This is a genomic window from Micromonospora sp. RHAY321 (assembly GCF_023896955.1).
GTDB lineage: Bacteria > Actinomycetota > Actinomycetes > Mycobacteriales > Micromonosporaceae > Micromonospora.
Window position 1 is genome coordinate 507,224 of the sequence record NZ_JAMHIW010000003.1, and the last position, 55,457, is coordinate 562,680.

The 55,457-nt window shown below is 72.1% G+C and carries 60 protein-coding genes and 1 riboswitch (2 of these 61 running past the window's edge); of the genes, 17 read left to right on the plus strand and 43 right to left on the minus strand.

Annotation, left to right across the window (positions count from 1 at the left end):
• The 15 genes from M8C17_RS10435 to paaA all read right to left on the minus strand — a co-directional run.
• Positions 1–430, minus strand: the 5' end (the start) of a protein-coding gene (locus M8C17_RS10435) for an NADH-quinone oxidoreductase subunit D (protein ID WP_252416197.1). Its footprint begins 896 nt before the window's first position; only the first 430 of its 1,326 coding nucleotides appear in the window; the start codon lies at positions 428–430; its stop codon lies beyond the left edge, outside the window.
• The gene (locus M8C17_RS10440) at positions 427–1,164 is read right to left on the minus strand and encodes an NADH-quinone oxidoreductase subunit C (protein ID WP_252416198.1); all 738 of its coding nucleotides are present in this window, start codon (positions 1,162–1,164) and stop codon (positions 427–429) included. The genes M8C17_RS10435 and M8C17_RS10440 overlap by 4 nt, the downstream gene beginning before the upstream one ends.
• Positions 1,165–1,219: 55 nt before the next feature.
• The gene (locus tag M8C17_RS10445) at positions 1,220–1,897 is read right to left on the minus strand and encodes an NADH-quinone oxidoreductase subunit B family protein (protein WP_252416199.1); all 678 of its coding nucleotides are present in this window, start codon (positions 1,895–1,897) and stop codon (positions 1,220–1,222) included.
• A gap of 14 nt (positions 1,898–1,911) precedes the next feature.
• Positions 1,912–2,277, minus strand: coding sequence for an NADH-quinone oxidoreductase subunit A (locus M8C17_RS10450; protein ID WP_121655464.1), 366 nt, complete (start codon positions 2,275–2,277; stop codon positions 1,912–1,914).
• Positions 2,278–2,412: 135 nt separating this feature from the next.
• Entirely contained in the window at positions 2,413–3,690 is a 1,278-nt protein-coding gene (locus M8C17_RS10455; protein WP_252416200.1) for a geranylgeranyl reductase family protein, read from the minus strand.
• 139 nt (positions 3,691–3,829) lie between these two features.
• Entirely contained in the window at positions 3,830–4,054 is a 225-nt protein-coding gene (locus M8C17_RS10460) for a hypothetical protein (protein WP_252416201.1), read from the minus strand.
• Positions 4,055–4,139: 85 nt separating this feature from the next.
• Positions 4,140–4,850 (minus strand): demethylmenaquinone methyltransferase, encoded by a 711-nt coding sequence (locus M8C17_RS10465; RefSeq protein WP_308209399.1) that lies wholly within the window; start codon positions 4,848–4,850, stop codon positions 4,140–4,142.
• 108 nt (positions 4,851–4,958) lie between these two features.
• Entirely contained in the window at positions 4,959–6,185 is a 1,227-nt protein-coding gene (locus M8C17_RS10470) for an LPXTG cell wall anchor domain-containing protein (protein WP_252416202.1), read from the minus strand.
• A gap of 457 nt (positions 6,186–6,642) precedes the next feature.
• Complete coding sequence (mqnC, locus tag M8C17_RS10475) at positions 6,643–7,833, minus strand: cyclic dehypoxanthinyl futalosine synthase (protein ID WP_252416203.1); 1,191 nt, start codon at positions 7,831–7,833, stop codon at positions 6,643–6,645.
• A 78-nt stretch (positions 7,834–7,911) separates the two neighbouring features.
• Positions 7,912–8,307 carry a hypothetical protein gene (locus M8C17_RS10480; protein ID WP_252416204.1) on the minus strand — a complete coding sequence of 132 codons (396 nt, stop codon included), beginning with the start codon at positions 8,305–8,307 and terminating at the stop codon, positions 7,912–7,914.
• Entirely contained in the window at positions 8,304–9,413 is a 1,110-nt protein-coding gene (gene paaE / locus M8C17_RS10485) for a 1,2-phenylacetyl-CoA epoxidase subunit PaaE (RefSeq protein WP_252416205.1), read from the minus strand. Before paaE ends, M8C17_RS10480 begins: the two co-directional genes overlap by 4 nt.
• The gene (paaD, locus tag M8C17_RS10490; RefSeq protein ID WP_252416206.1) at positions 9,410–9,883 is read right to left on the minus strand and encodes a 1,2-phenylacetyl-CoA epoxidase subunit PaaD; all 474 of its coding nucleotides are present in this window, start codon (positions 9,881–9,883) and stop codon (positions 9,410–9,412) included. The genes paaE and paaD overlap by 4 nt, the downstream gene beginning before the upstream one ends.
• 53 nt (positions 9,884–9,936) lie before the next feature.
• Positions 9,937–10,662: a 1,2-phenylacetyl-CoA epoxidase subunit PaaC gene (paaC, locus tag M8C17_RS10495; protein ID WP_252416207.1), complete on the minus strand. Its 726-nt coding sequence runs from the start codon at positions 10,660–10,662 to the stop codon at positions 9,937–9,939.
• Positions 10,659–10,958, minus strand: a complete 300-nt coding sequence (gene paaB, locus M8C17_RS10500; RefSeq protein ID WP_252416208.1) for a 1,2-phenylacetyl-CoA epoxidase subunit PaaB — start codon at positions 10,956–10,958, stop codon at positions 10,659–10,661. Before paaB ends, paaC begins: the two co-directional genes overlap by 4 nt.
• The gene (gene paaA, locus M8C17_RS10505) at positions 10,955–12,022 is read right to left on the minus strand and encodes a 1,2-phenylacetyl-CoA epoxidase subunit PaaA (protein ID WP_252416209.1); all 1,068 of its coding nucleotides are present in this window, start codon (positions 12,020–12,022) and stop codon (positions 10,955–10,957) included. Before paaA ends, paaB begins: the two co-directional genes overlap by 4 nt.
• Before the next feature lie 373 nt (positions 12,023–12,395).
• Between paaA and M8C17_RS10510 the strand changes: the two genes are divergently transcribed.
• Complete coding sequence (locus M8C17_RS10510; protein ID WP_252416210.1) at positions 12,396–13,385, plus strand: hypothetical protein; 990 nt, start codon at positions 12,396–12,398, stop codon at positions 13,383–13,385.
• The gene (locus M8C17_RS10515; RefSeq protein WP_252416211.1) at positions 13,385–14,341 is read left to right on the plus strand and encodes a class A beta-lactamase-related serine hydrolase; all 957 of its coding nucleotides are present in this window, start codon (positions 13,385–13,387) and stop codon (positions 14,339–14,341) included. Before M8C17_RS10510 ends, M8C17_RS10515 begins: the two co-directional genes overlap by 1 nt.
• Before the next feature lie 57 nt (positions 14,342–14,398).
• Here M8C17_RS10515 and M8C17_RS10520 read toward each other — a convergent pair whose 3' ends face one another.
• From M8C17_RS10520 to M8C17_RS10530, 3 genes are read right to left on the minus strand one after another with little or no spacing between them, the layout of a single operon-like run.
• The gene (locus tag M8C17_RS10520; RefSeq protein WP_252416212.1) at positions 14,399–15,250 is read right to left on the minus strand and encodes a menaquinone biosynthetic enzyme MqnA/MqnD family protein; all 852 of its coding nucleotides are present in this window, start codon (positions 15,248–15,250) and stop codon (positions 14,399–14,401) included.
• Positions 15,202–16,539, minus strand: coding sequence for an MFS transporter (locus tag M8C17_RS10525; protein WP_252416213.1), 1,338 nt, complete (start codon positions 16,537–16,539; stop codon positions 15,202–15,204). The genes M8C17_RS10520 and M8C17_RS10525 overlap by 49 nt, the downstream gene beginning before the upstream one ends.
• Before the next feature lie 40 nt (positions 16,540–16,579).
• On the minus strand, positions 16,580–17,164 hold the full coding sequence (locus M8C17_RS10530) for a winged helix-turn-helix domain-containing protein (RefSeq protein WP_252416214.1): 585 nt from the start codon (positions 17,162–17,164) through the stop codon (positions 16,580–16,582).
• A gap of 414 nt (positions 17,165–17,578) precedes the next feature.
• Here M8C17_RS10530 and M8C17_RS10535 point away from each other — a divergent pair, with 414 nt between their 5' ends.
• Entirely contained in the window at positions 17,579–19,753 is a 2,175-nt protein-coding gene (locus M8C17_RS10535) for an AAA family ATPase (protein ID WP_252416215.1), read from the plus strand.
• Here M8C17_RS10535 and M8C17_RS10540 read toward each other — a convergent pair.
• Genes M8C17_RS10540 through M8C17_RS10555 form a run of 4 tightly spaced genes read right to left on the minus strand, consistent with a single transcriptional unit; the run spans position 19,733 to position 22,026 of the window.
• Complete coding sequence (locus M8C17_RS10540; RefSeq protein ID WP_252416216.1) at positions 19,733–20,344, minus strand: hypothetical protein; 612 nt, start codon at positions 20,342–20,344, stop codon at positions 19,733–19,735. The genes M8C17_RS10535 and M8C17_RS10540 overlap by 21 nt on opposite strands.
• Before the next feature lie 4 nt (positions 20,345–20,348).
• Positions 20,349–20,696, minus strand: coding sequence for a YbaB/EbfC family nucleoid-associated protein (locus tag M8C17_RS10545; RefSeq protein ID WP_252416217.1), 348 nt, complete (start codon positions 20,694–20,696; stop codon positions 20,349–20,351).
• A gap of 11 nt (positions 20,697–20,707) precedes the next feature.
• The gene (locus M8C17_RS10550; protein WP_252416218.1) at positions 20,708–21,634 is read right to left on the minus strand and encodes a WXG100 family type VII secretion target; all 927 of its coding nucleotides are present in this window, start codon (positions 21,632–21,634) and stop codon (positions 20,708–20,710) included.
• Entirely contained in the window at positions 21,631–22,026 is a 396-nt protein-coding gene (locus tag M8C17_RS10555) for a type VII secretion target (protein WP_252416219.1), read from the minus strand. Before M8C17_RS10555 ends, M8C17_RS10550 begins: the two co-directional genes overlap by 4 nt.
• Positions 22,027–22,162: 136 nt before the next feature.
• Between M8C17_RS10555 and M8C17_RS10560 the strand changes: the two genes are divergently transcribed.
• The 5 genes from M8C17_RS10560 to M8C17_RS10580 all read left to right on the plus strand — a co-directional run bounded on the left by M8C17_RS10560 (position 22,163) and on the right by M8C17_RS10580 (position 25,678).
• A complete protein-coding gene (locus tag M8C17_RS10560) occupies positions 22,163–22,801 on the plus strand; it encodes a transporter (protein ID WP_252416220.1) in 639 nt (212 codons plus the stop codon).
• Positions 22,798–23,109: a transcriptional regulator gene (locus tag M8C17_RS10565; protein WP_252416221.1), complete on the plus strand. Its 312-nt coding sequence runs from the start codon at positions 22,798–22,800 to the stop codon at positions 23,107–23,109. The genes M8C17_RS10560 and M8C17_RS10565 overlap by 4 nt, the downstream gene beginning before the upstream one ends.
• Positions 23,106–24,059 (plus strand): ABC transporter ATP-binding protein, encoded by a 954-nt coding sequence (locus M8C17_RS10570; RefSeq protein ID WP_252416222.1) that lies wholly within the window; start codon positions 23,106–23,108, stop codon positions 24,057–24,059. Before M8C17_RS10565 ends, M8C17_RS10570 begins: the two co-directional genes overlap by 4 nt.
• Before the next feature lie 13 nt (positions 24,060–24,072).
• A complete protein-coding gene (locus M8C17_RS10575; RefSeq protein ID WP_252416223.1) occupies positions 24,073–24,810 on the plus strand; it encodes an ABC transporter permease in 738 nt (245 codons plus the stop codon).
• A 94-nt stretch (positions 24,811–24,904) separates the two neighbouring features.
• Positions 24,905–25,678, plus strand: coding sequence for a VOC family protein (locus tag M8C17_RS10580; protein WP_252416224.1), 774 nt, complete (start codon positions 24,905–24,907; stop codon positions 25,676–25,678).
• Between the two features lie 8 nt (positions 25,679–25,686).
• Here the strand turns inward: M8C17_RS10580 and M8C17_RS10585 are convergent, their stop codons facing one another.
• From M8C17_RS10585 to M8C17_RS10600, 4 genes are all read right to left on the minus strand, one after another.
• A complete protein-coding gene (locus tag M8C17_RS10585; protein ID WP_252416349.1) occupies positions 25,687–26,460 on the minus strand; it encodes an ABC transporter ATP-binding protein in 774 nt (257 codons plus the stop codon).
• A 38-nt stretch (positions 26,461–26,498) separates the two neighbouring features.
• Positions 26,499–27,533, minus strand: coding sequence for an iron ABC transporter permease (locus tag M8C17_RS10590; RefSeq protein WP_252416350.1), 1,035 nt, complete (start codon positions 27,531–27,533; stop codon positions 26,499–26,501).
• A gap of 121 nt (positions 27,534–27,654) precedes the next feature.
• On the minus strand, positions 27,655–28,590 hold the full coding sequence (locus tag M8C17_RS10595) for an ABC transporter substrate-binding protein (protein WP_252416225.1): 936 nt from the start codon (positions 28,588–28,590) through the stop codon (positions 27,655–27,657).
• An 84-nt stretch (positions 28,591–28,674) separates the two neighbouring features.
• A riboswitch (cobalamin riboswitch) is annotated at positions 28,675–28,812 on the minus strand.
• Positions 28,813–28,957: 145 nt separating this feature from the next.
• Positions 28,958–30,838 carry a M14 family metallopeptidase gene (locus M8C17_RS10600; RefSeq protein WP_252416226.1) on the minus strand — a complete coding sequence of 627 codons (1,881 nt, stop codon included), beginning with the start codon at positions 30,836–30,838 and terminating at the stop codon, positions 28,958–28,960.
• 210 nt (positions 30,839–31,048) lie between these two features.
• Between M8C17_RS10600 and M8C17_RS10605 the strand changes: the two genes are divergently transcribed.
• The gene (locus tag M8C17_RS10605; RefSeq protein ID WP_252416227.1) at positions 31,049–32,404 is read left to right on the plus strand and encodes a peptidase C39 family protein; all 1,356 of its coding nucleotides are present in this window, start codon (positions 31,049–31,051) and stop codon (positions 32,402–32,404) included.
• Between the two features lie 54 nt (positions 32,405–32,458).
• Here the strand turns inward: M8C17_RS10605 and M8C17_RS10610 are convergent, their stop codons facing one another.
• The 4 genes from M8C17_RS10610 to mqnE form a co-directional block, all read right to left on the minus strand.
• The gene (locus M8C17_RS10610; RefSeq protein ID WP_252416228.1) at positions 32,459–32,941 is read right to left on the minus strand and encodes a hypothetical protein; all 483 of its coding nucleotides are present in this window, start codon (positions 32,939–32,941) and stop codon (positions 32,459–32,461) included.
• A 69-nt stretch (positions 32,942–33,010) separates the two neighbouring features.
• The gene (locus M8C17_RS10615; protein ID WP_252416229.1) at positions 33,011–33,286 is read right to left on the minus strand and encodes a DUF4229 domain-containing protein; all 276 of its coding nucleotides are present in this window, start codon (positions 33,284–33,286) and stop codon (positions 33,011–33,013) included.
• Positions 33,287–33,358: 72 nt separating this feature from the next.
• On the minus strand, positions 33,359–33,796 hold the full coding sequence (locus M8C17_RS10620) for a hypothetical protein (protein ID WP_252416230.1): 438 nt from the start codon (positions 33,794–33,796) through the stop codon (positions 33,359–33,361).
• 23 nt (positions 33,797–33,819) lie between these two features.
• Entirely contained in the window at positions 33,820–34,989 is a 1,170-nt protein-coding gene (gene mqnE, locus M8C17_RS10625) for an aminofutalosine synthase MqnE (protein ID WP_252416231.1), read from the minus strand.
• Positions 34,990–35,226: 237 nt separating this feature from the next.
• On the opposite strand from mqnE, the gene M8C17_RS10630 reads away from it, so the two are divergent.
• The 4 genes from M8C17_RS10630 (at position 35,227) to M8C17_RS10645 (ending at position 41,291) form a co-directional block, all read left to right on the plus strand.
• Complete coding sequence (locus M8C17_RS10630; RefSeq protein WP_252416232.1) at positions 35,227–36,777, plus strand: C40 family peptidase; 1,551 nt, start codon at positions 35,227–35,229, stop codon at positions 36,775–36,777.
• 113 nt (positions 36,778–36,890) lie between these two features.
• Positions 36,891–38,384 (plus strand): hypothetical protein, encoded by a 1,494-nt coding sequence (locus tag M8C17_RS10635; RefSeq protein WP_252416233.1) that lies wholly within the window; start codon positions 36,891–36,893, stop codon positions 38,382–38,384.
• 196 nt (positions 38,385–38,580) lie between these two features.
• Positions 38,581–40,563: a DEAD/DEAH box helicase gene (locus M8C17_RS10640; RefSeq protein WP_252416234.1), complete on the plus strand. Its 1,983-nt coding sequence runs from the start codon at positions 38,581–38,583 to the stop codon at positions 40,561–40,563.
• A gap of 107 nt (positions 40,564–40,670) precedes the next feature.
• Entirely contained in the window at positions 40,671–41,291 is a 621-nt protein-coding gene (locus M8C17_RS10645) for a putative glycolipid-binding domain-containing protein (protein ID WP_252416351.1), read from the plus strand.
• Between the two features lie 7 nt (positions 41,292–41,298).
• Here M8C17_RS10645 and M8C17_RS10650 read toward each other — a convergent pair whose 3' ends face one another.
• From M8C17_RS10650 to M8C17_RS10660, 3 genes are all read right to left on the minus strand, one after another.
• On the minus strand, positions 41,299–42,390 hold the full coding sequence (locus tag M8C17_RS10650) for a PLP-dependent cysteine synthase family protein (protein ID WP_252416235.1): 1,092 nt from the start codon (positions 42,388–42,390) through the stop codon (positions 41,299–41,301).
• A gap of 23 nt (positions 42,391–42,413) precedes the next feature.
• Entirely contained in the window at positions 42,414–43,244 is an 831-nt protein-coding gene (locus M8C17_RS10655; RefSeq protein ID WP_252416236.1) for an SDR family oxidoreductase, read from the minus strand.
• Between the two features lie 86 nt (positions 43,245–43,330).
• Positions 43,331–43,789 (minus strand): Lrp/AsnC family transcriptional regulator, encoded by a 459-nt coding sequence (locus tag M8C17_RS10660; RefSeq protein ID WP_252416237.1) that lies wholly within the window; start codon positions 43,787–43,789, stop codon positions 43,331–43,333.
• Between the two features lie 269 nt (positions 43,790–44,058).
• Here M8C17_RS10660 and M8C17_RS10665 point away from each other — a divergent pair, with 269 nt between their 5' ends.
• The gene (locus M8C17_RS10665) at positions 44,059–44,325 is read left to right on the plus strand and encodes a BldC family transcriptional regulator (RefSeq protein ID WP_007454516.1); all 267 of its coding nucleotides are present in this window, start codon (positions 44,059–44,061) and stop codon (positions 44,323–44,325) included.
• 100 nt (positions 44,326–44,425) lie between these two features.
• Here the strand turns inward: M8C17_RS10665 and M8C17_RS10670 are convergent, their stop codons facing one another.
• Positions 44,426–45,055, minus strand: a complete 630-nt coding sequence (locus tag M8C17_RS10670) for a UbiX family flavin prenyltransferase (protein WP_252416238.1) — start codon at positions 45,053–45,055, stop codon at positions 44,426–44,428.
• Positions 45,056–45,209: 154 nt separating this feature from the next.
• Here M8C17_RS10670 and M8C17_RS10675 point away from each other — a divergent pair, with 154 nt between their 5' ends.
• Complete coding sequence (locus tag M8C17_RS10675) at positions 45,210–46,199, plus strand: terpene synthase (protein WP_252416239.1); 990 nt, start codon at positions 45,210–45,212, stop codon at positions 46,197–46,199.
• Between the two features lie 39 nt (positions 46,200–46,238).
• On the opposite strand, the gene mqnP is transcribed toward M8C17_RS10675, so the two are convergent.
• The 3 genes from mqnP to M8C17_RS10690 form a co-directional block, all read right to left on the minus strand.
• Positions 46,239–47,150 carry a menaquinone biosynthesis prenyltransferase MqnP gene (gene mqnP / locus M8C17_RS10680; RefSeq protein ID WP_252416240.1) on the minus strand — a complete coding sequence of 304 codons (912 nt, stop codon included), beginning with the start codon at positions 47,148–47,150 and terminating at the stop codon, positions 46,239–46,241.
• The gene (locus tag M8C17_RS10685) at positions 47,150–48,610 is read right to left on the minus strand and encodes a menaquinone biosynthesis decarboxylase (RefSeq protein ID WP_252416241.1); all 1,461 of its coding nucleotides are present in this window, start codon (positions 48,608–48,610) and stop codon (positions 47,150–47,152) included. Before M8C17_RS10685 ends, mqnP begins: the two co-directional genes overlap by 1 nt.
• Before the next feature lie 75 nt (positions 48,611–48,685).
• Positions 48,686–49,237, minus strand: a complete 552-nt coding sequence (locus tag M8C17_RS10690) for a carboxymuconolactone decarboxylase family protein (protein ID WP_252416242.1) — start codon at positions 49,235–49,237, stop codon at positions 48,686–48,688.
• Between the two features lie 105 nt (positions 49,238–49,342).
• On the opposite strand from M8C17_RS10690, the gene M8C17_RS10695 reads away from it, so the two are divergent.
• Entirely contained in the window at positions 49,343–49,819 is a 477-nt protein-coding gene (locus M8C17_RS10695; RefSeq protein ID WP_252416243.1) for a MarR family winged helix-turn-helix transcriptional regulator, read from the plus strand.
• A 74-nt stretch (positions 49,820–49,893) separates the two neighbouring features.
• Positions 49,894–50,109, plus strand: coding sequence for a hypothetical protein (locus M8C17_RS10700; RefSeq protein WP_252416244.1), 216 nt, complete (start codon positions 49,894–49,896; stop codon positions 50,107–50,109).
• A gap of 14 nt (positions 50,110–50,123) precedes the next feature.
• Here M8C17_RS10700 and ccsB read toward each other — a convergent pair whose 3' ends face one another.
• The 6 genes in view from ccsB to hemL are tightly spaced (at most 6 nt apart) and all read right to left on the minus strand, a layout consistent with a single transcriptional unit that may run on beyond the window.
• Positions 50,124–51,104: a c-type cytochrome biogenesis protein CcsB gene (gene ccsB, locus M8C17_RS10705; protein ID WP_252416245.1), complete on the minus strand. Its 981-nt coding sequence runs from the start codon at positions 51,102–51,104 to the stop codon at positions 50,124–50,126.
• On the minus strand, positions 51,104–52,759 hold the full coding sequence (locus M8C17_RS10710; RefSeq protein WP_252416246.1) for a cytochrome c biogenesis protein ResB: 1,656 nt from the start codon (positions 52,757–52,759) through the stop codon (positions 51,104–51,106). Before M8C17_RS10710 ends, ccsB begins: the two co-directional genes overlap by 1 nt.
• Positions 52,759–53,583, minus strand: coding sequence for a cytochrome c biogenesis CcdA family protein (locus tag M8C17_RS10715; RefSeq protein ID WP_252416247.1), 825 nt, complete (start codon positions 53,581–53,583; stop codon positions 52,759–52,761). The genes M8C17_RS10710 and M8C17_RS10715 overlap by 1 nt, the downstream gene beginning before the upstream one ends.
• A complete protein-coding gene (locus tag M8C17_RS10720) occupies positions 53,583–54,149 on the minus strand; it encodes a TlpA disulfide reductase family protein (RefSeq protein ID WP_252416248.1) in 567 nt (188 codons plus the stop codon). The genes M8C17_RS10715 and M8C17_RS10720 overlap by 1 nt, the downstream gene beginning before the upstream one ends.
• Entirely contained in the window at positions 54,149–54,796 is a 648-nt protein-coding gene (locus M8C17_RS10725; RefSeq protein ID WP_252416249.1) for a histidine phosphatase family protein, read from the minus strand. The genes M8C17_RS10720 and M8C17_RS10725 overlap by 1 nt, the downstream gene beginning before the upstream one ends.
• Before the next feature lie 6 nt (positions 54,797–54,802).
• Positions 54,803–55,457 carry the 3' portion of a glutamate-1-semialdehyde 2,1-aminomutase gene (hemL, locus tag M8C17_RS10730; RefSeq protein ID WP_252416250.1) on the minus strand. Its footprint extends 683 nt past the window's final position, so the window shows 655 of its 1,338 coding nt (coding positions 684–1,338); the start codon falls outside the window, past its right edge; its stop codon occupies positions 54,803–54,805.

The window sequence follows — 55,457 nt, forward strand, 5'->3', positions numbered from 1 at the left end:
AGGAGATCCGGTTGAGCTCCATCATCAGCACGCGGATGGTGGTGGCCCGCTCGGTGATGTCGTCGGTGATGCCGAGCAGCTTCTCGACCGCCAGCGCGTACGCCGTCTCGTTGAACAGCGGAGCGAGGTAGTCCATCCGGGTCACGAAGGTCGAGCCCTGCACCCAGTTGCGGTATTCGAGGTTCTTCTCGATGCCGGTGTGCAGGTAGCCGATGACCGAGCGGGCCTCGCGGACCGTCTCGCCCTCCAGCTCCAGGACCAGCCGCAGCACGCCGTGCGTGGACGGGTGCTGCGGACCCATGTTGACCACGATCCGCTCGTCGTGGATCGGGTCGGTGCCCGAGACGATCGTGTCCCAGTCCCCACCGGTGACGGTGAAGACCCTGCCCTCGGTGGTCTCGCGCTCGGTCGCGTAGTTAGACGTGGTCACTGGTAGGACCTCCTCCGGTCCGGCGGCGGGATCTCGGCGCCCTTGTACTCGACGGGCACACCACCGAGCGGGTAGTCCTTGCGCTGCGGGTGGCCCTCCCAGTCGTCCGGCATGAGGATCCGGGTCAGGTTGGGGTGGCCGTCGAAGACGATGCCGAACATGTCGTACGCCTCGCGCTCCTGCCAGTCCGCGGTCGGGTAGACCGCGGTCACGCTGGGCAGGTGCGGGTTCTCGACGGAGACCGCGGCCTCCAGCCGGACCCGGCGCCGGTAGGTCATCGAGGTGAGCAGGTAGACCACGTGCAGGCGCCGCTCGTCGGCACCGAGGTAGTCCACGCCGGACACCGACGAGCACAGCTCGAAGCGCAGCGCGAGGTCGTCCCGCATCACCTGGCAGACCTCGGCGATCCGCTCGGGTCGTACGTGCAGGGTCAGCTCGCCCCGGTCGACCACGACCTTCTCGATCGCGTCACCGAAGGCCGGGTAGGCCTCCTCCAACGCGTCGCGGACCTCGTCGAAGTAGCCGCCGTACGGCCGGGCGGCCTCCTCGATCGGCTGGCGCTGGCGGACCAGCCCGCCGTAGCCGGACACGTCGCCGGAGCCCTGGTTGCCGAACATCCCCCGGCCGGCCGGACTGGCCGGCGGGTACTCGGCGGGGGCGGTGCTGCTGGCGCCGGCCGGGGTGACCGGTACCGGCACACCGCCGTCGTTGTTCCTGTCGTTCGGTGCGGTCACCGTGCCCACCTTCCGTTCCCGACTGCGGGGCCCCGCTCCGCTGCACTCCGCACGCTCACTTGGGGCCCCTCTGCGCGTGGAGGTGGTTCTGCGCGTTCATCCAGTTCTCGATCCGCAGCTGCTCCTCGCGCCCCTCGCGGACCGCCTGGGTCCACTCGGCACGCCGGGCCTTGTCGTTGCGGTACGAGGACGGCATCGAGCCGTAGGGCACGACGGGGATGTCGCCGCGCTCCTGACGGGCGGCCAGCATCTTGCGGCCGTTCGGGCCCAGCGGCTCGTACATGATCTTCTCGCGGAGCTTGAGGATCGCGTCGATGAGCATCTCGGGCCGGGGCGGGCAGCCGGGCAGGTACATGTCGACCGGCACCACGTGGTCGACGCCCTGCACGATCGCGTAGTTGTTGAACATGCCGCCGCTGCTGGCGCAGACGCCCATGGAGAGCACCCAGCGGGGCTCGGCCATCTGGTCGTAGATCTGCCGCAGCACCGGTGCCATCTTCTGACTCACCCGGCCGGCCACGATCATCAGGTCGGCCTGCCGGGGCGAGGCCCGGAAGACCTCCATGCCCCAGCGACCCATGTCGTAGTGCGGGCCACCGGCGGCCATCATCTCGATGGCGCAGCAGGCCAGGCCGAAGGTGGCGCCCCACACGGACGACTTCCGGGACCAGTTGACCAGCTTCTCCACCGAGGTGAGCAGGACGCCGGCGGGAAGCTTCTCCTCGATGCCCATCTGACGTTCCTTCCTCAGTCCCAGTCCAGGCCGCCGCGCCGCCACACGTAGGCGTACGCGACGAAGACCGCGACGATGAACAGGACCATCTCCACGAAGCCGAAGATCGGCAGGGCGTCGAACGAGACCGCCCAGGGGTAGAGGAAGATGATCTCGATGTCGAAGACGATGAAGAGCATCGCCGTCAGGTAGAACTTGATCGGGAACCGCCCACCGCCGACCGGCTGGGGGCTCGGCTCGATGCCGCACTCGTAAGCCTCGAGTTTGGCCTTGTTGTAGCGATGGGGACCGGCGAAGCGGGCGGCGCCAACGGAGAACAGCGAGAACGCCGCGGCGAGGGCGAACAGCCCGATGATCGGTGCGTAAGGCGAGAGCGACATCGTATTCTCCTGCTCGTCCTTCCCTGCCCTCGGTGCTTGACGAAAATCACACTATTCACGTCCCTCGCGGTGGCTGCCGGCGGGGGTCGATCTTTGTCAGCATCGGGGCTGTGACCAGCCCCGATGCCGTCCTACTTATACGGCTGGCGCTGCTTTCGTCATCGCGTTGATGACCCGGTCCATCGCGTCCCCACCACGGGGGTCGGTCAGGTTGGCCAACAGTTTGAGCACGAAACGCATCAGCGTCGGGTGCGGCATGCCGTGTTTGGTGGCGATCCGCATGATCTCGGGACGGCCGATCAGCTTCACGAAGATGCCGCCCAGCCGGTAGTAGCCGCCGAGCCGTGCCTTCAGCTCGTTCGGGTACGCCATCAGCGCCCGCTCCCGCTCCGGGCCGGCCGGCCGCGCGAGGGCCTGCACCGCGACCTCCGCGGCCAGTTCGCCGGACTCCATGGCGTACGCGATGCCCTCGCCGTTGAAGGGGTTGACCATGCCGCCGGAGTCACCGACCAGCAGGACGCCGCGGGTGTAGTGCGGCACGCGGTTGAAGCCCATCGGCAGCGCGGCGCCGAGGATCGGGCCGTCGGCGTTGGTCTCGTCGGTCATGCCCCAGTCGGCGGGCGTGTTCGCCAGCCAGTCGGTCAGCAGCCGGCGGTAGTTGGTCTTGCCGAACGCGGAGGACGAGTTGAGCACGCCGAGACCGACGTTGACCCGCCCGTCACCGAGCCCGAAGATCCAGCCGTACCCGGGCAGCAGGTTGTCGCCGCTGTCCTTGCTGCGCAGCTCCAGCCACGACTCCAGGTAGTTGTCGTCGTGCTTGGCGGGCGAGCGGTAGTAGCGGCGGACGGCGACGCCGATCGGCCGGTCCTCCCGCTTGGCCAGGCCGAGAGCGAGCGGGAACCGGCCGGAGACCCCGTCGGCCGCCACGACCAGCGGGGCGTGGAAGGTGGCCGGGGTCTTGTCCGGGCCCACCTCGGCCTCGACGCCGGTCACCCGGCCGTCGCCGTCGAGCACCGGGCCCAGCACGTTGACGCTGGTCTGCAACTTGGCGCCGGCGGCCACCGCCCGCTGGGCGAGCAGGTCGTCGAAGTCCAGTCGGGTGCGCACCAGACCGTAGTTGGGGAAGCTGGCCAGGTCCGGCCAGTCCAGCTCCAGGCGCACGCCGCCGCCGATCACCCGCAGGCCGCGGTTGTGCAGCCAGCCGGCCTCGGGCGAGGTGTCCACGCCCATCCGGATGAGCTGGCGCACCGCGCGCGGGGTCAACCCGTCGCCGCAGACCTTCTCCCGGGGGAACTCGGTCTTCTCCAACAGCAGCACCCGAACGCCGTGCCGGGCCAGGTGGTACGCCGTTGCCGATCCACCGGGACCGGCGCCTACGACGATGACGTCGGCATCGTGCTCCACCGCGGTCATTCGCGCCTCCTCCCGCACGCTCGTGAAATGCTTCACAAGCCAGACGGGACGAGTGTATGACCGGCGTCATACCTGCGCAGGATCAGGGGTACCTAACTCGCCGATGTGACAGCCAATGACCGTCCACAGCGGCCAGGTGTCAGGCCGGGCTGGGCGCGTCGAGGCCTGCGTCGACCCGGATCGTCTCCGGCAGGTGCTCGCGCAGCGCGCCCCCTGCCGCCCGATCCAGCGCGCCCAGCACCTCGGCGACGACCTGCCGGACGTCCGCCGGATCGGCACCGGCCAGCGCGCGCAACTGCGCGATGAGTTCGGCCGCGTCGTCGTCGGTGGCGGCCACCGGGTCCGCCGGGTCTGCTCCGGTCATGCGGACGAGCGTACGGGGCAAAGTGGACTAAAGTCGGATATTCACGAAATCTGAATATCGTCCGCGCCCGCGCCGTGGTCCGGCGTTACTCGCGGATCCCCCGGTGCAGCGCGACCACGCCGCCGGTCAGGTTGCGCCAGGCCACCCGGCCCCAGCCCGCCGCCGCGACCCGCCCGGCCAGCGCCGCCTGGTCCGGCCAGGCGCGGATCGACTCGGCCAGGTAGACGTACGCCTCGGGGTTGCTGGACACCGAACGGGCCACCGCCGGCAGCGACCGCATCAGGTACGACAGGTAGACCGTCCGGAACGCCGGGTTGACCGGGGTGCTGAACTCGCAGACCACCAGCCGTCCACCGGGCCGGGTGACCCGGGCCAGCTCGCGCAGCGCGGCGTCGGTGTCGTTGACGTTGCGCAGCGCGAAGGAGATGGTCACCGCGTCGAAGCTGGCGTCGGCGAACGGCAGCCGCAGGGCGTCGCCCGCCAGCAGCGGCACCTCGGGCCTGACCCGCTTGCCGGCGTACAGCATGCCCAGCGACAGGTCGGCACCGACCGCGTACGCCCCCGACTGGGCCAGCTCCCGCGTCGAGACGCCGGTGCCCGCGCCGACGTCCAGCACCCGCTCGCCGGGCCGCAGCCCGAGCGCCGCGCGGGTGGACCGACGCCAGGAGCGGTCCTGGCCGAAGGAGAGCACCGTGTTGGTCAGGTCGTAGCGCTCGGCCACGCCGTCGAACATCGCGGCGACCTCGTGCGGCTGCTTGTCCAGACTGGCGCGCTGGCCCTGCGGGGTACGGCTCACCCCTCCACTCTGCCAGCCGCCGTCGAGCCGACGACCGTCGGGTGGCGCGGGGCCCCGTACGCGAAAGGGCGGGGTGGTCGCCCACCCCGCCCTCGCGTCGCGTCGTCGTCAGTCGGTCGACTTCTCGTCGCCCGGTGCGACCAGGACGACCTTGCGCCGGCGGGAGAGCACCAGCAACGCGCCGCCCGCGAGCAGGATGATGCCGCCGATGCCGCCGATCAGACCTGCCTGCACACCGGTCACCGGCAGTCCGCCGCCGGAGCCACCACCGGCGGTCGGCGACGTGGTCGCGCCCGGCGTCGCCGAGCCGCTCGGGCTCGGCGTGGCCGTCGGGGTGGGCGAGGGCTGCACGGTCAGGTCGACGAAGACGTCGAAGATCGCCTGGTTGTCGACCTCGTCGGTCTCGGTGAAGGACTTCCGCTGGGCGCTGGTGGCCAGTTCCGGCTGCTCCTCGGGCTGACCCGCCGAGCCGTCCAGACCCTGCGCGAACAGCTCACCGACGCGCAGCACGGGCTCGGTGACGTCCGCGCCGACCGTCACCTTGATGTCCGCCGTGTAGTACTCACCTGGCTTGATCACCGCGCCGTCGTCCTGGCAGAGCGCCTGGGCGATACCGCCGAAGGTCTGCTGCTCGCAGGTGTCCGGCAGGGTGGCGAAGGTGACGCCCGCCGGGAGCGTGAGCACGTACGAGAGGCCGGTGGCCTTGCGGCTGCCGTCGTTGTAGACCGCCCAGTCCAGCGGCACGGTCTCACCAGGCCGCACGGGCCGCAGGTCGGGGTCGTCGCCCTTGACGCCGTTCACCACGACGTTGGCGTTGACGTCCTGCACCCAGCTGGTCAGGTCGTAGCCGGGCTTGGTGACGGTGATCTCGTGCTCGACCTCGTTGTCGAGAGGTTGAGGATCGGAGGTGGCCGAGTTGATGGTGACCACCAGCGTGCCGGCGTCGCCGCGACCGCCGGTGGAGAAGAGCGGGACGCCGAAGTCCTCGCTGGTGCCGGCCGGCACGTCGCCGAGCGGGCAGGTGAACTTCCTGCCCTGCACCTGGCAGCCGTCGGGCACCAGGACCCCGACCTTGTTCTTCTTCAACCGGCTGGTGTCCACGGTGTAGCTGACGCCCTTGGCGTCGACCGTGCTGCGGGTGTTGTCGACCGTGAACTTGAAGGGCTTAGCCTTGGCCGCCTTGACGCCCTTGGCCAACTCGGAGCTGATCGGCGTCAGGGCCAGGTCGGCCCCGTCGGCGGCGTACGCGGGGGCGGCCACGGTGGCGAGGCCACCGGCCGCGAGCAGGGCCACGACGCCGACGCGCGCCAGGGCCGAGCGGTGGAACGCTGTCATCAGTCCCCCGGGGGATAGGGAAGAAAGAGTGGTTGCGGAACGAGCGGACGTTATCCGAGGTCGATCTCCCGCGCCAGCGCGCGGGGCCGCTTTTCATCCGTCCGGTCGGGGGTGGGAAGACGGTACGGGCGGAATGGTCGCCCATCCCGCCCGTACCGCCGTGCGTTATATGAACGACCCTCACGGGTCGATGGAGGACCGCCCTCGTGGCGCGGTGGCCAGGACAATGAGACCACCCGCCACCAGCACCGTCGCGCCGATTCCGCCGATCCGCGCCGGCGGGTCCCGCGCACGGTGGCGACGGATACGAGGCGGGACGCTAGCGGCCGGCGATCATCTCCACCAGCCCTGACCGGGCAGCTCGGACGTCGTAGCGGCCGGGACCACCCGTACCGCCGAGGGCACCCGGGCGGGAGCACGAGCCCCGGTCAGCCGAACGGCCGGGGTACGACCAGCCTCAGTTGACCTCGACCAGCGGCAGGGACCGACCGGCACCGCCGCCGGGCAGAGCGATCGAGGAGAAGTGCGAGACCACCCGCTCGTCGGTCGGGTCGTCGGCCGGCGTGTGGTGCACGGCCAGACGGTTGTAGAGGGTGTCCCGCTGCGCCGGGATGCGGTCCGCCGAGCGGATCATGCCGATCAGCTCGTGCAGGTTGGAGCGGTGCCGGGCACCGGCGGAGGAGATGACGTTCTCCTCCAGCATGATCGAGCCGAGGTCGTCCACGCCCATGTGCAGCGCGAGCTGCCCGACGTCCTTGCCGGTCGTCAGCCAGGACGCCTGGAGGTGCGGCACGGTCTCGAAGAAGAGTCGGGCCACCGCGACGAGCCGCAGGTATTCCAGCGTGGTCGCCTGGGTGCGGCCCTTGAGGTGGTTGTTCTCCGGCTGGTACGTCCACGGGATGAAGGACCGGAAACCACGGGTGCGGTCCTGCACGTCGCGGATCATGCGCAGGTGCTCGATCCGCTCGGCGTGCGTCTCGCCGGTGCCCATCATCATGGTGGCGGTCGACTCGATGCCCTGCCGGTGGGCCAGCTCCATGACCTCCAGCCACCGCTCACCCGACTCCTTGAGGGGCGCGATGGCCTTGCGGGGCCGCTCGGGCAGCATCTCCGCACCGGCGCCGGCGATCGAGTCCAGGCCGGCGGTCTTGATCCGGGCGATGGCCTCGTCCAGGCTCACCCCGGAGACCTTGGCCATGTGCAGGATCTCGCTGGGGCCGATCGAGTGGATGACCAGCTGCGGGTACGCCTGCTTGACCGAGGAGAACAACTCCTCGTAGTACTCGACGCCGTAGTCCGGGTGGTGCCCGCCCTGGAGCATCACCTGGGTCGCGCCAAGCTCGACCGCCTCGCCGCACCGGCGAAGGATCTCCTCGGTCGGGTGGGTCCACCCTTCCTTGTGCTTGGGCGCCCGGTAGAAGGCGCAGAACTTGCACGCCGTCACGCAGACGTTGGTGTAGTTGATATTGCGGTCGATCAGGTAGGTGACGACGTTGTCCGGGTAGCGTCGCCGACGCACCGCGTCGGCCGCCTCGCCCAGCGCGTGGAAGGGCGCCTCGGTGTAGAGCAGCAGCGCCTCCTCGGGCGTGATCCGCCCGCCGTCCGCGCCGCGCTGCAGGATGTCGTCGATCTCCCGGCTCACCGTCACACCCCGAGCCTACGTCGGCCCACCCGGCTCGACCGCCTGGCCCCGGCGTCGTGCGGCATGTCCCACAGCCGGCAGCCGTCAGCTCCCGCGTACCTCGACGCGCACGCCGTAGGTGCTCCACAGCTCCTCGGCGAGCACCGGCCCCGCCCAGGCCGGCAGGTACGCCTCCCACCACGGCAGCTCGGTCCGCGCCGGGAACCGCTCCTCGGAGAGCACCGCCCGGAACCGCTCGTCCACCGCCCCGACCTGCTCCCGGAACCATCCCATCTGCGGGAAATCCCGCAACCGGTCGTCGGTCAGCGCGGTCTCGATCCTCTGCCGGACGCTCAGGTCGAACCAGTACTCGTCGAGCACGTCGTCGTAGCCCTCCTCACAGAACCCGACGAACTGCTCCCACCCCTCCACGAAACCGGTCGGACGCCGTCCCCCGGTGACCTCGGCGAACCTCTCGACGAACTGCCGGTCGTCGGTCATGCGTCGTAGTCCACCGTGAGCTTGTCGGTCGTCGGGCTGGACTGGCAGGTCAGGACGTAGCCGGCGGCCAGTTCGTCGGGCTCCAGCGCGTAGTTGCGGGCCATCGTGACCGCGCCGTCGACGACCTTCGCCTTGCAGGTCGAGCAGACGCCACCCTTGCAGGCGTACGGCAGCTCGCCGCGCACCTTCAGCGCGGCGTCCAGCACCCGCTCCTCGCGGCCCATCGTGAAGCTCGACGACCGGCCGTCCAGCACGATGGTGACCTCGGCCCCGGCACCCGGCTGGTCCACCGGACGGCGCACCGGCTCCGGCGGCGCGTCGACGTGGAACAACTCGGTGTGCACCGCGGCCTCGGGCAGCCCGCGCGCGGTCAGCACGTCGCGGACGTCGACCACCATGGCGTACGGGCCGCAGAGGAACCACTCCTCGATGGCGTCCCGCGGCACGATGGTGCCCAGCAACCGGGTCAACCGCTCGGCGTCGATCCGCCCGGAGAGCAGTGGTGACTCGCCCTGCTCGCGGGAGAGCACGTGCACCAGGTGCAGCCGGGTGGGATACCGGTCCTTCAGGTCGGCCAACTCCTCGGCGAACATCACCGTGTTCGCCGTGCGGTTGCCGTACACCAGGGTGAAGGTGCTGGCCGGCTCGACGGCCAGGGCGGTCGCGACCAGCGCGAGCACCGGCGTGATCCCCGAGCCGGCGACGACCGCGCCGTAGTGCCGCGCGCGGTCCGGCGTGAAGGCCGTGGTGAAGGTGCCCAGCGGCGGCAGCACCTCGACGGTGTCACCGCCGCGCAGGGCACCGCAGGCGAAGGCCGAGAACGCGCCTCCCGGGATCTCCCGCACCCCGATCCGGAGCCGGCCGTCCCGCGCAAGGTCGTCGGGGGTGGAGCAGATGGAGTACGACCGGCGCACGTCGGTGCCGTCGTCGGCCACCCGTCGCACGGTGAGGTGCTGACCCGCGCGGAACGCGAAGGTCTCCCGCAACTCCTCGGGCACGGCGAAGGTGACCGCCACGGAGTCGTCGGTGAGCCGGTCGACGGCGGCGACCGGTAGCGGGTGGAAGACCGGCCGGCGGCGGACCGGACGGGTGATCGTGACTGTCACAGCGCCTTCAGGTGGTCGAAGGGTTCGGCGCAGGAGCGGCAACGCCACAGCGCCTTGCACGCCGTGGAGCCGAAGCGGCTGACCTGCTCGGTTTCCGGGGAGCCGCAGAGCGGGCAGCGCACCGCGAGGGTCAGCGGCACCACGCCGGCGGTGGGCACCGGGGCCGGCGGGGCGATCCCGGCGGCGGCGAGCTTGGCCCGCCCGCCGTCGCTGATCCAGTCGGTGCTCCACGCCGGGCTGAAGACCGTGCGGACCTCGGCGTCCGGGTGACCGGCGACGGCCAGCGCGCGGCGGATGTCGGCCCGGATCACGTCCATCGCCGGGCAGCCGGTGTACGTCGGCGTGATGGTGACGGTGACCCGACCGCTGACCAGGTCCTCCTCGACCGCGCGGAGGATGCCCAGCTCGTCGATGGTGATCACCCGGATCTCCGGGTCCACGACGGCCGCGACAGCGTCCCGCGCGCTCACGGTTCCTCGTTCGTTCGCGACTGCGGGGCTCCGCTGCGCTGCACTCCTCGCGCTCACCACCTGGCTCCCGGGTGGGCGCGATGCAGGACCTGCATCTCGGCCAGCAGGTAGGACAGGTGCTCGGTGTGCACCCCGGCCCGCCCGCCGCCGGGCGCCCAGGCGCTCTCCGGTCGGGTGAGCGTCGCCTCGGTCAGCACCGGGCCGACGGTCTCGTCGAAGGCCGACCGGAGGGTGGCCGGGTCGACCGGCGCCGCCGGATCCGCCGCGAACAGCTCCTGCGTGTACGGCCAGACCTGGTCGACGGCCGCCTGCATCCGGCGGTGCGACTCCTCGGTGCCGTCGCCGAGCCGCTTCACCCACAGTGCACCGTGGTCCAGGTGGTACGCCGACTCCTTGCGCGCCTTGGCGCCGATCGCGGCCAGCCGCTCGTCGGCGCATCCGGCCAGCGCGGTGTACAGCGGCAGTTGGTACGCCGCCAGGAAGAACAGCTTCGCCATGGTCACCGCGAAGTCGCCGTTGGGCAGCTCGACCAGCAGGACGTTGCGGAACTCGCGGTCGTCACGCAGGTACGCCAACGCGTCCTCGTCCCGGCCGGCGCCCTCCAGCTCGCCCGCGTACGACAGCAGCAGGCGGGCCGCGCCGAGCTGGTCGAGGGCGATGTTGGTCAGCGCGATGTCCTCTTCCATCTCCGGCGCGCGACTGGTCCACTCGGCCAGCCGTTGCGCGGCGATCAGCGCGTCGTCGCCGAGGGCGAGGGTGAAGTCGAGGGGACCGTTCACAGGTGGGCCACCCCGTCCGGCACCTCGTAGAAGGTGGGATGGCGGTAGACCTTGTCGGCGGCCGGATCGAAGAAGGCGTCCTTCTCGTCCGGGCTGGAGGCGGTGATCGCACCGGCCGGCACCACCCAGATCGACACGCCCTCCTGCCGCCGCGTGTAGAGGTCGCGGGCGTTGCGCAGGGCCAGCTCGGCGTCGGGGGCGTGCAGGCTGCCGACGTGGGTGTGCGACAGCCCGCGCCGGGCACGCACGAAGACCTCCCACAGTGGCGTCTGCTCCCTGCTGGTTGACTCGCTCACGCCGCTACCTTCTCCTTCTGTTCCGCCCGCTTGGCGGCGTACGCCGCAGCGGCCTCGCGCACCCACGCGCCGTCGTTGTACGCGGCCCGCCGGTGTGCCATCCGCTCCCGGTTGCACGGCCCGTCGCCGGAGATCACCCGCATCAGCTCGTCGTAGTCCGGCTGGGTGTAGTCGTACGCCTGCCGCTCCTCGTTCCAGCGCAGGTCGTCATCCGGGATGCGCAAGCCGAGGATGTCCGCCTGCTGGACGCACATGTCCACGAAGCGCTGCCGCAGATCGTCGTTGGAGAAGCGCTTGATCTTCCAGGCCATCGACTGGGCGGAGTGCGTGGAGTTGCCGTCCGGCGGGCCGAACATGGCCAGCGACGGGTACCACCAGCGGTCCACCGCGTCCTGGGCCATGGCCTGCTGCGCGGGGGTGCCGTGCGCGAGGGTGTGCAGGATCTCGTAGCCCTGGCGCTGGTGGAACGACTCCTCCTTGCAGACCCGGATCATGGCCCGGGCGTACGGGCCGTAGGAGCAGCGGCACAGGGGCACCTGGTTGACGATCGCCGCGCCGTCGACCAGCCAGCCGATGGCACCCATGTCAGCCCAGGTCAACGTGGGGTAGTTGAAGATCGAGCTGTACTTCTGCCGCCCTTCGAGCAACAGCCGGACCAACTCGTCGCGGCTGACGCCGAGGGTCTCGGCGGCGGCGTAGAGATAGAGGCCGTGGCCCGCCTCGTCCTGCACCTTGGCCAGCAGGATCGCCTTGCGCTTGAGCGACGGCGCCCGGCTGATCCAGTTTCCCTCCGGCTGCATGCCGATGATCTCGGAGTGGGCGTGCTGGGCGATCTGCCGGATCAGCGTCTTGCGGTACGCCTCCGGCATCCAGTCGCGCGGCTCGATCTTCTGCTCCGCGCCGACCACCTCGTCGAAGTACGTCGCCAGGTCCTCGTCGGGTGCGGGGGCGCCGCGGCGCTGACGCGCGGCGGCGGCACGCAGCTCGGCCTCGGCCGCCTCGACCTCGCCGAGAAGGCCGCCGCCGGTTGCGTCGTCCGGGGCGGAGAAGTCGTTGCCATACATGAGGACAAGTGTTACAGCTTGCGCCCCGATGCACTAGGGGGTGTAACAGGAAACCCGAGTCACCTTCCGTCACGGTTTGGGCGGTTGCCACTCACGCAGAGCGACCGAGCTGACTATGACTTGGCTCACTGCACAAAGATGAATCCCCCTAGAAGCCGCATACCGTCTCGATATCCCGCCTTTATTGCACCTCGGCAGGTGTCGGGCTCTGGTGGTCGGCCCGTCCAGACGTAGACTTCTGCCGGTCACACGATCGGCTGCCCAGAATCGCCGTCTCCACAGAGGCCACCTCCCCCGGCCTCGGCGATCGCACCGGTCGCCCCGGACAACAAGCCGGTCCCCCCGGCCCTGACATCTGGAGCTCACCCAACTCATGCGATCCCGCGTGATCATGGTGTTCGCCGTCGTGGCGGTTCTGCTCGGTGGCGTCCTGCTGGTTCCCGCCGCGTACGCCCGGCTCGCCGGCGACGACAGCAGCGGAGGCGGCGGTGGCGGCGCCGGAAGTGTCGCCGCGCCCTCGCCCACCCCTCCGCCACCGCCCACGCTGGCGGCTGGCCCGGTGTCGGTGAATTTCAAGGGCGAGTTCTTCTCCTGGGCCCTGCTGGACCGGGAGACGGGCACGATCTCCGGGTCGCCGAACATGACCGCGACCAGCTCCACCGAGTCGATGATCAAGGCCTGGATCGTCTCCGACTACCTCCGGCAGCTCAAGGACAAGGAGCCGTCGGCCGCGCTGAAGGAGGCGGCCCGGCTCGCCATCATCGACAGCAACGACGGCGCAGCCAACAAGGTGCACGCCGCCGCGGGCGGCTCGTACAAGCCCTCGAAGAGCAGCACGCCCGACGCGGTGATCCAGCGGGCGATCAAGATCTGCGGGCTGACCGACACCAAGCGCGGCAACGTCGAGCCGTACACCGGCTATTGGAGCTTCACCCGGATGTCCCCGCGCGACGCGGCCCGGCTCGGCGACTGCATCGCCGACGGCAAGGCCGCCGGCCCGAAGTGGACCAAATGGGTGCTGGATCAGATGAGCAAGGTCAGGGGCACCACGGCGGCCAAGGACCAGAAGGCCACCTACGGCGGCGGCCGCTGGGGGATCATCAACGGCCTGCCGAAGTCGATCACCGCCCAGGGCCCGGTCAGCATGAAGAACGGCTGGACGCCGCTCAACTACGACGGCAACTGGCACGTCAACTGCCTCGCCGTCAACGGCAAGTGGAGCCTCGCGGTGATGCTGCGGTACTCGATCAAGTCCAGCCTGGACTACGGCGCCCAGGTCTGCGCCAGCGTGGCCACCCAACTCGTCACCCCGCAGCCCGGCGCCGCGCTCAAGGTGCCGCAGCAGCCGGCCGGGAAGCTCTGATGGCCGGCAACCGTCGGGCGGACCGGCGAGGCGGCGGTGAAGCATCCCCGCTGCGGCTGATCGCGATCGCGGTCATCCTGATCGGGCTGGTGCTGGTGTCCCTGCGCCTGATCCCGGGGTCGCCGTTCGAGTCGTCCGCCGCCGCCCGCTGGGGCGACTCGGGCACGACCAGTGACCGGTCCACCGGCACCCCCACCGACCGCAGCGCCCGCCAGCCGGCACCGAGCCCGAGCCCCAGCCCGTCGCTGGAGCCGCTGCCGTTCCAGGCCAAGGACCTCAACCTGGACATCGAGGGCTGGTACTCCTGGAGCGTGCTCGACCGCCGCACCGGGAAGATCATCGGCTCCAAGAACATGAACGAGACCAGCACCACCGCTTCGATGATCAAATCGTGGATCGTCGCCGACTATCTGCGTCGCGCCGCCGACGCCGGCGAGACGCCGAGCGACGCGAAGCTCGCCGACGCCACGCGCATCATCCGCGACAGCGACAACACCCGGGCCGAGCAGTTCTACAACTCGGTCGGCCGGGACGCCTCGATCCGGCGTCTGCTCTCCATGTGCAAGCTGACCGACAGCAGCGTCGCCCCGGACAAGGGCTGGAGCCGGACGGCGCTCTCCCCCCGGGACACCGCCCGGCTGGGCAACTGCATCGCCACCGGCACCGCCGCCGGGCCGAAGTGGACCACGTGGCTGCTCAACGAGATGAAGCTGGTCCGCGGCGCCGGTGACTTCGGCATCCGCAAGGCCTTCCCGGCCGCGGAGCAGAAGCAGATCGCCATCAAGAACGGGTGGATCGACCGGACCAGGGAGCAGGAGATGCACATCAACTGCCTGGCCATCGGCGACACCTGGACGATGGGCGTGATGGTCAAGTACCCGATCAACATGGGCTACGACTACGGCATGAAGAACTGCGAGAAGATCACCGAGGCACTGCTCCGCCCCGGAGCCTGACCTCGCCCTCCCGCCTCGGCTACCGGCTCACGGAGTAGACCGCGCCGGGCCGGCGGCTCAGCCGGCGAAGAACTCCGGGCCGCCGTCCGGCAGCTCCGGGACCTCGCCGAGCGCGGCGGCCCTCCGGGCGAACTCGCGCAGCCCGGCGACCTGCCGGTCGCCGAGGGAGAAGTCCAGGGTCCGGAAGTACGTGGCCAGCGTCTCGGCGTCGAACGTCTCCCACCGGGCCGCCGCCTCGGCGACCTGGTCCAGCTCCGCCAGGCAGAGGTCACGCGAGCGCAGGAACGCCTCGTGCACCTCCTTGACCAGCCCCGGATGCGCGGCGGCGAAGTCACGGCGGACCGCCCACACCGCGAAGACCATCGGCAGCCCGGTCCACTCGCGCCACGCCTGCCCGAGGTCGGTGACCGTGAGGCCCCGCTGGGGTGCCTCGTACAACGCCCGCAGAGCCACGTCCCCGATCAGCACCCCGGCCTCGGCCTCCAGCAGCATCTGGGTCAGGTCCGGCGGGCAGCGGAAGTAGTCGGGGTGGACGTCGTACTGCTCGGCGAGCAGCAACTGGGCCAGCATCACGCCGGTCCGCGAGGTCGAGCCGAGCGCCACCCGGGCGCCGTCCAGCTCGGCGAGGGGCTTCGTGGAGACGATGTTGACCGACAGCACCGGCCCGTCGCTGCCCACCGCCAGGTCCGGCAGGAGCAGCAGCTCGTCGGCGTGCTTCAGGTACTCCACGAGGGTGATCGGGCCGATGTCCAGGTCACCGGCGACCAGCGAGGCGCTCAACCGGTCCGGCGAATCCTTGTGCAGGTCGACGTCGAGCAGCGCTCCGGAGCGCATCAGACCCCAGTAGATCGGCAGGCAGTTCAGGAACTGGATGTGCCCGACCCGGGGACGTGCGACGCGCTCAGCCATGACCCGACCGTATCCCTGGCCTCCGGCTTCGGCTCGGCGGGCCGGCCCGGAGTGGCCAAGCCCGCATCCGCCTCGGCCGGCCGCCGTACGGCCCGGGCGACGACCGGCACGAAGACCAGCACCACCAGGAGCCCTGCCACGCCGGCGCCGGCGATCAGGGGCCGGGGCGGAGCGGCGGCGAGCAGCGCGCCGCCGAGCAGGAAGCCGGTCATCGAGCCGCCCTGCACCGCAGCGCCGTAGCTGGCGTACGCCCGGGCGCGCATCGCCTCCGGCACCCGACGAGCGGTGAGCAGGTTGGCGAAGACGTTCTCGCCGCCGTTGGCCGCGCCGCCCACCAGCCAGAGCGGCACCAGCAGGGCCGCCGTCGGCACCGTCGCGGCGAGCAGCACCATCAGGCTGCAACCGGCCAACGTGACCAGCACGCCACGGACCAGCGCGGCATCGTCGGTGAGCCGCCTGGCGAGCCGGGCGGCCAGCCAGCCACCGGGCAGCATCCCGGCCATCCAGGCGGCACTGACCAGCCCGTAGGTGGTCGGCGAGCCGTTCAGGGTCTCCCGGATGAAGAAGACCTCGATCACGTTGATTCCGCCGATCGCCGCGATCACCACCGCGGTACTGACCACCATGACGAGCATCAGCGGGTCCCGCCGCAGCCGCCAGCCCTTCGCCGTACCGCCTGGGTTGGCCGGGGTGGCCGTCGTGGCGGCACTCCGCCGACCACCGCGACGGGTCCGCAGCAGCAGGCCCGCGACCACCAGCGCCAGGTAGGTCGCGGCGTCGAGCAGCAGCGGTACGCGCGTGCCGAACTGCCCCACCAGCAGCCCGGCCAGCACCGGCCCGCCGAGCGCACCAAGGGAGACAGCCGTCTGGCTGATCGCGCTCGCCCGGGGCAGGTCCTCGCGGCGGACCATCGCCGGCAGCAGCGCCGCCAGGCAGGGCTGGGTCACCGCGAGCCCGCACGCGAGCAGCGTGACGAGCCCGACCACCAGGACCGGATGGTCGGCGAGGGCGAGCAGCGCGCAGATCGCCGCCTGCGCCAGCCCGACGGTGACCAGCAGGGTACGGCTGTCCACCCGGTCGGCGAGCCGGCCAGCCAGTGGGGCAAGCAGCACGAGAGGGAGGGTGGCGGCCAACAGCAGCCCCGACACGGCGAGCCCACCGGCGCCGGCACCCTGCAGGGCCAGCGCGAGCGCGGTGGCCGCGAGGAAGTCGCCGCAGATCGTGGTGCCCCGCGCGGTGGCGGCGAGCCAGACATCCGGCCAGCGCGACTCGACAGTTGTGAAGGACATACTTCGAAAATAATGCTTCACAACTGGTCGGCACAAGCCCCTACGGCAGCGGCACCACGTGGTACTGCACCGAGACGGCCCGCGACCCCGGCGGCGGATCGGCCCGACGGTGGCGCTGGCGGTAGGGCTCCAACACCGCCGACACCGCCTCGTTCACCCCGGCCATTTCCTCTGCGGTGAGCAGCAGCAGGGTGTCGCTGAACAGCGCCACGTCATACCACTCGGCCGGCTCCTCGCCGGCGCGCCGCAACCAGTCCCTGGTCCGTTCCATGTCCCGAACCGCGTGCGCCTCCACCAGCGCCTGCTCGGCCGCACGCGCGTCGGGACCGGCCTCGCGGCCCGCGTCGACCATCCAGTTGGAGCTGAACGTGCGCCACACCCGCTCGCGCGCGTCCCCCCGACTCGGCGCCTGCTCGATCAGGCCGAACTTCGCCAGCGCCCGCAGGTGGTAGCTGGTCGCGCTCGGCGACAGCCCGGCGATCTCCGCGCACTCGGTGGCGGTCCCGCCACCCTCGCGACTGCTCAGGTATTCCATGATCGCGATCCGGGCCGGATGGGCCAGCGCCCGCATCACCTGCGGGTCACTGATCGTCATCCGACGGGACTCGGGACGGGCCTCGGTCATGACCCCATGATCCCGGCCATCCGCGCGACCCGCCATCGCCCCCGCGTTCCACCGCGCTCGCCCCCTGGGCAGGCGCCCGGTCAGCTATCAACGCCCCGCCGCGACCTCTACCACCGGCGCTGCTGACACCGACGAACAGCAGTCCGACCGCGCCCGGGCCCAGGGTGGAGCGCGCCACCGCAGCGCCAAACGCACACCTCTCGGCGTTCCGCCCCTCCGTCGCTGCGCCACGCCGTCTCGATCGGGTGGTCGGGTCGGTAATTCGCTGGAAGGGCCGGGCTTGGAAGCGTAGGGTTGCAGGCCGCTTGACGGCCGAGGTGAGCTGCACCGGAACGGACGTCCCCGCGCCGGGCGGCCGGCCATCCGCCCCCGGACACGCGAGCGCGCAGCAGATGTGAACGATGGGACGTCAGCATGCACGCACTCGACCTCGAAACCGACCTCGACACCGATCTGACCGCCGAGCGCGCACACCTGGCCACCTCGCGGGAGGCACTACGACGGATGCGGGAGCGGGCCGAAGCCCTCTTCGCGACCGGCGATCAGGTGGCCGGTGACGCATACGCCGCGGAGACGCTCGGCCGCACCCTGGCCCGTCGGGTAGCTGAACTGGCCGACGACCCCACCACACCGCTCTTCTTCGGCCGCCTGGACTTCGGCGGGGACAACACGACCACCGAGGGCACCCCAGCATCGAACGCCGACACAACTTTCGGGTCAGACACGACCGACAGCATGGGCACGACCGACGCCGGCACCACCGCGGTCGGCGCGAGCAGCGGCAGCGATCACGCCGGGCGGCGCTATCACGTGGGTCGGCGGCATGTCACCGATGAGCGGGGCGAGCCGTTGGTGCTGGACTGGCGGGCGCCGGTCTCGCGGTCGTTCTACCGGGCCAGTGCGCGGGATCCGCAGGGGGTGGCGGTCCGGCGCCGGTTCGGGTTCAGCAACGGGGTGCTGACCAGCTTCGAGGACGAGCGGCTGGACCGGGGCGAGGAGCTGGGTACGACGAGCCGGATCCTCACCGCCGAGATCGAGCGGCCGCGCGTGGGGCCGATGCGGGACATCGTCGCCACCATCCAGCCGGAGCAGGACGAGCTGGTCCGGGCGGACCTGGCCGACTCGATCTGCGTGCAGGGCGCGCCGGGCACCGGGAAGACGGCCGTCGGTCTGCACCGGGCCGCGTACCTGCTGTACCTGCACCGGGAGCGGTTGCGGCGGGCCGGTGTGCTGATCGTCGGGCCGAACCGGGCGTTCCTGTCGTACATCGCGGCGGTGCTGCCGGCGCTGGGTGAGGTCGAGGTCGAGCAGGCGACGGTGGAGGAGCTGATCTCCCGGGTGCCGGTGCGGGCGGTCGAGCCGTCCGCGGTGGCCGCGCTCAAGCACGACGTACGGATGGCCAGCGTGCTGCAGCGCGCGGTGCGGGCACAGATCGGTACGCCGACGGAGCCGATCACCGTGTCGGACGGGTCGTTCCGGTGGCGGATCGGGGTGGACCCGCTGTACCGGATCGTCGAGGAGACCCGCCGGGAAGGGCTGCCCTACGGCACCGGCAGGGAGCGGGTCCGGGCTCGGGTGGTGAGCCTGTTGCAGCGGCAGGCCGAGGCGCGTCGGGCGGAATCGCCCGGCGACGCGTGGTTGCGCCGGATGGGCCGGTGCCGACCGGTGGTCGACTTCCTGGACGCGGTCTGGCCGGCGCTCACCCCCGAAGGGCTGGTGTACGGCCTGCTCGCCGACCCGGCCCGGCTCGCCGCCGCGGCCGACGGGCTGCTCAGCGACGCCGAGCAGGCGCTGCTGGTGTGGGCGAAGCCGGCCCGTACCGCGAAGGCGACCCGCTGGACCGCCGCCGACGCGGTGCTGGTCGACGAGGCGGCCGGGCTGCTGGAACGGCCTTCGGGTTTCGGGCACGTGGTGGTCGACGAGGCGCAGGACCTCTCCCCGATGCAGTGCCGGGCCATCGCCCGGCGCAGCGAGCACGGCTCCGTCACCCTCCTCGGGGACCTCGCCCAGGGCACCGCGCCGTGGGCGGCGACCGACTGGCGGGAGTCCCTGCTCCACCTGGGCAAACCGGACGCCGTGGTGGTCCCGCTGACGATCGGCTTCCGGGTGCCCGCCGCGGTGGTCGCGTTCGCCAACCAGCTGCTGCCGGCGCTCGCGGTGGACGTACCGCCGGCCGAGTCGCTGCGCCACGACGGCGGCCTGGACGTGCGTACCGTGACCGACCTGACGGCGGCGACGGTGGCCGAGGTGCGGGCGGCGCTCGCGCACGACGGCTCGGTCGGCGTGATCGCGGCGGACGACGCGGTCGACGGGCTGCGCGCGGCGCTGGCGGCCGTCGGCGTCCCGACCGCGACCGCCGACGACGTCGCCACCCTGGCGCGGGTCACGGTGGTGCCCGCGACGCTGGTCAAGGGCCTGGAGTACGACCACGTGGTGGTGGTCGAGCCGGCCGCGATCGTCGCGGCCGAGCCGCGCGGGCTGCACCGGTTGTACGTGGTGCTCACCCGTGCGGTGTCGCGGCTCGCGGTGCTGCACCACGAGCCGCTGCCCGCGCCGCTCCTGACCGCGTCAGCGGCCGGTCAGAGCTGAGGCGATCTCGCGCAGTGGCTGGCCGGACTCGGCGAGCGGCACCGTGAAGGCCAGCCAGGAGCCGTCGGTGAACTCGATCCGGAGGCGCTTCGGGTTGAGCCGGTGCCAGCCCACGCGGGCGTCGGACACCGTCGCCCGGGGCGCCGACCAGACGATCCGGGTCTCGGCCACCGCCCGCTGGTCATCGGCCGCGCTCGACCAGAGCTTCACCGGCCCGGACGCGCAGACCAGCAGCCGCCGGTCGGTGACGGCGAGGACCGTGTCGGTGAGCGTGGTCGCCGGGGGTACGGGCCGCCGGGCGTGCTGGAGGGTGGAGGCGGACGAGCCCGGGGTGCCCCGGCCGGCCACCCCGTGGGTGATCCGGTCGACGAGCCGGTCCCCCGCCGGGAAGGAGATCAGCGGCGAGATCAGGTTGAGCAGTGCCCCGGAGACACGGCCGCCACCACCGGTGCCGGAGGCTCCCGGCTGCTCCGCTGCCGGCGGATCAGGTGGCAGGACGCCGTGGGCGACCTCCGTCTTCGCGACGGCGAGCACCTGCTCCCCCGGGTCGACGAGCTGGGTCAGTCGTTCCTGGTAGCTGATGTCCGCCATCGGCTCAGTACCGGTCCTGGCGGTCGCCGGCGGGTCGGGCGGCGCCCGGAGCGTCGCCGATCACCTCGCCCACCAGTTCACGTACCCGGGTGGCGGCCGCCTCCTGGGCGCGGCTGGCGGCGGCGGTGAACTCCTCGGCCAGGGTGAACGAGTCGAGGCGCATCGCCCGAGCGTTGATCTCGGACGAGACGATCGTGCCGTCCGCCGCGGCGGTGACCCGGACCAGGCCGGAGTCGCTGACACCCTCGGCGCTGCTCTGTTCGAGCTCGGTCATCTTGCTGGCCAGTTCGCGTTGCCAGCCGTCCAGGTTGCGGGCCAGCGCCTCGATGCGGTCCAGACCGGGAAAGGTCATGGCGGTCCCTCTCAGGTCAGGATGGAGTCGAAGACATTCTGCACGCCCTTGGTGTACGGGCCCAGATCCTCGCGGTACGTGCCGTCCACCAGGTAGTTGCGGTCCTTCGTGCCGTCGGAGATGTCGTGCATCCCGACGCCGGTGTCCAGGAGTGCCCCACCGAGGCCGGGGACGTTGACCGGGGACACGTGGTTGATCACGAACTTGCCCGGGAAGAGCGTCTTGAACTTCTCGATCTGGAACGCCCTGGCCTCGGCCGTCCACCCCGACTTGTTCCACGCCCGGTACGCCTTCTTCGCCTTGCGGATCTCCAGCACCGCGCGGCGGTACTTCATCAGCAGTTCGGCGACCTTCTGCATCTTGGTGGCCAGCTTCGTCAGGATCTCGGCGAACCGAGCGACGATCTTGACCATGCGGCCGACGGTGGTGGCCAGCTTGGCCAGCACCCGGACGACCGTCGCCGCGAGGGAGATGCCGGCGCTGAGCGCCGCCGCGACCGCCGCGATGATCACCTCGGTGAGGAACCAGAGCAGGAACTCGAGGATCAGCTCGACCAGCAGGTTGAACGCGTCGACGGCCGCGTTGGCCGCGTCGACCAGCACCTCCTTCGTGCCGTCCAACCCGCGGGCCAGCTCCTCGATCGCCTCCTCCACCGACTCCATCGAGGCGTGGAAGCTCTCGGCGGCGTCGCCCGACCAGGCACCTCGAAGGCGGGCCCGGTGCGAGATCTGCTCACCGGCGATCTCGCGGACCGCCTCGCCGGTGGTCAGGCAGAGCTGGGCGGCCTTCATCAGGTCGTCCGGCTCGCCCGCGACCAGTTCGAGCAACTGCTCGAAGGGCCAGAGCACCGCGTTGGACAGTGGCTTGAACGGGTCGGGGGTGCCCGACACGATCTGCTCGAAGTAGGTCTTGTTGCGCTGCAACGCCTCGGTGCTCACGCCGGCACCTGCCCGTTCGGGCCGCCGCCGCTGCTCGACCAGGGACCGGGCGCGATGACGTCGGGAGCGGGCGGGCGGCCTGGCACGAACATGTCGGTGTTGGCCACGTCGGTGCCGGTGTAGGCGCCGGCGGTGTCCTCGAGCCCTTCGGCGATGTCCGCCATCACCTCGGCACCGTCGGCCAGCCCCTGCAGGCACGCCTCGAACTGCTCGGCGTACGTCGCCGCGAGGCTGAAGGACGCCGGCATCACACCGAACGCGTGCCGGGGCACGTGCCCGTCGCCAAATGAACGGTGCAGCTCGCGAAAGCGGGCCGCCCGGTCGGTGGAGGCCTTGGCGAATGCCGTCAGGGCCTCCGGCTGGACCTCCAGCTCGTTGCTCGGGCTCGACACGGACCCTCCCCTGTGTCCTGTGCGGCAGGTCAGCCGCCGCAGCTCCCCACCATAGGCACTTCGCGATGCCGCCGGTATCCCCGGGCGACGGCGTCGGGGCCACGCGGGCTTGACTTTGTGTTTTAAAGTTCTTTGCGTGAACCTTGACGACGATCCGCCTCCCGCCGACGCCGCAGCGGCGCTCCAGCTGATCCGGGAGCAGCAGGTGGCGGCGACACGCGAGCTCCAGCCGGACGCCCGACTGCTCTACTGGCCCTGGGGCGTCGCCTGGCTGGTCGGTTTCGGGCTGTTCTTCCTGCGCTTCGCACCCGACGGCCGGGTGCTGGTCCGGCTGCCGGAATGGCTGCCGTTGACCGTCCTCTTCGTCCTGCTCGTCATCGCCGCAGCCATCCAGGCGGTCGCCGGCAGGCGTGCGTACGGACAGGTCAGCGGAGACTCCGCCCAACGCGGGCGCTGGTACGGCTGCTCCTGGGCCCTGGGTTCGGTGAGCGTCTACGCGGGGCTCGGCCGGGTCGTCGAGCACCTGCCACACGACCAGGCGGCGCTGCTCTGGTCGGCGACCGCCGTGGGTCTGACCGCCGCGCTGCACATGGCCGGCGGCGCCATCTGGCTGAACCGGGACCTGTTCCGGCTGGGCGTCTGGATCAGTGTGATCAACGTGGCCGGCACGTTCGCCGGGCCGGGTTGGCACGCGCTGGTGATCGCGGTGGCCGGCGGCGGCGGGATTCTGGTCGCCGGCGCGATCAGTTGGCTACGACAGCGGCACCCGTCGTGACGGAGCTGGATCCGGTGATCCACGCGCAGGCCCGGCTGCGGGTGGTCGCCACCCTCTCCACCCTCGGCGACGGCGACCGGATCGCCTTTCCACGGTTGCAGGAGCTGCTCGCGATGACCGCCGGCAACCTCTCCGTGCACCTGCGCAAGCTCGAGGACGCCGGCTACGTCGAGGTCAGCAAGACCCACCGTGGACGCACCCCGGCCACCCTCATCCGGCTCAGCAGGCGGGGCCGGCTCGCGTTCGAGGAGTACACGGAGGCGATACGCACCCTGCTCGACCCCACCCCGTCGAAGGAGCAGTCATGACCCTCGCCCGCGCCGACCAGGCCAGCCGCCGGTACGGCGACGTCCTCGCCCTCGACCGCGTCGACCTCGAAGTCCGGGCCGGTGAGCTGGTCGGCCTGCTCGGCCCGAACGGCGCCGGCAAGAGCACCCTCATGAACCTGCTGGTCGGTCTGCGTCGACCCAGTTCCGGGCGGGTCGAGCTGTTCGGCGGCGACCCCCGCGACCCGGCGTCCCGGCGACAGATCGGGGTCACCCCGCAGGAGACCGGCCTGCCGGGCACGCTGCGCGTCGGCGAGGTCGTCGAATTCGTCTCCGCGCACTACCCGGACCCGGTGCCCCGGGGCGAGTTGCTCGACCGCTTCGGTCTGGGCGACCTGGCCCGGCGGCAGACCGGCGGTCTCTCCGGCGGGCAGCGCCGGCGGCTGGCGGTGGCGCTGGCGTTCGTGGGCCGACCCCGGCTGGTGCTGCTCGACGAACCGACCACCGGCCTGGACGTGGCCGCCCGGCGCACCCTCTGGGACGCGATCCGGGCCTTCCACGAGGACGGCGGAACGGTCCTGTTGAGCAGCCACTACCTGGAGGAGGTGGAGGCCCTGGCCCGCCGGGTGGTGGTCATCGGGCACGGTCGGGTGCTCGCCGACGACACGGTGGGCGCGGTGCGGGACATCGTCGGCGTACGGCGGGTCAGCCTCGTCGCCGACGTGCTGCCCGAGCTGCCGGGGGTGGTCCGCACCGAACGGATCGACGGTCGGCTGCACCTGCTCACCACGGACGCCGACCAGCTGGTCCGGGCGCTGGTCACCGCCGGGACCACCTTCGCCGACCTGGAGGTCCGGCCCACCTCGCTGGAGGAGGCGTTCCTCGCGATCACCGCCGGGGAGCAGCCCGCCACCGGGGAGCAGCCCGCCACCGCCGCTGCCGGCGGCCCACCCACCACCGCCGCTGCCGGCGGCCGAACCAGCCCCGCCTGAGGAGGCGACCACCGTGCAGCTCACCCTGGTCCACGCCCGCTACCAGCTCCTGGAGATCATCCGGATTCCGGTGGCCGTCTTCGGCAGCGCCTTCTTCCCAGCCGCCGCCATGATCTTCTTCGTGGTGCCGTTCGCCGGCCAGGACCCGGCCGGCGCCACCTTCGCCACCGCGTCGATGGTCACCTTCTCGGTGATGAGCGCCAACATCTTCCAGTACGGCGTCGGCGTCGCCGAGGACCGCGACCAGCCGTGGAATCCGTACACCCGGACCCTGCCGGCCGGGCCGGCGCCCCGGTTCGCCGGCCGGGTGCTGGCCGGCCTGGCGCTGACGTACCTCTCGCTGATCCCGGTCGTCGTGATCGGCGCGACGCTGACCGCGGCCCGGATCACCCCGGCGGCGATCCTGCTGACCATCGGCACCGTGGCCGTCATCTCGGTGCCGTTCACGCTCATGGGGCTCGCCATCGGCTACTCGCTGCCGAGCAAGGCGGCGATCGTCGTGGCGCAGGTCGTCTTCCTGCCGCTCGCGTTCGGCGGGGGCCTGCTCTCCGCGCCGGGTGACGCACCAGGGTTCATCGAGACGATCGCGCCGTTCCTGCCCACCCGGGGCGCCGCCGAGCTCATGTGGGCGGCGGTCGGCGACTACCGCGTCCAGCCGCTGGCGCTGATCATGCTCGGTGTCTGGGTGGTGCTGCTCGCCGCGCTCGCCGGCTGGGCGTACCGCCGGGACGAGGGTCGCCGGTTCAGCTGACGATTCGTCCGTTTCCGCCCCGGGCCGCGGCGGGACGGTGCCAGGATCGGCAGGGGGCCGTGGTGGCCGCCCCGGGCCGAGAGGGGTCTTCACCGTGAGCACCGTCCCGCCGGGTACGCCCTGCTGGGCCGACCTGGCCACCCCGGACCTGGCCGACGCCCGGCGCTTCTACCCGGAGCTGTTCGGCTGGACCGGCCGGGTGACACCGGAGCAGGAGGCGGGCGGCTACACCGTCTTCCTGCTCGACGGGCGGCCGGTGGCCGGCGCCGGGCCGCCGGCGATCCCGGACCAGGTGCCGATCTGGTCCACGTACCTCGCCACGGACGACGCGGAGCTGGTCGCCGGGCGGGTCGAACGGGCCGGCGGGCAGGTCGTCGTGCCGCCGTTCGAGGTCTTCGACCGGGGCCGGATGGCGGTCTTCGCCGACCCGGCGGGCGCCACGTTCAGCGTCTGGCAACCGCAGGCGATGCCCGGCGCCGAGGTGTTCAACGTGCCGGGCGCCATGAGCTGGAACGAGCTGGTCACCCCGGACCCGGAGGGCGCGAAGGTCTTCTACGAGCTGGTGTTCGGTTGGCAGCCGGACGACCAGGCGGTCGGCGGGATGACGTACACCGGGTGGCGGCTCGGAGCGCGGATCGTCGCCGGGATGATGCCGCCGTTCGCCGACGACTTCCCGGCCGACCTGCCGGCGTACTGGACGGTGTACTTCGCGGTGGCCGACGCGGACGCCGCCGCGGCGCGCGCCGCCGAGCTGGGCGGGACGATCCTGGTCCCGCCCCGCGACAACCCCGCCGGGCGGTTCGCCGCCCTGCGCGACCCCCAGGGCGCCCTCTTCTCCGTCATCGACCTCGGCCCGGACGGCGACTGACCGCCCGCTCAGCGTGGGCGGACAGGGACCACGAGGGGACCGTGGGCGCCGTCGACCACGCGGACGCTGGCCCGGTAGTGGGTGGCGAGAAGATGCTCGGTCAGCACCTCGCGCGGCGTCCCGGAGGCCACCACCCGGCCAGCGGCGAGCATCACCATCCGGTCGGCGTACTCGCCGGCCACGGAGAGGTCGTGCATCGTGGCGAGCACGGTCAGGCCGTGCTCGCGGCGCAACTGGTCGACCAGCTCCAGCACCTCCTGCTGGTGACCGATGTCCAGCGCACTGGTCGGCTCGTCGAGCAGCAGCAGCGTCGCGCCCTGGGCCAGCGCCCGGGCGAGGAAGACCCGCTGCCGCTCGCCTCCGGAGAGGGTCGCCAGCTCCCGGCGGTGGAAGCCGGTGAGATCCAACCGGTCGAGCACCTCGTCGACGGCGTCCACGTCGGCCGCCGACTCCCGGCCCAGCGGCGGGATGTACGGGGTGCGGCCCAGCAGCACGTAGTCGAGCACCGACATGCCGGGCGGCACCACCGGGGACTGCGCCACCGTGGCCACCACCCGGGCGCGGTCCCGGCGGCGCAGCGCGGCGCTCGGCGTACCGAACAGGGTGATCGCCCCCGGCGCGGGCAGCAGCCCGCCGACGGCGCGCAGCAGGGTCGACTTCCCGGCGCCGTTCGGGCCGATCACGGTGACCCACTCGCCAGCGGCGACGGTGAGGTCGACGCCGGCGAGGATCGGCGTGCGGTCCAGGCTGACGTGCAGGTCCCGGACCTCGACCGCCGGCACGCCCGGGGCGGCATCGGGGCCGATGGCGGGCTGCCGGCTCACGTGAGCACCCGCCGGGCGGTACGCAGCACGAGCACGAAGAACGGGCCGCCGAGCAGAGCGGTGACCACCCCGATCGGGATCTCGGCCGGGGCGGCGGCCGTGCGGGCCACCACGTCGGTCAGCGCCAGGAACGCGCCGCCGAACAGCAGCGACAGCGGCAGGATCACCCGGTAGCTCGCCCCGGCGAGCAGCCGGACGGTGTGCGGCACGATGATGCCGACGAAGCCGATCAGACCGGTCGCGGAGACCGCCGCGGCGGTGCCCAGCGAGGCGGCGGCGATCAGCAGGTAGCGGGAGCGCTGCGGGTGCAGGCCGAGGCTCCTCGCCTCGTCGTCACCGACCGCGAGGACGTCCAGCTCGCGGCGGTGCAGCAGCACCACCACGGTGGTCAGCACGGCGTACGGCAGCACCAGCAGAACGTCGTGCCAACCGGCGGTGGCCAGCCGACCGAGCAGCCAGGAGTAGACCGGCTGGATGCTGTCGGAGTGCCGTTGCAGCAGGTAGGTCTGCCCGGCGGAGAGGAACGCGGAGACCGCCACGCCGGCCAGGATCAGCATGGCCGGTGACCGGCTCCGCCCGCCGGCACCACCGAGCAGGTAGGTCATCGTCACGGCGAGCAGCGAGCCGGCGAACGCGGCCAGCGGGATGGTCATCGGCAGGCCGGTGATCGAACCCTCCCGCCCGACGCCGCCGAGGGAGATCACCGCGGTGACCGCGAGGCCCGCGCCGGCGGCGACGCCCAGCAGGTACGGGTCGGCCAGCGGGTTGCGGAACACGCCCTGGTAGCAGCCGCCGGCCAAGGCGAGGAGACCGCCGACGAGCAGGCCCAGCACCACCCGGGGCAGCCGCAGCTCGGTGACGATGGCGATCTCCCGCTCGGTCAGCCCGCTGTCCAGGCGCACCCCGGGGATCAGGTTGAGCAGCTCGGCGGCGACGCTGCCCGGCGGCAGGCTGACCGGGCCGAACGACACCCCGGCGACCAGCGCGACGAGCACCGCGAAGATGCCGGCGACCAGCCAGCGTTTGCGCAGGCCGGCCGGCCGGGCTCCGGACGGCGACCCGGCGGGCCGGGACGGTGGTGGCGTCCCGGCCGGCCGGGTGGGTGGTGCCGTGGCGTCCACCGGTGGTGCCTCGCTCACGGACGGACGAGGGTCACGCGGGCACCTTGGCCACCGCGTCGATGATGACCCGGAGCAGGTCCACGACCCGGGGGCCCCAGCGGGAGGCGACATCGTCGTCCAGCGCGACGATCTGGCTGTTCTTCACCGCGGTCAGCCCGGCCCAGCCGCTGCGGGCCTTGACCGAGTCGGCGTTCTGCTGGCAGCACTTGGAGTCGGCCAGGAAGACGAAGTCCGGGTCGGCCTTGACGATGAACTCCTGGGACAGCTGCGGGTAGCCGCCGTTCTTGCTGTCGGCGTCGGCCGGGTCGGCGATGTTGGTGAGACCGACGAGGCTGTAGAGCGAGCCGATGAACGTCTTGCTGGTCGCGCTGTACAGCTCGGGGCCCAGCTCGTGGTAGTAGGTGAGCTTCTCGGTGCGCTGCGGCAGGTCCTTGACCAGCTTGGCGATGTCGTCCTTCATCCGCCCGGTGACGTCGGCGGCCTGGTCGGCGTGGCCGGTCAGGGAGCCCAGGTCGGTGATCTGCCGGTACGTGTCGTCCAACGTGGTCGCCGCCGGGGTCAGGTAGACCGGGATCTTCAGCTTGCCGAGCTGGTCGACGATCTTGTTTCGGTCGTCGGAGAGCACCACCAGGTCGGGGCTCTTGCCGGCGATCGCCTCCGCGTTCGGCTGGAAGCCGGAGAGGTCGCTCTTGGGCGCCTCGGCCGGGTAGTTGGAGTTGTCGTCGACCGCGGTCACCTGCGGGCCGGCACCGATGGCGAAGAGCATCTCGGTGGCGCTGGCCGACAGCGAGACGATCTTCTCGGGGCGCTTGTCGAGCGTGAGCGAGCCGACCGTGACGGGGTAGCTGGCGGTCGCGGAGCTGGCGCCGGCGGCCGGCTGGTCTGCGGTCTTCTCGGCGCACGCGCCGAGGGCGAGCGCGGCGACCGCGAGGGTCGCGGCGAAGAGCCGGGGGGTACGTCCGGACATGTGTCCTCCTGTCGGTCGAGGAGTGTGGTGCTTCGCCGACAGGGACTTTCGTACGCCCGCCCACGAGGCGCCCTTCCTCGAGAGCGCGTATCGCGACCGTTCCGCAGGCGACCTGGCTAATCCCCGTCGCGCAGGACGGGGCATCACAGTTGCGGGACAGCGCCGGTTTCACACCGGCTTCGCTGCGGATTGGTCGTTAAGACGGTAGCGCACCGCTGGGACCAGCCTCGTTGATCTAGAACATATCGCCGTGAGCCGATATCGCGTCACGACGATATGCCCCGGATCGGCCCGAGAAGGGGGTTGGGGAGAGAGCGGGAAGGAGGGTGGTGGGGCCCCGCCGGGGGCGGGACGGGGCCCCACCCGATCAGGAGGCGGTGATGGTGACGTTGTCCACAGCCGCCTCGACCAGGCTGGCGCCCGAGGCGTCCGCCGCCTCGACCAGGATGCGCACCGACTGGCCGGCGTACGGGGTGAGGTTGAGGTTCGCCACCGCCCAGGTGCCGTTGCGGTTGGCCGCCGCACCGGCCTGGGTGAGCAGTGCCGTGGTGCCTCCGTTGTGCACCACGCTCACCCGCAGGTAGTCCGCCGAGGAGGCGTTCGAGCCGTGCGCCAGGTACCAGGCCAGCGACAGGGTCAGGGTGCCGGACGACGGCAGGGTCACCGCCGGGGACCGGGCGCTGGTCACACCGCCGTCGAGGTCGTAGTCGCCGGCCGCCGATCCCGCGAGCCGCCCGGTGACCAGGTCGTTGGCGCCGGCGTACGGGGTGAGCTGCTTGGCCCCGCTGGAGGTGGTCGCCTGGGCGGCGCCCCGCTCGAAAGCACCCGCCGTGGCGGTGTCGGTGCCGGCCGGGTTGGTGGTCCACCCGGTGGCCGTCTCGAAGGTGTCCGACCAGACCGTGGTGCCGCCACCACCGCCACCGCAGTACTGCGCCTGCTTGCCGATGGCCCGGTACGGGCAGTCGGCGTACTCGCTGAGCATCAGCACGGCCTCCCGGTTGCGCGAGGTCTGCGCCGGGATCACCTCGTCGGGTGGGTAGAACCCGCCGCCGCTGGACGAGCCCGGGTACATCTCGAAGGTGTACGCCCAGATGTTGTGGGTGGCCCACATCCAGTCGATGCTGTCCCCGTCGGTGATGTAGAGGTCGCTGGACTGCTCCGGGGTGTAGTTGTTGGTGGCCGCCATCTGCTGACCGATGGTGGCGAAGGTGTTGTACTGGTCCGCGCTCATGCCGGGCGCGGTGTTCGCGGTGGTGTAGCCGTACGGCCAGAGCACCAGCTGCGAGTAGGTGTGGAAGTCGATGTTCGCCTTGATCTGCTGCGTCCCGCCGACCACCCGGCTGTTGACGAAGTTGCGCAGCGCCTGGGTCTCCGGTGCGGAGAACGCCGACGGGCCGCGGTAGGTCTCCGACGACGTCGAGCCGGACGAGCCACCGCAGCAGCCCCAGTTGTAGCTCCAGTTGCGGTTCAGGTCGGTGCCGACGTTGGACGAGCCGCTGTTGGGCTGCCGGTTCTTGCGCCAGGACCGGTACGAACCCGTCGCGATGTCGTACTCGCTGCCGTCCGGGTTGACCGTCGGCACGATCCAGATCTCCCGACTGTTGACGATGTTCGTGATCCGGGAGTCGGCGCCGTAGCTGTCGGTGAAGAGGTTGAGCAGGTAGATCGCCATCTCGACGGTCAGGTGCTCGCGGGCGTGCTGCTGGGCGTTGAACAGGATCTCCGGCTCGGCCTCGTCGGTGCCCACGTTGTCGGAGATCTTCACCGCCATCAGGTCCCGACCCTCGTACGACGTACCGATGCTGATCTTGCGGGCGATGGCCGGGTGGTCGGCGACGGCCCGGTTCACCACGGCGGTCAGCTCCGCGTAGTCGTGGTAGTTGGAGTCGGCGGGCGGGAAGGCCAGGGTGCCCATCTCTCCGGCTCCGCGCTCGGCGTTCGGCGGCGGGGCGAGCGGTTCCAGCCGGAAGCCGAGCCGGCCGATCGCCGCGGCCTCGGTGGCGGTGGCCGAGATGTGCAGCACGCCGTGTTCGGAGTAGTCGATGGCGGCGCCGGTGCGGGCCACGGCATTGCGGTCGGCGACCGTTCGGGGGCCGAGCACCCGGTAGCCGGCTGCGGGCTGCTCGGCGGCGCGGTCCGGTGCCGGGCGGGCGGCGACGGGGTTGGCGGCGACGGTGACGATTGCCAGCCCGGTGACGACGGCGAGCACCAGGACACGGCGGAGAGGGGTGGGCGTGCGGAGGGCCATGGACTACCTCCTCGAAGGGCGGGAGATCCCGCTCGGTGGAGGACACTTCACCACCAGTCACATGGTCATATCAATGTCCATCGTTGCCTTGTCCATCCCAGGTGGACCATCGCGGCGGCAAAGATTTTCCATCACTGAACATCTGGCGAAACTTCCTTCCAAGCGGGACACTGACCAGCGACGATGCCCCCTCGACACCGCGGAGCACCCATGGCCAGATCCCGCCTGCACGCGGCCGCCCTCGCCGGCGTCACCGCGCTCACCCTGCTCGCCACCGCCGCGCCCGCGGCAGCCGCCCAGCCGCTCGCCACCGGCCGGCCGTCCACCACCGTCCACGACGAGCAGATCACCTTCCAGGACTGGTCCGGGCCCGCCGACTGGCACCGGGGCAGCCGCACCGGCACCCGCGTGGTCCCCGGCGCCCGGTCGGGCATCACCCTTGCCCGCCCCGCCGGCACCACCGAGTACGCCGACCCGCACACCGGCACCACCCGCAGCTGGGAGTACGGCACCTGGACCTCACCGGTGACACGGGTCGGGTTCGACGCCACCGAGCTGATCGCCTCCTGGAACGCGGAGACCCCCGCCGGCACCTGGATCCAGGTGGAGATGCAGGGCAGCTACACCAGCGGAGACCAGACCCCGTGGTACGTGATGGGCCGCTGGGCGTCCGGCGACAGCGACATCAAGCGGACCACCGTCAACCGGCAGGGCGACCCCTGGTCGACGATCTGGACCGACACCTTCAGCATCGACGACGCCGCCGCCGGAGTGCTGCTGCGGTCGTACCAGCTGCGGCTGACCCTCTACCGGGCGCCCGGGCAGACCGCCGCGCCGGTGGTCCGGATGCTCGGCGCGATGAGCTCGACCGTGCCGGACCGGTTCACCGTCACGCCGAGCGCCGGGCACATCGCCTGGGGCGTCGAGCTGCCGGTGCCGCGCTACTCCCAGAACGTGCACTCCGGGCACTACCCCGAGTACGACGGCGGCGGCGAGGCGTGGTGCTCACCGACCTCCACGGAGATGGTGGTCGAGTACTGGGGTCGCCAACCGTCCGCGGCCGACACCTCCTGGGTGGACCCGACCTACCCCGACCCGACGGTCAACCACGCCGCCCGGATGACCTACGACTACGCGTACGACGGCGCCGGCAACTGGCCCTTCAACACCGCGTACGCGGCCAGCTTCCCCGGCCTGGAGGGTCGGGTGACCCGGCTGCACTCGCTGGACGAGCTGGAGCGATTCATCGCCGCCGGCATCCCGGTGGTGACCAGCCAGTCCTTCCTCGCCAGCGAGCTGGACGGGGCGAACTACGGCACCTCCGGGCACCTGTTCGTGGTGGTCGGCTTCACCGCCGACGGCGACGTGATCGTCAACGACCCCGCCTCGTCCAGCAACGACGTGGTGCGCAACGTCTACCAGCGGGAGCAGTTCGAGCAGATCTGGCTGCGGACCAAGCGGATCAACGCCAGCGGCGGTGTCTCCGGCGGCTCGGGCGGCGTCGCCTACCTCATCAAGCCGACGTCGAAGCCCTGGCCCAAGGTCCCCGGCTCCACCAACTGGTGACAGCGAACGAGCCCGGCGCGATCGCAGCCGACCGCGCCGGGCCCGTCGGGCACCTCAGTGCCTCTCGACCGACGCGAAGGACGCTCCGTCCGCTTCCCGCTGCACACGGCGCCGACGAAGCGCCCCGAGGAGGAAGCCCACCCAGGCGACACCGGCCACCGCGCCGGCGAGGGTGAGCGCCGTGACGAGCAGCCAGGTGGAACCACCGGCGGTGGAGAAGACTCCCTTGCGAGCGCCGGTGTCTCGAGCCGGAGCCGTCGCGCCCGTCGTCAAGGTCTCCGGGGCGTCGTAGAGAATCACATCCGCCCGCCGCTCGCCGTCCTCGGCCACGAAGTTCCCGTGCCAGGTGCAGTCACGCCGGGAGCACTCCTCGGACACGGCCGTGAACGTGCCCTGCGCGCCGCCGCCGCCCTTGGCCTGCCAGGCCGGCACGAGATCGCCGACTCCCAGCATCAACCCGATGCCGGCGATGACGGGAAGGCCGATCCAGACGAACACCCTGGTCCGCCACCCGTTGATCTTGCTGAAGATTTCCACGGCGGCAGACGCTAACGGACCGGCCCCGATTCCGCTGCCCTAATTCACGCCGTGCAGCGACCCGCGACCCTAGTCCTCGCGCCGCTCGCCCTCAGTCGGCTGGTCGTCGCCGGCCAGGGCGGAGCGGAGACGCTCCTTCTCGGTGCGGCGGCGTTCGGCCGCGCCGGCCATCTCCTCGGCCATCTCGTCCCGCCAGCCCCGCAGCAGAAAGAAGGAGAGCGCGGCGGAGAAGGCCAGCGCCAGCATCAGCTTCAGGAACACGTTCATGTCGATCAGCCAGAGGCCCGCCAGCACGGCGACGAACAGCCCGATCCGGCCCAGCGTGTACTTGACCGCCGCGCTCACCTGCACCACTCCGTTCTCTCCGTCACCCGCCGGTGCCGGCGGAAGGTCGACCCGCCCGGCGGGCGGTCGGGGTCAGCCGGTCCGGCGGGCCAGCCAGCGGACGCCCGGGAACCAGACCGTCGCGTACGCCACGGTGAACGCCGCCGCCGCCAACGCCCCGGAGAGCAGCGGCGGCAACCCGGCGCCCAGGCCGGCGATCAGCAGCCCGGCGACCACTCCGACGGCGGCGGCGACCAGCGCCGCCACTACCCGGGCCGCGCCGAACTCCCAGGCCCGGAAATCGTCCCAGAGCAGCCAGGCCGGCAGGATCACGGCCAACCAACCGTTCGTGTGCCCGAAGTCGCCGGCACCGATCGACGCGAACGCCCAGTCGAAGAGCACGAGCGCCAGCGCGCCGATGACCAGCCCGGCCAGACACACCCCGAGCAGGTCGCCCAGGGTACGGACGCGCCCCTCGGCGTCCCGCCGGGGAAAGCCGCCCTGCTGCTCCGGTCCACGCTGCTCGGTCATCGACTGCGAGGGTACGTGGCTGCTCAGGCCCACACCTGCTGCGGCTCGGCGCGGCGCTCGGCCAGCGACGGTGCCTTGTCGTACTCCCGGACCACGTTGTAGCGGGTGTCGCGCTCGACCGGCTGGAAACCGGCGTCCCAGATCAGGTGCAGCAGGTCGTCACGGTGCATGGTGTTCGGGGTGCCGTACGAGTCGGCGTCATGAGTGATCTTGTATTCGACGACCGAGCCGTCCAGGTCGTCGACGCCGAAGTTCAGCGAGAGCTGGGCCACCGAGAGCCCGTGCATGACCCAGAAGTTCTTCACGTGCGGCACGTTGTCGAAGAGCAGCCGGGAGACGGCGAAGGTCTTCAGCGACTCGGCCGGGGAGGCCATCGTCGTGCGCGCCTGGATCCGGTTACGGATCTTGCCGTCCGCCGAGTCCACGAAGTCGTGCTGGTAGCGCAGCGGAATGAAGACCGCGAAACCGCCGGTCTCGTCCTGCAGCTCGCGCAGCCGCAGCACGTGGTCGACCCGGTGCCGGGGCTCCTCGATGTGGCCGTACAGCATCGTCGCCGGCGTCTTCATGCCCTTGCTGTGTGCCAGGGCGTGGATGCGCGACCAGTCTTCCCAGTGGCAGGCGTGGTCGACGATGTGCTGCCGGACCTCCCAGTCGAAGATCTCCGCGCCACCGCCGGTCAGCGACTCCAGACCCGCGTCCATCAACTCGTCGAGGATCTCGTCGGCGCTCAGGCCGCTGATCTTCTCGAACCACTGCACCTCGGTCGCGGTGAAGCACTTGAGCTTGACGTCCGGCAGCGCCGCCTTCAGCTCGCGCAGCACCTTCGGGTAGTAACGCCAGGGCAGCGTCGGGTGCAGGCCGTTGACGATGTGCAGCTCGGTGAGCTGCTCACCCTCCATCTCCTTGGCCTTGCGGACCGCCTCGTCGATGCGCATCGTGTACGCGTCCTTCTCGCCCGGCTTGCGCTGGAACGAGCAGTACGCACAGGACGCCGAGCAGACGTTGGTCAGGTTGAGGTGCCGGTTGACATTGAACATCACCCGGTCGCCGTTGAGCTCCGTGCGCTTGTGATGGGCCAACCGCCCCAGCCAGGCGAGGTCGTCGCTGTCGTAGAGGGCTACCCCGTCCTCGCGGGTCAGCCGCTCACCGGCGTACACCTTCGCTTCGAGCTCACGCTTGAGTCCGGCGTCCATGGCACGTCCCTTCCACCTGCGGTCCCGGTCGAGCGTACGTCGGCGCGCCGACAGCCACGGCGGCACGGTCGCCGGCAGCGACCCACTTCACCAGACTCTCAGCCTCCCGTAACCCGGCGATGCATCGACATCACTGCCCCCGTGCGGTAAGACAGAACGGGGCGGAACGACACACTGGTACCGTCCCGACGGCCGCGCCCACCAAGCGCGGTGACGGACTGCGGGACGGGGAGCGGAATGGTCGACAGCGGGCGCGGGCGACGGCAGCGACGACGGAGCCCGGTGATCTCGCCGGTGCTGCGGCCGAAGCTCTGGGCCGCCCTGCTCGGCGCGATCGCCGCCGCCGTCCTGGCCACGCCCGCGTACGCCGAGCCCGGAGTGCCGACCACGGTGCCGGACACCGGCGCGCGCCCGGCGGTGACCGGCGCGCTCCAACTGCCCGGCGGCGCGCCCGTCGCCGGGGTCCCGGCGCCTCCGGTCGTCAACGTCGGCACGGGCCCGCTGGCCGCCCAGATCTCCGCCGCCGAGACCCAGGTCGGCACGCTCGGCGAGGCGCTGCTCCTGAGCCGGCAGAAACGCACCGACGCGCAGGCGCAGCTCGAATCGGCCGGCAAGGTGCTGGAGACCGCGCAGGACACCCTGCTCCGGGCTCAGCAGGCCGCCGACGCGGCCGCCTCGGACGCGATCAAGGCCGCCGCCGCGCTGCCGCCCGGCGACCTCGCCGACGACATCCAGGGGCTGAGCCGGCTCCAACAGATCACCCGCGGCGAGAAGGTCGAGGGCGGCACCACCGGGGTGGCCGGCGAGCTGGCCCGGGCCCGCAACGGCGAGCAGCTCGCCTACCAGGCGCACTCCGCCGCCAAGGCCCAGCTCGACGCCGCCGAGGCGGAGTTCACCGCCGGCGAGCAGGCACTACGCACGGCCGAGGCCAGCCTGCTCAAGCTGCGCCGGGACAACGCCGCCCAGCTGATCCAGATCGAGCGCCAGCAGGAGGCCCTCGAGCAGCAGCTCGGCGCCGGCTACGTCGTCGGCCAGAGCATCAGCGGGATGGCCGCGCACCCGCGCGCGCTGGCCGCCGTCGCGTACGCCCTCGCCCAGCTCGGCGACCCGTACAAGTGGTCGGAGGAAGGGCCGGACCAGTTCGACTGCTCCGGTCTGATGTGGGCGGCGTACCGCTCGCCGGGCGCCGACTACTTCGACCTGCCCCGCGTCTCCCGCGACCAGTACGCGGCCACCCGGACGCGGACGGTCCCGCAGTCCGCGCTGCTCCCCGGCGACCTGCTCTTCTTCGCCTCCGGCAGCAGCTATACGACGATCCACCACGTCGGCATGTACATCGGCAACGGCAAGATGGTGCAGGCGCCCACCACCGGCGACGTCGTCAAGATCTCGGTCGTCTCCTGGTCCCGGCTGTACGCCGCCACCCGGGTGATCGGCGCCGTGCCAGCCCCGGCCGTCCCGGTCGTGCCGGTCGTGCCGACTCCGAAGCCGACGTCCACCCCCAAGCCGACGCCCACCTCGAAGCCGACCACCAGGCCGACGCCGCGGCCGACCGGCAGCGCGACGCCGACCCCGACGCCCACCGGCAGCGCCACCCCGACCCCGACCCCGACGCCGACCGGCAGCACCACGCCGAGCCCGACGCCCAGCCCGAGCGAGACACCGACGACTCCGCCCCCACCGCCGACCACCGCACCGGCCAGCTCATCCGCGAGCAGCACCCCCGAGGCCAGCCGGAGTGGAACGGCCAGCGACAGCCCGACGGGCAGCCCGAGCACCGGAAGCTGAGCCGCCACGATCGGCTCCGGCTGTCCGGCCGGGGCGATCTGTGGCACCGTGACATCCAGGCACACCCACCCGATGTCACGGGTCCGGGTGCGAGGGTGGCACGGAGGGCGGAGATGGCCGAGCAGAGTGATCCGGCGAAGACTGTCGACCCTGTCGCCGTCGACCAGGCCGACCCGCCGGAGTCCGCAGACCCGGCGTCCACCAGCGACGCCGGTCCGGCCGCCAGCGACGCCTCCGCCAGCCCCGGCGACGTCAGTGACACCTCCGCTCCCGCCGACGGCAGCGCCGCCGCGAAGGCTCCCGAGGCGGACGCCGGGCGGGCCGACGTAGGCGCCGCCGCACCCGCCGACGCCAGCGCCGCCACGGAGGCGCCCGAGGTGGACGCCGGGCCGCCCGAATCGGTGGACTCTCGCCGTGACGCGGCGGCTGCCCCGGTACGAGCGCGGGCCAGTGTCGCGACCGCCGCCGCGCGGCCTGGTGACCGGCCGGCCGGTGCGCCGGCCACCGCGACCACCTACCGGGCGACCGGTTCCGCCAGCCCCGCGGTCCCGCTGCCCGGGCAGCGGGAGGGCTCGACCGCCCCGGCGCGGGCGAGCGCCACGGTGCCGGGCAGCAGCCGGGTCACGGCCGGAACGGCGGGCACCCCGGACCCTCGGGCGAGCGCGCCCGCCGTCTACCGGTCCGCACCGGTGAGCCCCGAGCCGCCGGAGCCCGCGCAGCCGCCGGAGCCCGCCAAGCCGCCCGTGCCTCCGACCCCGGAGCCGGAGCCGACCCCCGCGCCGTCCCGGCCAGGGCCGACTCCGCCGTCGCGACCCGAGCCCGAGCCCGAGCCGTCACGCCCCGAGCCATCACGGCCCGAGCCGGAGCCCGCGCCGGCCCCGGGGCCGTACCCGCCCGGCCCGGTGCCGACGCCGGCACCCCGGCCCACGCCGTCACCCGGGCCGGTGCCGCCCGTTCCGGGTCCGCCCACGCCGCCGCCCTCGCCGGTGCCGCCCATCCCGGGGCCGCCGATTCCGCCCGTACCCGGCCCGCCGGTGCCGCCGCCCGGTCCGCCGGTGCCCACGCCACCGCCGCCGCCCGGCCCGATGCCGGCACCGCCGTTCCCGCCGCCACCGGCGATGCCCGGCACCTCACCGGGCGTACGGGCCACCGCGCCCGTCTCCGCCCCGCCGGTGGTGCCCGCGCCCGCGCTGCCCGCCTGGCCGCCATCCACCACCGGCGGTGCCCGGTCGGGCGGAAGTGACGCCAGCGTGTCCCGATCGTCCGTTTCGTCGTCCAGGCCGGCGGGCGGGCGGGGCGCGACCGGCGCCCGCAGCGGGCGGTACGACGGCGGCCCCGACCTCGCCGGCACCGTCTACGCCGGTGGGGACGGGCCGGGCTTCTCCACCATCGCGCTGCCGGCCAGCGCGGTGGAGAATTCCGGCTCGCTGACCGGGCACATCCTGGCCCAGGGCTGGGCCGACACGCCGGCCGAGCGCTCCAGGACGACTCGTGTGGTGGTCGTGCTGGCCGCCGCGCTGGGGCTGCTGGTGGCGATCAGTGTTCTGGTCGTCCTGCTCGCCAACGACGCCCTGGACGGCATCGTGGGCAACGTGCTCAACAGCTGAGGGGCGACCGGCAGCGATGGTGAGTCCGCCCACTACCGTCGGGCAACCGGCTGGCGACTCCGTCAGACCGCCGTACACTGGTCGAGATCACTGACCCGGCGCGCGTGGTGCGCGCCCATGGGCGATCTTGCGGGCGATCCGGCGGTAGAGCCGCGGCAGGCCATCGCGAAGATGCGCCCCGCTCGAAAGGCATTTGTTGACCACCTCTGCTGACCCCAGCATCGTTCCGTCCGTTTTCAACCCCACCCCGGAGACGCCCGAGCCCACGGCCGTTCCGGCGGAGACCACCGAGGCGACCGACTTCGCCGCGCTCGGCCTCCCCGAGCCCCTGGTCCGCGCGCTGGCGCGGCAGGGCATCACCACCCCGTTCGAGATCCAGCAGGCCACCGTTCCGGACGCGCTCGCCGGTCGGGACGTCCTGGGCCGCGGGCAGACCGGGTCGGGCAAGACGCTCGCCTTCGGCCTGCCGCTGCTGGCCCGGGTCGCCGCCGCGAAGCCGGCCCGGCCGATGCGTCCGCGGGCCCTGATCCTGGTCCCGACCCGCGAGTTGGCCATGCAGGTCAACGACGCCCTGCTGCCGCTGGGCAAGGCGCTCAACGTGTTCCTGAAGACCGCCGTCGGCGGCGTCCCGTACGACCGCCAGATCGACGCGCTGCGTCGCGGCGTGGAGATCATCGTGGCGACCCCGGGCCGGCTCGGCGACCTGATCGAGCGGGGCATCTGCCAGCTCGACGACGTCGAGGTGACGGTGCTCGACGAGGCCGACCAGATGGCCGACATGGGCTTCCTGCCCGAGGTGACCGAACTGCTGGCGAAGACGCCCGCGAACGGTCAGCGGCTGCTCTTCTCGGCCACCCTGGACGGTGACGTCGACGCGCTGGTCAGGCGGTTCATGACCGACCCGGTGACCCACTCCACGGCGCCGTCGACCGCCTCGGTGTCCACGATGGACCACCACATGCTGTTGATCCCGCCGCACGACAAGTTCCCGGTGGCCGCCTCGATCGCCGCCCGGGACGGCCGGACCATGGTCTTCGCCCGCACCCAGCTGGGCGTGGACCGCCTGGTCGAGCAGCTCGCCGCCGTCGGCGTACGGGCCGGTGGGCTGCACGGCGGCAAGACCCAGCGGATGCGTACCAAGACCCTCGCCGAGTTCCGTGAGGGCCGGATGAACGTCCTGGTCGCCACGGACGTGGCGGCCCGGGGCATCCACGTGGACGGGGTCACGCTCGTGCTGCACGTGGACCCGCCGAAGGACCCCAAGGACTACCTGCACCGCGCCGGGCGTACCGCCCGGGCCGGCGAGTCGGGAGCGGTCGCCACGCTGGTGCTGCCCAAGCAGCGCCGCACCACCCTGGCCATGCTGGAGAAGGCCGGCGTCGCGCCGGCCGAGACCCGCGTCAAGGCCGGCGACCCGGTGCTGGCCGAGCTGATCGGCGCCCGCGCGCCGAGCGGTATCCCGGTTCGTGTGGAGGCGGAGCCCCGTGGCTTCGGCGACCGCTCCGGCGGCTCGCGCCGCTTCGACGACCGGTCCGGCGGCCCGCGCCGGTTCGGCGACCGCCCGAGCGGCGACCGCCGCTTCGGTGACCGCCCGCAGGGTGAGCGTCGCTTCGGTGACCGGCCGACCGGGGACCGCCGTTACGGCGACCGCCCGCAGGGCGACCGCCAGTACGGCGACCGGCAGCACAGCGACCGCCCGACCGGCGAGCGCCGCTACGGCGACCGCCCGCAGGGCGACCGGCAGTACGGCGACCGGCCGACCGGCGATCGCGGCTACGGGGACCGGCCGACCGGCGAGCGCCGGTACGCCGACCGGGACAGCCGTGGTCAGGGCGATCGGCCGCAGGGCGAGCGCCGCTACTCCGACCGTCCGCAGTTCGGTGACCGGGACGGCCGCCCGACCGGCGAGCGCCGCTACGGCGACCGGCCGCAGGGTGAGCGGCGGTACGGCGACCGGCCCACCGGCGAGCGGCGCTTCGGCGACCGCCCGCAGGGCGACCGGCACCAGGGCGACCGGCCCGCCGACGAGCGCCGGTTCGGCGACCGACCGACCGGGGAGCGGCGTTTCGCCGATCGGGACGCCCGGGGTGGCTTCCGGTCCGACGGCCGCGGTCGGGACGACCGGCCGCGTGACGACCGGCGCGGCTTCGGTGGCCGGCCGCCGGCCCGTACCCACTGATCCACTGATCCACCCGAACGCCGTCGCGGAGCTCACGCTCCGCGGCGGCGTTCGCGCATGCCCTGCCGATGTCGGCCCGGTCGCGTAACGTCCGGCTCATGGCGACTATGCCGAAGTCGATCTTCTGGTCCCGGACGGACACCGCCGGCAGCGAGCAGGTCCTGCTCGACGACGGCCGCGGTCTGGTGGCGCGGGGCACCCTGCTCGCCGTGGACCCGATCCCCTGGACCGCCCGCTACCAGCTGACCACCGCGCCGGACTGGACCACGGCCCGGGTCGAGGTCGAGGTCGAGGGGTCGGGCTGGCTGCGCAGGGTGACGTTGGAACGGGCCACGGGCCGGTGGCGGGTGACGACCGCCGAGCAGGGCGACCTCGACAGGGCGCTGACCGCGGCCGGTCACCCCCGGGCGGGCCTGCCGGGCACCGACGACCCGGACCGGCTGGCCGACGCGCTCGACGTGGACCTGAGCGGGTCGCCGCTGTTCAACGCCCTCCCGGTCCACCGACTCGGGCTGCCCGCCGAGCCGGCCGACATGCCGCGCCGGATCACCGTCGCCTGGGTGCTGCTGCCGGGTCTGGAGGTGGTGCCGGCCGAGCAGATCTACACCGGGCTCGGGCCGGGGCGGGTGCGGTTCGCCAGCGGCACCTTCACCGCCGACATCGACCTGGACGCCGACGGCTACGTGGTGCGCTACCCCGGGCTGGCCGAGCGCATCGACCCGCGCTGAAGCGGGCTCAGGCGGGCCAGGCGCCGCTGCCCAGGAACCGTTCGACCGTGGCCAGGTGCGGCGCGAGGTCGAGGCCCTGGGCGCTCACCCAGTCGTCGTCGTAGTACGTGTCGGCATACCGGTCGCCGGCGTCGCAGATCAGGGTGACCACCGAGCCGGCCCGGCCCTCGGCGAGCATTCCGGCGATCAGACCGAACGCACCCCACAGGTTGGTGCCCGTGGAGCCGCCCACCCGACGGCCGAGCACCGCCGAGCCGGCCCGCATGGCGGCGAGCGACGCGGCGTCCGGCACCTGGACCATCCGGTCCACCACCGACGGCAGGAAGGACGCCTCGACGGTGGGACGGCCGATCCCCTCGATCCGGGACCCCTTCCCGGTGCGTACCGACCAGTCGGCGGCCAGCCAGGCCGGGTAGAACGCGGAGTTCTCCGGGTCCACCACGCAGAGCTTGGTGGCCAGCCGGCGGTACCGGGCGTACCGGCCGATGGTGGCGCTGGTGCCTCCGGTGCCGGCGCCCACCACGACCCAGGTGGGGATCGGGTGCCGCTCCAGCTCCAGCTGTGCGTAGATCGACTCGGCGATGTTGTTGTTGCCCCGCCAGTCGGTGGCCCGCTCCGCGTAGGTGAACTGGTCCATGAAGTGGCCGCCGGAGTCCTCGGCCAGCCAGCGGGCCTCGACAACCACGGTCGCGGGGTCGTCGACCAGGTGGCACCGGCCGCCCTGGAACTCGATCTGCGCGATCTTCTCGGGCGAGGTGGAGGCGGGCATCACCGCGATGAACGGCAGCCCGAGCATCCGGGCGAAGTACGCCTCGGAGACCGCCGTGGAACCGGAGGACGCCTCGACGATGGTGGTGCGGGGCCCGATCCAGCCGTTGCAGAGCCCGTAGAGGAACAGCGAGCGGGCGAGCCGGTGCTTCAGCGAGCCGGTCGGGTGCACCGACTCGTCCTTGAGGTAGAGGTCGATCCCCCATGCCCGGGGCAGCGGGAACGGCAGCAGGTGGGTGTCGGCCGAGCGGTTCGCGTCCGCCTCGACGGCGGCGATCGCCTCGGTCACCCAGGTCCGGCTGGCCTCGTCGCAGCGGTCGAGATGAGTCACGCCGGAAACCTAACAAGCAGCGGTCAGCCGCGGTCCGGCGGCGTCTCCCGGCGCCGTTGCCGGCGCTGCCCGGCCCGGCCGACGGCCTGGACGATCGGGGTCAGCCCGACGGCCAGCCGGGGCAGGGTGTCCAGCAGCCGGACCTGTGCTCCCCGCCAGCGGGGCATGCTGACCACCGGACGTGGTCGGCGGGCCAGGCGGACCGCCCGGGCGGCCACCCGCTGCGGGGTCAGCATCGACCCGGTGAACGAGGCCAGCGCCCCCGGGTCGTCCAGCCGGTCGTGCAGCATCGGTGTCCAGATGCCGTCCGGGCAGAGGCAGGAGACGTGCACCCGCCGGTACCCGGCCATCCGCAGGTCGGACAGGGTGCCGAGGCTGAACGCCAGCAGCGCGTGCTTGCTGGCCGCGTACACCGTCTCGCCGGGCGCCGCGACCAGCCCGGCCAACGAGACGACGTTGAGCACATGGCCGCGCCCCTGCCCGCGCATGACCGCGAGCGCGGCCAGGGTGCCGTTCATCGCGCCGAGCGTGTTCACGTCGAGCACCCGGCGGCGGGTCGGTCCGTCGTGCTCCCAGGCCGGCCCGGTGACCAGGATGCCGGCGTTGTTGACCCAGAGGCCGAGGGTGCCCCGGCTCACGGCGGTCGCGGCGATCTCGGCGCAGGCGTCCTCGTCCCGGACGTCCAGGGCGGCGGACCAGCCGCCCAGCGGCGCGGCGGCGGCCGCCGCCGCGTCCGGGTCGAGGTCGGTGAGCAGCACCGACCAGCCGTCGGCGTGCAGTGCGGCGGCGACGGCGCGGCCTAGGCCGCCGGCGGCCCCGGTCACCACGGCCGTTCCACGTCCCGGCGAGGTCATCGGCGCACGCTACCGCTGGCGGGCGGACGGCACCAGGGGCGACGGGCGGTGGCGCCGGCGAGGGCCGGATCCGCGGGTACGCCGGGTCAGGCGGGCTGCGGGCCGACGGGCTGGGGGCGGTTCTCCCACTTCGTGGAGAGCGCGATGGCGGTGCGGGTGGAGGCCACCCCGGGTGTCCGGTTCAGCCGCACGATGAGCTGCTCCAACTCGGCGATCGTGCCGACCCGCGCCTTGAGCAGGAACGACTCCACCCCGGCCATGAAGTAGCAGGACTCGATCTCGGGCAGCACCCGGAGCGACTCGAGCATGTCGTCGGTGTCCGCGTCCGAGTCCTCGACGATGCCGATCAGCGCGGTGACACCCAGCCCGATGGGCTCCGGCGCCACGTCGGCGCGGTAACCGCGGATCACACCGCTGCTCTCCAGCTTGCCGACCCGCTCGTGGACGGCCGGGGCGGAGAGGCCCACCTGCCGGGCCAACTCGGCGTACGAGAGGCGGGCGTTGCCGCGCAGCAGGTCGACGAGGTTCAGGTCGATGGCGTCCACGGAGAGTGACCTTAACCGGTTGGGCGTAACGCGATGCCTTCGGCATCCGTTGCACACAGCAGTGAGTAACTGTTCACAAACAGACAGTCAAGGTAGGGGTTGCGCCAGTACCATTTACTAACTTCCCACTCAGTGCGTTTTTCGCGTTTGGCGGACAGGCCAGGTCCCTGGTGCTGTAATTGCCATACGTCCCTCATGACGGCTCTGGGCTCGCACCAGCCGGGGGCAGTGTGTTCAGCCAGGGGCTTCGTCGACGCGAGGAGGGGGCTGTGGACACTGGAGATCGCCTGCTGACACCGGGTGAGGTCGCCGCGCTGTTTCGGGTGGACCCGAAGACTGTGACGAGATGGGCGGCGGCCGGCCGGATAGGAAGCATCCGGACTCCAGGCGGGCATCGCCGGTTTCGGGAATCCGAGGTGCGGGCCCTGCTTGAGGGGGAGGGCATGCTGGACGAGGTGGACGAGGTCGGAAAGCCACGCAATGTGGGACCGGCCGCCTCCACCGGGCCGGGTCCGGCCAACGCCGGCATGTACTGAACTGGTGCGGACAACGCTACGCGGACCGGGCATCAGTCCGGTCCGCGTCCCACTGAGAACGGCCGCCAGGCGGCAGGACCGGGCGGGCTGAGCGGACCGCTCAGCTCCGGGCCGCGCCGAGCTGGCCGGACCACCGCCGGAACAGGGTGTGCGGGACGCCGAGCGCGTCCAGCACCTTGCCGGCCACGAAGTCGACCAACTGCTGGGCACTGGCCGCCGCGCCCGCGCCGTAGAAGCCGGGGCTGGCGGGCAGCACCACCGCCCCGGCGTCGTGCAGTGCGATCAGGTGCTCCAGGTGGCTACGGGTCACGGGCGTCTCCCGGGGGACCACCACGACCGGTCGGCGTTCCTTGAGGTTGACCTCGGCGGCGCGCTGCAGCAGGTCCTTGGAGAGCCCGATGGAGATGCCCGCGCAGGCCGCCGTGCTGGCGGGCACCACGGCCATGCCGCGTACCCGGTAGGAGCCGCTGCTCGGCCCGGCGGCCAGGTCGCCCGCCGGCCAGTGCCGGATGTCCGCGCCGGTCAGGTCCCGCCCGAGCCAGGCGGCGAGGTCCTCGGCCCAGTGCGCGTCGCGGAACGGCCGGCCGGTCTCGTCGAGCACCGTGAGTCGCGCCGCCCGGGACACGATCAGGTCCACCGCCTCGCCCGCGTCGAGCATCCCGCCGATGACGGCCGCCGCGTACGGCGTGCCGGAGGCCCCGGACACTCCGACCACCCATGGTTCCCGCATGCCTCCCAGCCTGCCTGGTGGGGCGCGTACGCCGGTGGGCACCCCCGGGATCGGCCTCCGCCCGAGATGTCCGCCGGGTACCGTGCGCATCCCGTCGACCTGAGATGCTTCCGGGGGCGATTCGCACCGGAAGCAGTTCGCACAGGAGGCATCGGTGACGACCGGCGAGGTCCTCTGGACGCTGCGCGCCGAGTGTCCGATTCCGGCCCGGCTCTCACCGCACGCCGACCGGGTGCAGGAGTGGCTGCTCGGTCTGCTGCCCGAGCTGGGCCTGCCGTTGGACGACGCCGCGCTGCAGCGGCTGGCCCGGGGGGCCTTCGCCCGGTACGCCGGCCGCCTCTACCCGGCCGCCAGCGAGGCCGACCTGCGGGTGCTGACCGCCCTGTTCACCTGGTTCTTCCTGGTCGACGACGCCTGCGACGGGCCGGGCCGGCTCGCCCCCGACCAGATCCGGGCACTACGCGACGGCGCGCTGGCACTGCTGCACGACGGCCCCCGGGCACGGCACGCCGGGTTGACCGGTCCGCTGCGGCGGTTGCTTGTGCTGGCCTGGCGGGAGCCGCGCCGCCGGATGCCGGCCCGGTGGCGGTTGCGCTTCGCCGACGCGGTGGCCCGGCATCTCGACGGCACCCGGCGGGAGGCGGCCAACAAGGAGGCCGGCCACCGACCCGGCGTCACCGAGTACGTCGAGCTGCGCCGGGCCACCTCGGCGGCGGACGTGTCGTATCCACTCGTGGAGTTCGTCAGCGGCCGTCCGCTGCCCGACACGGTCTATCACCACCCGCTGCTGCGCCAGATCGCCCACACCGGCAACGACCTGCTCTCCTGGTACAACGACCTGGCCTCGCTGGATCGGGACCGGGCCACCGCGGGCGGGCACAACCTGGTCCTGGCCATGCAGGACGAGTGGGGCCTCTCGTCGACGGAGGCGGTCGACCGGGTGGCGGAGCGCTGGCGGGAGTCGATGCGGCACTTCGTCGAGCTGCGGGCCGCGGTGCCGTCGTTCGGCCCGGCGCTGGACGAGGCCGTCACCGACCTTCTCGACGGGGTGGCCGACGCGGTGCGCGGCACGATCGAGTGGACGATGGAGAGCGGGCGCTACCCCACCGCGCGTCCCGAGCCCGCCGGCACGTCCCGGCCCTGACCCCGCCAGGGGCTGGTCGGGGCCGGCGACGCGGACCGTTCAGGGCCTCAGGTCGAGCCGGATCACCAGGTCGAGCAGGGCGAAGACGAACAGCGCGATGCCGACGAAGCCGTTGGCGGTGAAGAACGCCCGGTTGACCTTGCTCAGGTCGGTCGGGGTGACCACCAGGTGCTGGTAACCGAACGCGACCGCGGTCAGTCCCAGGCCGACCCACCAGAGCCAGCCGAAGCCGACCAGCGCGCCGAACCACACGAAGAGCCCGAACGTCACCACGTGCGCCACGGTCGAGGCGTGCAGCGCGAAGCGCCGGCCGTACCGGGCGGGCACGCTGTGCACGCCGATCTCCTGGTCGATCTCGGAGTCCTGACACGCGTAGATCAGGTCGAAGCCGCCGATCCACAGCCCGACCGCCGCACCCAGCAGCCAGGCAGGCCAGGAGCCGTCCAGGGTGCCGGTGACGGCCAGCCAGGCGCCGACCGGGCCGACCGCCTGGGCCACCGCGAGGATGGCGTGCGGCCAGTTGGTGAACCGCTTGCCGTACGGGTAGACCACCAGCGGCACCACGGCCAGCGGCGCCAGCACCAGGCAGAGCGGGTTGAGCAGGGCGGCGGCGGCGAGGAAGACCACCAGCGCGACGGCCGCGCCCGTCCAGGCCGTCCGCACGCTCACCGCGCCGGTCACCAGCTCCCGGCCTGCGGTACGCGGGTTCCGCGCGTCGATCCGCCGGTCGAGGATCCGGTTGGCGGCCATGGCGAACGTCCGCGCCCCCACCATCGCCACGGTGATCAGCAGCAGGTCGAGCCAGCGGACGTGGCCGCCGTTGACCTGCATGGCGGTGAGCGCAGACAGGTACGCGAAGGGCAGCGCGAAGACCGAGTGCTCGATCGCGACGAGCTTGAGGAAGGACTTGATCCGGCCCGGTCGTTCGGCCGGGGCGTCGAGGACCGCCATCAGATGCCGTACTCCTTCCAGCGCTTGTCGACCAGGGAGGTGACCTCCGGCGACATGGTCATCGGCTCCGGCCAGCCTCGGGTGTAGCCCTCGGCGGGCAGCTTGCGGGTCGCGTCGACGCCCGCCTTGCCGCCCCAGAACTGCTGGTAGGACGCGTGGTCGAGATGGTCCACCGGGCCCTCGGTGAGCAGCAGGTCGCGCCCGTAGTCGACGTTGCCGAAGGCGCGGAAGGCCACCTCGTTGTAGTCGTGGACGTCGCAGTCCTCGTCGACGATCACGATCAGCTTGGTCAGCGACATCATGTGCGCGCCCCAGATCGCGTTCATCACCTTCTGGGCGTGCTTCGGGTAGCGCTTACGGATCGACACGATCGCGCAGTTGTGGAAGACCCCGGCGGCCGGCAGGTTGTAGTCGACGATGTCCGGGATCAGGAAGCGCAGCAACGGCGCGAAGATCCGCTCGGTGGCCTTGCCGAGGCCGTGGTCCTCCTGCGGCGGCTGGGACGTGACGATCGAGTGGTAGACCGGGTCGCGCTGCATGGTCATGCACTCGATGTGCATCACAGGGAACGGCTCGACCGGCGTGTAGAAGCCGGTGTGGTCGCCGAACGGGCCCTCCGGCAGCCGCTCGCCCGGCTCGATGTAGCCCTCCAGGACGATCTGCGCGTGCGCCGGCACCTGCAGCGGAACGGTCAGGCAGTCGACCATCTCGACCCGCTCGCCCCTCAGGAAACCGGCGAAGAGGTACTCGTCGATGTCGGCCGGCAGCGGCGCGCTGGCCGAGTAGGCGACCGCGGGGTCGGCACCGATCGCGATCGCCACCGGCAGCCGCTGCCCGAGCCGCTCAGCGACCGCGTGGTGCGCCGTGGAGTTCTTGTGGATCTGCCAGTGCATGCCGATGGTGTTGTGCGAGTGCTGCTGGAGCCGGTAGAGCCCGAGGTTGCGCTTGCCGGTCTCCGGGTGCTTGGTGTGGGTCAGCCCGAAGTTGTGGAAGATCCCCCCGTCGCCCGGCCAGACCTGCAGCCCGGGCAACCGGTTGAGGTCGACGTCGTCGCCGCGGTAGACCACCTGCTGGCAGGGGGCCGTCTTGACCTTCTTCGGCGGCATGGACTTGAGCTGCATGACCTTGCCGAGCCCGCCCATCATGCCCGAGAAGCCCTGCGGCAGCTCCGGCTTGAGCATCTCGCCGATCCGTGCGCCGATCTCGTCGAGGTTCTCCACCCCGAGCGCCATCGCCATCCGCTTCTCGGTGCCGAAGAGGTTGATCGCCACCGGCATCTCGCCCCGGGTCGGACGCTCGAAGAGCAGCGCCGGCCCACCGGCCCGCACCGTCCGGGTGACCACCTCGCTGATCTCCAGGGTGGGGTCGACCGGGACGTTGACCCGGCGCAACTCCCCCGCGCGCTCCAGCGCCGCGAGGAAGTCCTTGAGATCGGTGTACGGGAAGCCACGAGCCGCCATGCCGCCAGTCTCCCGCACCGGGTCCGGCACGGACCAAGCCGGGTGCTGTGACGTGTGTCCGGAAGGGCTCACGGGTCAGGCGGGGGTCCAGGCGTGGGCGGCCAGCGGTGGGTCGAGCGGCGCGCGGGTGAGCCGGTTGGCGAAGGTGGAGATGGTGTACGCGCCGACGCCGAGCACCACGTCCAGCGCGTGCCGCGGCTGGTAGCCGGCGGCCAGGAACTCGTCGAGCTGGTCGTCGGGCACCGCGCCCCGGTGGTCGAGCACGGCGAGGGTGAACCGGCGCAGCGCCTCCAGCCGTGGCTCGGGCAGGGCGGTGCCGGCGCGCAGCGCGGTGATCAGCTCGGTGGTCGCGCCGAGCCGGGTGAGCGTGCCGGTGTGCAGGGCGACGCAGACGTGGCATTCGTTGGTGGTGGCGACGGCGAGGACGACGACCTCCCGCTCCAGAGGTTCGAGGGCGGTCTGTTCGAAGCCCGCGTTGGCGGTGAGGAAGCCGGCGAGCAGCTGCGGCGACTCGGCCATCAGCGCCACCGGGGCGGGCAGCCAGCCGAAGCGGCGGCGTACCGCCTCGACGGTCGGGCGGGCGGCGGCGGGGACGGTCTCGGCGGTGTGGGCGGTGAAGACGGACACGGGTACCTGCTCTCGAAGCATCGGTGAGGGGACACCACGTGGCGGGGAGAGGCTCCCGTACCATAGTCAACGTGGTTGACGAAATAGTAAACCTGGTTGTCGAACATGGCAAGCGCTGACCCCGGCCGCCCCGGTTTCCAGCTGCCGCTGCTGCTGCTGGCCGGTTTCCGGACGCTCATCGACGACCTGCACGCCGAGCTGGCGCGGCAGGGTCACCCGGAGCTGCGCCCCCTGCACGGCTTCGTGCTCCAGGCTGTCGGCGTGGACGGCACCACCGCCACCGAGCTGGGCCAGCGGCTGGGCATCTCGAAGCAGGCCGCCGGCAAGACGGTCGACCGGCTGGTTGCCGTCGGCTACCTCGACCGGGTCGACGATCCGCGGGACGCCCGCCGCCGGGTGATCACCATGACCCCGCTCGGCGTCGACGGGCTGCGCCGCTCGGCGGAGATCTTCGACCGGCTGCGCGAGCGGTGGGTCGAAAGCCTCGGCCCCGAGCGGGTGGACGCCCTGGAGGACGACCTGCGGACGATGGCCGCCGCCAACTGGTTCCGGCTCGACGTGCCCGGCTGGTTCGGCAGCTGACCCCGACCACACGATGCGGCGAGGTATCTCACCGGGCCTGGCGGACCGACCGCACACGGGCGCAGGGTGGAGCCATGTCGGACGCCTACGTCGTCGGTGACCCGGACGGGTTGTCACCCCTGCTGGTCGAGCTGCGGGACGCCATAGCCCGGGAGTTGCACGCCCAGCTGGCGCTGCGCGCCGAGCGGATCGAGTTGGCCGACCTGCCGGAGGTGGCGTACCAGGTCACCGTCCAGGTCGACCGGACGCTACGCGCCTGGCGACCACGGTCCCACCAGGCAGACGGGTAGGACCCGCCCGTCGCTCAGTCGAGGCCGCCGTACGAGTGCAGGCCGGTGAAGAAGATGTTCACGCCGAACAGGTTCATCAGCATGGTGAGGAAGCCCAGCACCGCCAGCCAGGTCGCCACGTTGCGCTTGACACTGGGCGTGGCCCGCGCGTGCAGGTAGCCCGCGTAGACCACCCAGGAGATGAACGCCCAGGTCTCCTTCGGGTCCCAGCCCCACGGCCGGCCCCACGCCGCCTCAGCCCAGATCGCCCCGGCGATCACCGCGAAGGTGAAGATCGGGAAGGCGAAGGCGTGCAGCGCGAAGGTCAGCCGCTCCAGGCTGACCGCCGCCGGCAGCCGCTTGGCCAGGGTGTACGGGAAGCTCCGCTTGCCCTGCTCGTACCCGGCGCGCATCAGGAACCCGACCGCCGGCACCGCGCCGAGCAGGAAGATGCCGGACGCGAACACGATCGTCGAGACGTGGATGACGAACCAGTACGAGTTCAGCGCCGGCACCAGCGGCACGATCGGCACGTACAGCACCAGCTCGGCGGTGGCCACCAGCAGCACCATCACCAGGGTGAGGAACAGCCCGAGCTTGCGCAGCGAGGGCCGCTTCCAGAGCACCACGAGCCAGGCCGCGACCCCGATGAACGTCACCGTGAGCACGAACTCGTACATGTTGCCCCAGGGCATCCGGTCTGCGGCGATGCCGCGCGTGACCAGCGCCGCGAGGTGCAGCACGGCGGCGAGCGCGGTGGCGCCCACCGCGACCAGACCGGCGATCCGGGCACGCCGCGCCGAGCGCTCGGCCGCGCCCGACGGCGGGACCGGTGCGGGCGGCGTCGGGACGGAAGCGCCGCCTCCGCCGACCCCGGCGCCCACCAGCTCGCGTACGGGAGCAGCGGCGACGCGGGTACGGGCGTTGCCCAGCGCGTACTCCACCGCGTGGCTGATCATCGCGACCAGGTACGCCAGGATCGCGAAGGACACCAGATTGTCGGAGAGCGCGGACATCACTCGGCTCCTTCTCGCACGCCGGCCCGGTCGCTGGAGTCAGCATCGGTGTCGGCGCGATCCGTCGCCCGTTCGTCACCGCTGACCGCGGCCACGATCTGGGCGAACTCGTCGGCGAACCCTGGATAGTCGGTACGCGGCAGCCCACCGACCTCCATCAAGCTACTACCGCCCGTCGGAGATCCTTCCGCGGGGTCGGCCGGCATCACCCGGAAGAACACCCGGCGGCGCCGCCCGAACAGCGAACCCATCAGCCCGACCAGCAGGAACCCGCAGCTGACCAGCAGGATCGTCGAACCGGGGTCGTGCCGGACGGAGAGGGTGACGTACCGCTCGGTGCCGAGGAACTCGACCTTGCTGCCGTCGTCCAGCGTCCAGGTCTCGCCCTTGCGGAGCAGCTTGGTGCCGACCTCCTTGACCTTGCCGGTCCGCACCTGCCGCTGGTCGAGCTGGTAGATCGAGCCGGGGATGCCCGCGTCCAGGCCGAGGTTGCCGCGGTAGGCGACCAGGTTCAGCGCCGGGTTGCGCTCGGTCGGGTACTCCGAGCGGGCGAACGGCGCCTGCTGGGGTGCCGTGGGCAGGTAGATGCCGGTGAACGCCATCTGCTCGTCCGGCGCACGCCGCCCGGTGGCCGGGTCGACGTTCGCGTCCGGGAAGGCCGCCAGCCCCTCGCTGGTCAGACCGCTGTCCCCGGTGGTCAGGAACGGCTCGTCGCTGACCTGGCTGCGGCCGAACCGGTCGGTGTAGCGGATGACCGGGGCGTACCCGTGGCCGAGCAGGTAGACGCTCGCGTCGGCGAGCCGCAGCGGCGAGTTCACCGAGAAGTCTGCGCTGCGGGTCGGTTCGTCGGGGCCGTCGACGGTCACCCGGGCGTTGAAGAACTCCGGCTGGCCGGTGGCCAGGAACCGGGCCTGGAAGTCGTCCAGCCGCAGGCAGAAGCGGGGCAGGTCCTCGCTGTCCACCCGGGGGCCGAGCTTCGCCTCGGCGTACTGCTGCCGGGTGTTGCAGAACGCGTTGTCCGCGCCCGCCACCAGCAGCCGGTTGCCGCTCCAGCCGTACCACGAGCCGAGCGCGACACCGATCAGCACGGCGATCAGCGAGGTGTGGAACAACAGGTTGCCGGTCTCCTTGAGGTACCCCTTCTCGGCGGAGACCTCGTCGCCGCGCACCTCGACCCGCCAGCGCCGCTTGCGCAGCACCTCGGCCACCGCCGCCGCGCCGCCGGCCGGGGCCGGCAGCACCGCGTGCTGCGGCAGCCGCTGCAGCCGCTTCGGCGCGACCGGCGGCCGGGACCGCATCGCCCGCGCGTGGTCGCGCAGCCGGGGCGTGATGCAGCCGATCAGGGAGGTGAACAGCAGCAGGTAGATCGCGGAGAACCAGACCGAGCCGAAGACCTCGAACGCGCCGATCCGATCAAGCCGAGGGGCCAGGTCCGGGTGGTCGACGAAGTACTCGTTGACCTTCTCCGGGCTGATTCCGCGCTGCGGCAGCACCGAGCCGGGGATGGCGGCGACCGCGAGCAGGAACAGCAGGATCAGCGCCGTACGCATGCTGGTCAGCTGCCGCCACGAGTTGCGCAGCAGGGCCAGCAGCCGGTTGGGCCGGCGCCGGGGCGCCGGGGCCGCGGTCTCCGGCCGGTCGTCCAGGACCGTCATCAGATGCTCACCTCGCCCACCCCGACGGTGGTCTGCAACCAGATCACGAAGCTCTGCCATCCGCCGGTGACCAGCGCGAGGCCGATCAGGATGAGCAGGGCACCGCCGACCCGGGTGACCCAGCGGCTGTTGCGCCGGACGGCGCGGAAGACTCCGAGCAGGCGCTGGAAGCCCAGCCCGAAGACGATGAACGGTATCCCCAGCCCCAGGCAGTACGCCACGGCGAGCACGACCGCGCGGTCACTCTGGCCGCTCGCGGTCGCCATGCCCATCACCGCGCCGAGCGTGGGGCCGGTGCAGGGCACCCAGCTGAGCGCGAAGACCGCCCCGAAGACCGGTGCGCCGAGCAGCCCGGCGGAGGGCAGGCGGGAGATCCGGAACTCCCGTTGCAGGGCTGGGATCAGCCCGAGATAGCCCAGCCCGAGGACGATGATCAGCGCCCCGATCACGATCTCCAGCTGCCGCTCGTACTCGAAGAAGACCCGGCCGATGCTGGCGAACAGGATCGCGGTCGCGACGAAGACGACGGTGAAGCCGCCGATGAAGAGCAGCGTCCCGGCGAGCACCCGCCCCTTGACCGCGCCCGCCCGCGCGACCCGCTCCCGTACCGCCACACCGCCGGCGGCCTCGACCGGCGCGGGGTCGGCAGCCGGCCGGCGGCCCTCCAGGTCGGCGCCGGCAAGGCCGGTCACGTACGAGAGGTAGCCGGGGACGAGCGGGAGCACGCACGGAGAGAGGAAACTGACCAGGCCGGCGAGCGCCGCCGCGCCGATGGCGAGCAGCAGCGGCCCGCTCAGGGCCAGCTCCTTGAAGGTCTCACCCATCAGCGGGACGCCGGTTTCTCGGCGGCGACCCGCTCGACGATTGGTTGCAGACCCTCCTGCTTGACCGCGGCCCGGATCACCGTGGCGATCCGGCCCTCCCGGTCGAGCACCACGGTCGCCGGAATGCTGTTGGGCGGGATGTCCAGGTCCAGTGCCAGTCGGCTGGACGGGTCGAACAGGCTCGGGTAGGTGACCCGGCCCTCCTCGAACGCCTTGGCCTTGTCCCGCTGGTCCTGGACGTTGATGCCGAGGAAGGTCACGCCGGATGCCCTGGTGGCCTGGTAGACGCCCTCCAGGTCGTCCGCCTCGGCACGGCAGGGCGCGCACCAGGAGCCCCAGAAGTTGAGCACCACCACCTGGCCGCGGGCCTGGCTGACGTCGTACGTGCCGCCGGTCAGCAGATCACCGCTGATCCTGGGCGGTGCCGAACGCTGGTCCGGCGCGCACTCGATGATCCCGTCGGAGGTGGTCGTGCAGGTCTTCTCCCGGCCCTGCGACGTGCAGCCGACCAGCGCCACCGCGGCGACGGTGGCGAGCAGGCCGGCGGTCCACCTCCGGGCGTTCATCAGGCCCCCTTGGCCGTCCGGGCGGTCGCGGAGAGGGCGATCAGGTGCGCGGCCGGCTCGCTGTAGCCGATGCCGACCACCTTGGCGCCGTCGAAGTGGAACGAGGTGAGGCTGGCCAGGCCGCACTGCCGCTTGCGCGGGTCGTGCCAGAGCCGCTTGCGCTCGACGTAGCGGCGCAGCGTCCAAATCGGCAGCTGATGCGAGACCAGCACGGCCTCGCGCCCCTCGGCGGCGACCCGGGCGGCGTGCACGGCGGCGAACATCCGCTCGGCGATGGCCTGGTACGCCTCGCCCCACGACGGGGTCACCGGGTCGCGCAGCACCCACCAGTTGCGCGGGTCGCGGAACGACCCGTCACCCGGGGACACCTTCTTGCCCTCGAACCAGTTGGCGCTCTCGATGAGCCGCTCGTCCACCCCGACTGGCAGCCCGAACTGGGCGGCGATCGGCTCGGCGGTCTGCTGGGCACGCTCCAGCGGGCTGGCCACCACGTGCACGATCTCCCGCTCGGCCAGCCCTTCGGCGGCGGCCTTGGCCATCTGCACACCCAGCTCAGAGAGGCGGAAACCGGGCAGCCGGCCGTAGAGGATCTGGTCGGGGTTGTGCACCTCGCCGTGCCGGAGCACGTGGACCACCGTCTTGCTCACCGCTTGTTACCCCCCGTGACCCGCCGCTGCCGCCGCGTTCGCCGCCGTCGGCAGGGCGGCGGCGATCTGTTCCAGAGCGGCGTCGTCGATCGCCGCCGACACGAACCACGACTCGAACGCGCTCGGCGGCAGGTACACGCCGGCGGCGAGCATCGCGTGGAAGAACGCCTTGAACGCCGGCACCTGCTGGGTGCGGGCGCTGTCGTAGTCGACCACGTCGGCGTCGGTGAAGAAGATCGAGAACATGCTGCCCGCGTACGACAGCCGGTGCGGCACCCCGGCGGCGCCGAGCGCGTCCGAGGCGAGCTTGCCCACGACGGCGGCCGTCTCGTCGAGGCGGCGGTACAGCGCGTCGTCGGCCAGCCGCAGGGTGGCCAGGCCGGCGGCGCAGGCGAGCGGGTTACCGGAGAGCGTGCCGGCCTGGTAGACCGGGCCGGCCGGGGCGAGCCGGGCCATGATCTCGGCGCGCCCGCCGAAAGCGGCGGCCGGAAGCCCACCGCCCATGACCTTGCCGTACGTCCACAGGTCGGCGTCGGAGGCGTCGAGGCCGTGCCAGCCGGCGCGGGAGACCCGGAACCCGGTCATCACCTCGTCCACCACGAGCAGCGCGCCGTGCGCGTGCGCGATCCGGGCGAGCTGCTGGTTGAAGCCGTCACGCGGG

Bases quoted from the DNA above. Each gene is read 5' to 3' on its own strand.
- mqnE (WP_252416231.1), bottom strand. From the start codon at position 34,989: ATGGACGCCGGACTCAAGCGTGAGCTCGAAGCGAAGGTGTACGCCGGT.
- M8C17_RS10635 (WP_252416233.1), top strand. From the start codon at position 36,891: ATGGCCGAGCAGAGTGATCCGGCGAAGACTGTCGACCCTGTCGCCGTC.
- M8C17_RS10530 (WP_252416214.1), bottom strand. From the start codon at position 17,164: ATGACCGAGGCCCGTCCCGAGTCCCGTCGGATGACGATCAGTGACCCG.
- M8C17_RS10510 (WP_252416210.1), top strand. From the start codon at position 12,396: ATGCGATCCCGCGTGATCATGGTGTTCGCCGTCGTGGCGGTTCTGCTC.
- M8C17_RS10515 (WP_252416211.1), top strand. From the start codon at position 13,385: ATGGCCGGCAACCGTCGGGCGGACCGGCGAGGCGGCGGTGAAGCATCC.
- paaA (WP_252416209.1), bottom strand. From the start codon at position 12,022: ATGTATGGCAACGACTTCTCCGCCCCGGACGACGCAACCGGCGGCGGC.
- M8C17_RS10655 (WP_252416236.1), bottom strand. From the start codon at position 43,244: ATGACCTCGCCGGGACGTGGAACGGCCGTGGTGACCGGGGCCGCCGGC.
- M8C17_RS10540 (WP_252416216.1), bottom strand. From the start codon at position 20,344: ATGGCGGACATCAGCTACCAGGAACGACTGACCCAGCTCGTCGACCCG.
- M8C17_RS10535 (WP_252416215.1), top strand. From the start codon at position 17,579: ATGCACGCACTCGACCTCGAAACCGACCTCGACACCGATCTGACCGCC.
- M8C17_RS10700 (WP_252416244.1), top strand. From the start codon at position 49,894: ATGTCGGACGCCTACGTCGTCGGTGACCCGGACGGGTTGTCACCCCTG.
- M8C17_RS10595 (WP_252416225.1), bottom strand. From the start codon at position 28,590: ATGTCCGGACGTACCCCCCGGCTCTTCGCCGCGACCCTCGCGGTCGCC.
- M8C17_RS10630 (WP_252416232.1), top strand. From the start codon at position 35,227: ATGGTCGACAGCGGGCGCGGGCGACGGCAGCGACGACGGAGCCCGGTG.
- M8C17_RS10715 (WP_252416247.1), bottom strand. From the start codon at position 53,583: ATGGGTGAGACCTTCAAGGAGCTGGCCCTGAGCGGGCCGCTGCTGCTC.
- M8C17_RS10695 (WP_252416243.1), top strand. From the start codon at position 49,343: ATGGCAAGCGCTGACCCCGGCCGCCCCGGTTTCCAGCTGCCGCTGCTG.
- M8C17_RS10525 (WP_252416213.1), bottom strand. From the start codon at position 16,539: ATGTCCTTCACAACTGTCGAGTCGCGCTGGCCGGATGTCTGGCTCGCC.
- M8C17_RS10450 (WP_121655464.1), bottom strand. From the start codon at position 2,277: ATGTCGCTCTCGCCTTACGCACCGATCATCGGGCTGTTCGCCCTCGCC.
- M8C17_RS10720 (WP_252416248.1), bottom strand. From the start codon at position 54,149: ATGAACGCCCGGAGGTGGACCGCCGGCCTGCTCGCCACCGTCGCCGCG.
- M8C17_RS10710 (WP_252416246.1), bottom strand. From the start codon at position 52,759: ATGACGGTCCTGGACGACCGGCCGGAGACCGCGGCCCCGGCGCCCCGG.
- ccsB (WP_252416245.1), bottom strand. From the start codon at position 51,104: ATGTCCGCGCTCTCCGACAATCTGGTGTCCTTCGCGATCCTGGCGTAC.
- M8C17_RS10445 (WP_252416199.1), bottom strand. From the start codon at position 1,897: ATGGGCATCGAGGAGAAGCTTCCCGCCGGCGTCCTGCTCACCTCGGTG.
- M8C17_RS10605 (WP_252416227.1), top strand. From the start codon at position 31,049: ATGGCCAGATCCCGCCTGCACGCGGCCGCCCTCGCCGGCGTCACCGCG.
- M8C17_RS10480 (WP_252416204.1), bottom strand. From the start codon at position 8,307: ATGACCGACGACCGGCAGTTCGTCGAGAGGTTCGCCGAGGTCACCGGG.
- M8C17_RS10520 (WP_252416212.1), bottom strand. From the start codon at position 15,250: ATGGCTGAGCGCGTCGCACGTCCCCGGGTCGGGCACATCCAGTTCCTG.
- M8C17_RS10620 (WP_252416230.1), bottom strand. From the start codon at position 33,796: ATGACCGAGCAGCGTGGACCGGAGCAGCAGGGCGGCTTTCCCCGGCGG.
- M8C17_RS10600 (WP_252416226.1), bottom strand. From the start codon at position 30,838: ATGGCCCTCCGCACGCCCACCCCTCTCCGCCGTGTCCTGGTGCTCGCC.
- M8C17_RS10645 (WP_252416351.1), top strand. From the start codon at position 40,671: ATGCCGAAGTCGATCTTCTGGTCCCGGACGGACACCGCCGGCAGCGAG.
- M8C17_RS10460 (WP_252416201.1), bottom strand. From the start codon at position 4,054: ATGACCGGAGCAGACCCGGCGGACCCGGTGGCCGCCACCGACGACGAC.
- M8C17_RS10670 (WP_252416238.1), bottom strand. From the start codon at position 45,055: ATGCGGGAACCATGGGTGGTCGGAGTGTCCGGGGCCTCCGGCACGCCG.
- M8C17_RS10455 (WP_252416200.1), bottom strand. From the start codon at position 3,690: ATGACCGCGGTGGAGCACGATGCCGACGTCATCGTCGTAGGCGCCGGT.
- M8C17_RS10685 (WP_252416241.1), bottom strand. From the start codon at position 48,610: ATGGCGGCTCGTGGCTTCCCGTACACCGATCTCAAGGACTTCCTCGCG.
- M8C17_RS10570 (WP_252416222.1), top strand. From the start codon at position 23,106: ATGACCCTCGCCCGCGCCGACCAGGCCAGCCGCCGGTACGGCGACGTC.
- M8C17_RS10470 (WP_252416202.1), bottom strand. From the start codon at position 6,185: ATGACAGCGTTCCACCGCTCGGCCCTGGCGCGCGTCGGCGTCGTGGCC.
- mqnP (WP_252416240.1), bottom strand. From the start codon at position 47,150: ATGGCGGTCCTCGACGCCCCGGCCGAACGACCGGGCCGGATCAAGTCC.
- M8C17_RS10545 (WP_252416217.1), bottom strand. From the start codon at position 20,696: ATGACCTTTCCCGGTCTGGACCGCATCGAGGCGCTGGCCCGCAACCTG.